Here is a 57,671-nt window from a genome sequence, read left to right on the forward strand (position 1 = left end):
AGTTTGAACCGGTGACGGAAACGTGCCGCGTCAAGCAAGATGGCTCAGACCATGGGTTCGATACAAAATCGAAGGGGACAAGCTATGGAACAATGATTGATCTTGACGACGAAATCCTCATGTGAGCCTTGATGGAGCCGATTATCATGTTGGCATTCTGACGCTCACCAATTTTGGTCGTACTGGCGATCTCGTTCTGCCGGACGGTCGCAGGCCGTCGCCCAAAGCCTTAGCCCAACCCGAGCGAGGTTCAGTCATCGTCATACTTGCGACAGATGTTCCGCTTGAACATCGTCAGCTAAAACGCGTTGCCAAACGCTGTGGCGCTGGACTGGCAAGGCTTGGTGCTTTCTGGGGCAATGGCAGCGGCGATATCGCGCTTGGGTTTTCAACAGCCGTCACGTTGGATCATGATGAGCCACGCGATCTCATGGCGATGCAGTATCTGAATGAGAATCGGATTGATATTCTTTTCCGCGCAGCAGCCGAAGCCACACAGGAAGCCGTTTTGAATTCGATGTGCGCTGCAGAAACCTTTGTTGGTCGCGGGGGAAACCGCCGCATGTCCTTATCTGACTGGTTGAGACAAGCTGAGTCTCAGTGAGTCTCGAAATGACCTTTATCTGGATAAGTGGTGCGCCTGTTCACCATAACAGCTTAACCGCAATAACATTATATTTTAGATTAGAAAAATATCTTAATATTATGATTAATAATGATATTTAAGATAGATAAACACTATTATAGTTTAAGCCGCGATATATCACACTGTAGAAATTTGTCGTTTTTGAGCGAATTATGAAGGGGGTTGTTAACCTTCATTTTTTATTACTAGGGCTCATTCGGGCGACATATCTATGGTTCAGGTATCATGCGTAATTTAAGAGAAAATCTTCCCCATACTGATGGCAATCGTGCAGAGTCTGCTCAGGAGCAGAAGCCGCAGCGCGACCCTTTGGGAGCGCATTCACCAGACTCTGACGGCGCATGGAAATCATATTTTTCGCTGGGTGCGAATGTTCGTTTTACACGGACCCCAGAGATTGATCTGGTTCGTCGTCGCGGTGAAGATTTGCCGGACATTAATGGACGTGCGAAGCCTGCCGACGCGGATGCGGCTCCGGTCGAGATAGCAAAGGTTGCCGAAGCTCAGCCAATGGCTGTGGCAGCCCTTCAGCAGTCCGTCTCACAGAACTTGGTCCGCACGCCCGTCGCACCGGTGCCACCTGTTCTCCATACCGCTCCTGTTGCGCAACCGGTAGAAATTGCTCCTGTGCAGGTTGCACCAGTGACCACAGTCGCACCGGCATTAGATGTTTCCGCCGCCATTTCAGCATTCGCTCATCTGTCTGACTTTGCTTTCTGGGAAAGCTTTGAGTTTGATTCAGCACCTGTGCTGTCTACGGTGGCTGTTGCGGAAGTTGCAGAACCTAAGCGCCCTGCTCCAACTGTTGAATCGATCATCGCACAGTTCCGTACTGTTGAATGGAATAAGGCTAAGCCTCAGGAAGCACCGGCTGCTGTCGTAGAAGAGCCTGCTCCGGTTGCTGAAGTCGTTCAGCCGGTGCTGGTTGCTCCAGCTCCACAGCCAGCTCCACAGCCAGTTGCTGCTCCCGTTGCAGAAGTAAAAATTGAAGCACCTCGCGCGCCTATTGAAGCGGCGGCACCTCAGGCACCTCTCGAAGTTGCAGCTGAAGCAACGGAAGATGAAGTCGTGCTTACTGTCGCTGAAGCAGAAGAGCACGTGATCGAGGAAGTTGTGGCTCCTGCACCTGTTGCAGAAGCCCCGAAAGTTGCTGCCCCTGCTAAAACTTCTCCCTCAATCGCTCTTTATCAGCCACAGCCCCTCCCCCGTACCGAGGCTGTTGTTATGCACGGCGACTATGAGTTTCCGCCGCGTGATCTGTTGCAAGAACCTCCTTCGCTTGATGGCAATCTCATCACACAGGAAATGCTTGAGCGTAGCGCTGGCCTTCTCGAAAGCGTACTGGAAGACTTCGGCGTACGCGGCGAGATCATCCATGTTCGCCCCGGTCCTGTCGTCACGCTCTATGAATTTGAACCAGCACCCGGCGTAAAATCTTCACGTGTGATTGGTTTGTCTGACGACATAGCACGTTCCATGTCGGCATTGTCCGCCCGTGTTGCTGTTATTCCAGGTCGCAACGTCATTGGCATCGAACTGCCAAACGCCAGTCGCGAAACTGTCTATCTCCGCGAAATGATTGACTCTCGTACGTTCGAGTCCTCCAACTATCGTTTGCCGCTTTGCCTTGGCAAAGGCATTGGTGGTGAACCGATCATCGCAGAACTTGCAAAGATGCCTCATCTGCTCGTTGCTGGCACCACTGGCTCCGGTAAGTCTGTTGCTATCAACACAATGATCCTGTCGCTGCTCTACCGCTTCAAGCCAGAAGAATGCCGCCTGATCATGGTCGATCCGAAGATGCTGGAACTCTCCATTTATGATGGCATTCCGCACCTGCTGACGCCGGTTGTAACAGATCCGAAGAAGGCCGTTGTCGCTCTTAAATGGGCCGTACGCGAAATGGAAGACCGCTATCGCAAGATGGCACGTCTGGGCGTCCGCAATATCGAAGGCTTCAATCAGCGCGCAGCATCTGCCAAGGGCAAGGGCGAAACCGTGATGTGCACGGTACAGTCCGGCTTCGACAAGGAAACGGGCGAAGCAACCTATGTGCAGGAAGAGCTCGATCTGACGCCAATGCCATATATCGTCGTCATCATCGACGAAATGGCTGACCTGATGATGGTCGCCGGCAAGGACATCGAAGGTGCTGTGCAGCGTCTTGCACAGATGGCGCGTGCTGCTGGTATCCACCTCATTATGGCGACGCAGCGCCCTTCGGTTGACGTTATCACCGGCACGATCAAGGCCAACTTCCCGACCCGTATTTCGTTCCAGGTTACGTCGAAGATCGACAGCCGCACCATTCTTGGTGAAATGGGTGCCGAACAGCTTCTCGGTCAGGGTGACATGCTGCATATGGCCGGTGGTGGCCGTATCGTTCGCGTCCATGGACCATTCGTATCCGATGAAGAAGTCGAAAAGGTCGTCAATCATCTGAAGGAACAGGGCCGTCCGGATTATCTGGCGACTGTGACCGAAGATGAGGAAGACGAAGACACATCACAGGACGCAGCAGTCTTCGATGCTTCGGCCATGGGTTCAGAAGACAGCGACGATGTCTATGAGCAGGCAGTGAAAGTTGTTTTGCGCGATAAGAAGTGCTCCACCTCTTACATCCAGCGTCGCCTCGGCATCGGTTACAACCGTGCAGCCTCGCTTGTTGAGCGTATGGAACAGGAAGGTCTGGTCGGTGCGGCTAATCATGTTGGAAAGCGTGAAATCCTAACCGGCAATCGCGACTAACTTACAAATTTACGAGCTATAAATTGCCGGGTTGTAGAAGCGACCCGGCTTTTTCATATGCATATGTAAGGGCTTACGCAGGGTTGCATTTGGTGCTTGTCAAGTTCCCCAATAAGGTTAATAATCTGTTCATTCGCACATTCTTGACTACCGGACGGAGTAGCCTTTGAGGCTTCTGCCGTACCCAAAAACAGGGAGAATGATCGATGAGAAGCATTACTATCGGACCAAGTGCAAAGCACACGCCCGTAACGACGCAGATGCTCCAGAATGCTCAAACGCAAATGCAGAAGCCTTCTGAAGATAAGACCAAGGTTTGCAATGTTCTTCGTCTTTCAAAAGGCGGCTACTCGCATCGCAGACGCAAAGTTCAAAAAAGTGCATAAAAATTTTGGATAATTTAAAGCGCCGCATCCGGTCAGAGGGATGTCGGCGCTATTTCTTATTGCGCAATCACGTTCTTTTGCCTTGGTCGCCCTTTATCGCAAAGCGCATATGGAGTATTTCAAGCGGCAATCCTCCCCCATTGCCCAGGAATAACTTATGACAACGCCCATGCAAGCCAATCCTATACCGCAAAAGAAGAAATCTCGTTTCTTCCTTGGCTTCATGGCCGTTCTGGGGGCGCTATTTTTCGGATTGTTTTTGAGCCTTGGCATCTGGCAAGTGGAGCGCCTGCAATGGAAGCTCGACTTGATTGCCCGGGTCGATGCGCGCGTTCATGCAGAGCCGGTAGCTGCTCCGGGCAAAGATGATTGGGCCAATGTCAATCAGGCCGATGACGAGTACCGACATGTAACGCTGACCGGCTCTTACCTCAATGACAAGGAAGTGCTGGTTCGTGCGTTGACTGAACGCGGTTCAGGCTTTTGGGTGCTGACGCCGTTGCGTTCAAACGACGATACACTGACTTTCATCAATCGTGGTTTCATTCCCGATGCAAAACGCGATCCGTCTTTACGTACGGAAACGCAAATTGCGGGCGAAACAACTGTAACAGGTCTTTTGCGTCTGCCAGAGCCTGATGGCTTCTTCCTGCGTCCCAACGACCCTGCCCGCAATGAGTGGAACTCCCGCGATGTCAAAGCCTTCGCCGAAAAAGAAGGTTTGGGGACAGTCGCGCCGTATTTCATTGATGCGGACGCTAAATCCAATCCGGGCAATGCGCCGATTGGCGGGCTGACGGTTGTTACTTTTCGCAACAACCATCTGTCTTATGCAATCACTTGGTTTGCGCTTGCAGCCATGATTGCTGGTGCTGCCGTTTTTGTGTGGCGGCACGAAAAAAAGTCAAAAGACTAAGCATGCAGCGCGTGGCCGAGTGCTTTCATGCTGGCCTCGGCAAAGCCTTCTCCTAGCGTTGGATGAGCGTGGATGGTTCCCGCTATATCCTCAAGGCGGGTGCCTGTTTCCACAGCAAGCGAAAAGGCAGATGATAGCTCGGAAATCCCGACACCAACAGCCTGAATGCCAAGTATCAAATGGTTATCGGCGCGGGCGACAACCCGGATAAAGCCATCCTCCCGCTCGATAGTCATCGCACGTCCATTGGCCTGAAACGGGAAAATGCCGGTCTGGATATTATGACCTGCCTTGCGCGCTTCATCCGGAGATAAGCCGACTGTTACGATCTCGGGGTCAGTAAAGCAGACTGCCGGGATGCAGCGCTTATCCCAGGCCTGTTTGCCGCCTGCGATGATTTCAGCAACCATTTCGCCCTGCATCATAGCACGATGTGCAAGCATAGGTTCGCCTGTCACGTCGCCAATAGCATAAATCCCGCGCATTGATGTGCGGCATCTATCATCGATGCGGATAAAGCGGCCGTCCATATCGAGCCGGATTTCGCTCAAACCCCAGCCATCGGTTTGCGGTTTGCGCCCAACAGTAACAAGAACTTTGTCAGCGGAGATCGAATGCATCTTTCCATCAGTCAGCACGACATCCAGCGCTTTTCCATCAGCGGATAAGCCTTTGGCAGACGTGTTCGTCAACACTTCAACGCCGAGTGCTTTCAGCCGTGCCATGATCGGACGTGTCAGTTCCGCATCATATTGCGGCAGGATGCGATCAGTTGCTTCAACGATTGTGACTTTTGCACCAAGCTTTGCAAAGGCTGTGCCGATCTCAAGCCCGATATAGCCACCGCCAACGATCGCAAGCTTCTCTGGTATTTTATCCAGTGAAAGCGCTTCGGTTGAAGAGATAACATTTCCGCCAAACGGTAGCGACTGGATTTCAACTGGTACGGAACCCGTAGCGATCACGATGTTCTCGGCATGGATAGTCTGACGACCGGTATCGGTATCAACCACAACGGTTTTACCATCCATAAAACGCGCCTGCCCCTGGAACATGCGCACGCGGGAGCGTTTTAGAAGTCCGGCGACACCGCTATTCAAGCGGTTGACGATACCGTCTTTCCATTCAAGCGTTTTGACGAAATTGATCTTAGGACTTTCAGCTGTAATGCCAAGAGCGCCTTTGGACGCGAATGTCGTGAGGCGATGAAACTCGTCAGCGGCGTGGATAACAGCTTTGGACGGGATGCAGCCGACATTAAGACAAGTACCGCCCAGCCGCTTCTTTTCAACCAGAACTGTATCGATACCAAGCTGGCCTGCGCGAATACCGCAGACATAACCGCCGGGACCGCCGCCAATGATCAGAAGTTTGCAGGAAATCTCACTCATCCGATCAGCCCTCTACAAAAATCATCGCAGGCGTTTCCAGCAGGCTTTTCAGCTTCTGCACGAAGACTGCCGCATCCCATCCATCGATAACCCGATGGTCGAAGCTGCACGACAGGTTCATTATCTTGCGCGGCAGAAATTGTGTGCCGTCCCACATCGGACGTATCGCCATTTTGTTGATGCCAACAATCGCGACTTCCGGTCGATTGATAATCGGCGTGGTTGCGATGGCGCCTAGTGACCCCAATGATGTGATGGTTATGGTCGAGCCTGTCAGTTCTTCTCGTTTAGCTGTGCCGTTGCGCGCTGCTTCCGTCACTCGGACAAGTTCAGATGCTGCGGCAAAGACAGACAGACTTTCCGCATGACGCACCACGGGCACGATCAGGCCGTTCGGCGTCTGCGTGGCAATGCCCACATGCACACCGCCAAACTGACGAATAATGTCCGCTTCATCATCGAAATGTGCGTTGAGACCCGGCTGTTCTTTCACTGCCTTGACGATTGTACGGATAACAAATGGTAGCAAGGTCAGGCGCGGACGCCCTTCTCTCTTCTCGTTGTTAAGCCCTGTACGAAGATCTTCAAGCTGTGTCACATCCACTTCTTCAATGATGGTAATGTGCGGAATGTGACGTTTTGCTTCGGCCATACGCTCTGCAATCTTACGCCGCAGGCCGATGACCTTAATCTCGTTGATCGAGGTGTCTGCTACATGACCCAGCATAGCTGGTGCAGCGCGGCTTTCAGTCTGGAAAAAAGCGTCCAGATCTTCATGTGTAATGCGCCCGGCGGGTCCGCTGCCTTTTACACGTCTTAAATCAATGCCGCCATCGCGTGCACGCAACCTGACCGATGGTGTTGCCAGTGGCTTTTCGCCCTCTGCGCGCACCGGCCCTGCTCCGGCAAAGGCCCGGTTTGAGTTTTCTTTTTTCTGTGCAGCAGGTTTAGGTGGAACCGGTGTCTGTAACAGGACAGGCGCTTCCGCGCTGGCTCGTTGCGGCTGAGGTGTTTCAGCAGGCGCGGCAGCTACAGGTTCTGGTGCTTCCGCTTTTTGTTCGCTGCTTCCACCTTCTATTTCGAGACGAACAAGCTCGGAGCCAACAGCAATTTTCTCGCCGATTTCGCCATTCACCGCGATGACTTTACCGCCGCGCGAGGAAGGGATTTCGACAGTTGCCTTATCGGTCATAACGGCAGCGAGCAGATCATCCTCCCGGACAATATCGCCAACCTTCACATGCCATTCGACAAGTTCAGCCTCTGCAACGCCTTCGCCAACATCAGGGAGCTTGATCGCAAAATGAGCCATTTAAGCCTCCATGATTGAAGTGAGTGCGCGACCAATACGATCAGGCCCCGGAAAATAGGCCCATTCCTGCGCATGTGGGTACGGCGTATCCCAGCCTGTCACGCGAATGATCGGTGCTTCGAGATGATAGAAACATTCGCGCTGCACCAGTGCCGCAAGCTCGGCGCCATAACCGCAGGTCAATGTTGCTTCATGCACAATGACACAACGCCCGGTCTTCCTGACGGAAGCCATAATTGTTTCCGTGTCGAGTGGGAGCAGCGTGCGCAGGTCGATCACTTCGGCATCGACGCAGGTTTCTTCAGTCGCTGCTAATGCCACATGGACCATGGTCCCATAGGCAAGAACCGTCACATCGCTGCCTTCACGACGGATCGCGGCCTTGCCGAGCGGCACGGTATAATAACCCTCCGGCACCTCGCCCAGCTCATGCTTTTTCCATGATGTGACCGGCTTGTCGTGGTGTCCGTCGAAAGGTCCATTATAGAGACGCTTCGGCTCAAACATGATTACCGGATCAGGATCTTCAATCGCTGCCAGCAACAGCCCTTTGGCGTCAGCTGGCGTTGAAGGCATAACTGTTTTCAGACCAGAAACATGCGTGAAAAGCGCCTCGGGACTTTGGCTGTGCGTCTGACCGCCATAAATGCCACCACCCGACGGCATACGGATCACCATGGGACAGGTGAATTCTCCCGCTGAGCGATAACGCATGCGCGCAGCTTCCGAGACGATTTGATCGTAGGCCGGATAAACGTAATCAGCAAACTGCACTTCGATACAGGGACGCAAACCATAAGTGGCCATGCCAATAGCTGTGCCGACAATGCCTAGCTCGCTGATCGGCGCATCAAAACAGCGGTCCTTGCCGTACTTCTTCTGCAGGCCCGCTGTGCAACGGAAAACCCCACCGAAATAACCAACGTCTTCGCCGAAGACGACGACCTTTTCATCACGCTCCATTGCGATGTCGTGAGCGTTCTGAATAGCTTCAATCATTGTCAGTTTAGTCATATTTAAAACCCCGCCTCCTGACGCTGACGAACAAGATGCGGCGGTGTTTCCGCGTAAACATCTTCAAACATGTCGCGCATCGAGGGTTTTCGACCATCGTGAAGCGTGCCGATAGCTTCTGCTTCGCGCTGCGCACTCACTACGAGGTCGAGAATTTCCGCTTCTGCTTGTTTGTGCCGCTCGTCGGACCAGACGCCCCGAGCAATCAGGTGATTTTTTAGCCGGAGTATCGGATCGCCCAGAGGCCAAGCGTCGTTTTCAGCCTTCGGGCGATAAGCGGAAGGATCGTCAGACGTTGAATGCCCGCCAGCGCGATAGGTCACGTATTCGACAATCGTCGGCCCAAGATTGCGACGCGCACGCTCGACTGCCCATTTTCCCACCGCATGAACAGCAAGATAATCGTTGCCATCGACACGGAGCGAAGGGATACCAAAGCCGTGGCCGCGTGCCGCAAACGTGCCGGAACCGCCACGTGCAATGCCCTGAAACGTCGAGATTGCCCATTGATTATTGACGATATTCAAAACAACCGGCGCTTTATACGTAGACGCAAAAACCAGTGCTGCATGAAAGTCGCTTTCAGCGGTCGAACCATCACCAATCCATGCAGCTGCAATTTTGGTGTCATGGCTGATGGCTGAAGCCATCGCCCAGCCCACAGCCTGCGTGTATTGCGTGGCGAGATTGCCAGAAATCGTGAAGAAGCCATGATCTTTTGAGGAATACATCACCGGCAGCTGACGACCTTTAAGCGGATCTTCTTCATTTGAGAAAATTTGGTTCATCATGGTGACGAGCGGATAGTCGTCAGCGATGAGAAGCCCTGCTTGCCGGTAGGTCGGGAAATTCATATCCCCCTTACGCAGAGCTTTACGGAACGCGCAACTGACCGCCTCTTCACCCAGATGCTGCATATAGAAAGATGTTTTGCCTTGCCGTTGTGCCATCATCATACGCGCATCATAAGCACGCAGGATCATCATATGACGGAGACCTTCTTTCAATTCATCATCGGTCAGCGTACCGGCCCAGGGGCCGACGGCCTCACCATCTCTGTTCAAAACACGGATGATGCTGAAAGCAAGATCGCGCATCGATTCCGGCTTCTCGTCGATCTCCGGCCGTCTGACACTTCCAGCCCGCGGGATTTTCACATGGGAGAAATCCGGCGTATCGCCCGGGCGCCATTCCGGTTCAGGGACATGCAAAGAAAGCACAACATCATCGCTCATGCAGGTGTTCCTCAAAACGTGCATTTAATGTCGAACGAGAGAGCCGATTATTGGTTCCGGCAAATTTGATGCCGGTTTGTCATTGGCTAAGAATACGGCGCAATGACTTCATTTCTCCCATGCGAAGCATTGCTGATTTCCTCCTTCAACACTGCTTTCGTCAGGATGGAACGTCATAAAAAATAAAGCAATATTATTTTTCTTATCGCGCATTGAATATCATCAGAACGGTTCTCTTGGATTGGATAAATAGCGTAATAAAATTTCTACATTCTTCTAAATGCAGCATATGAAAGGAATTTATCGCAATTTTAAACAGTGAATATACGAAATATTATTACGAAATACATCGAAAAATTAGAGTACCAATTGGTACTATATGCCACTGTTTTAGATGATTTATTTTGAGCAAAAGAAAACGGCCCGTTTCAGGGCCGTTATCACAAGCACTTAGTGATGTTTGTTGCCTTCACGCGCAAGTTCTGCGGTGGGGTCTCCGTTGAGCCGCCTCCTCGCTCTGTCATCCATCAGCTCGTACCACATTGCATTCAGGACTGCGAAAGCGACTGCGAGTGGTAGGCCAAGAAGCCACGAAAAATACCACATTTTGCTTTCCTTTCTTGATAACGTTTGTGCGGACGGCGTGCGTCCACGGATCAATTAGTAGGCGTGACTGTTTTCGTCTTCGATATCGCTTTTCTCGACCTTACCCCACAGGACTTTATATACCCACGACGTATAGGCGACGATGAGCGGGAGGAAGATCAACGTCACCACAAGCATGATGAACAGCGTCATATGGCTCGACGATGCATCCCAAACAGTGAGGCTTGAACGCAAATCTATCGACGATGGCAAGATGAACGGGAACATCGAAACGCCTACCGACGCAATGATCCCAAAGATGGAAACCGCTCCAAACAGAATTGGTGCAAGTTCCTTTCGCATCCGCAGAGCGATAAGTACGAACAACGGTCCCAGAATACCGAGTGCGGGCGCAATGAGCAGGACAGGATAGTTCATATAATTATCGAACCAGGCTGCATGATCCAGCTCCACGACCTTGCGCAGCGGGTTCGACGGACCATCCGGCACCACAGTGCTGGTGATCTTATAACCCGAAACCCACATCCAGCTGATAACGCCAGCTAGGACATAAAGGATTGTGGTGAGTATCGCAGCCAAACTGCCATAAGCGCGCGCCCGCGCCTGAACAGTACCCGTCGTTTTAAGCACGAGCCACGACGCCCCATGCATAACCAGCATAGCGACAGAAAGGAGGCCGCACAGCAGAGCGAACGGATTGAGCAGACCGAAGAACGTTCCATCGTAGAAAATCTGAAGATCACCATTGAAACGGAACGGAACACCTTGCAACACATTGCCGACAGCAACGCCAAAAATCAGTGACGGTACAAATCCACCGATGAACAGCGCCCAGTCCCAGCCAGTGCGCCATGTCTGGCTTTCTCGCTTTGAACGAAACTTAAAGCCAACGGGGCGCAGAATGAGGGCAAACAAAATGGCAAACATAGCCAGATAAAAGCCCGAAAAGGACACAGCATAGAGAGGGGGCCACGCTGCAAAAATTGCACCGCCGCCTAGAACCAGCCACACCTGATTGCCTTCCCAGACCGGGCCGATCGTGTTGATGACGACGCGACGCTCCAGATCCGTCTTGCCTGCAAAGGGCAATAACATGCCAACACCAAGGTCAAAGCCATCCATTGCGGCAAAGCCAATCAGCAATACTCCAAGCAATACCCACCAGATGATGCGCAGTGTTTCATAATCTAACAAATCGCTGAGTATCATGACTTGTACTCCACTGGTGCGATGATTTCAGGCGCAAGCTTTGCTTCAGGCTGGCTATCGGGTGCTGGTCCTGCTTTGATCGCACGCAACATCAGCGCCATTTCGATAACGAATAGCACCGTGTAGATCGCAACAAAGCAGACAATCGTGAACAAGACCGTCGATGCACCGAGATTGGAAACAGCGACTGCCGTTGGCAGGATACCTTCGATAATCCAAGGCTGACGTCCGAACTCGGCAACAATCCATCCCATTTCGGCTGCTATCCACGGAAGCGGGATCGCAAATACTGCAATTTTGAGCAACAATGGATACTTATCCAACTTGCGACGCGCAGATAGCACGAAGAATGTCCCAGTCAGCAAGATCAGGAACAAACCGATACCGACCATGATACGGAATGCCCAGAACAGTGGTAGAACGCCGGGAACCGTATCGTTTGCAGCCTGCGTTATCTGTGCATCAGTCGCCTGACGCGGATCATCGACATAGCGCTTCAGAAGAAGCGCATAGCCCATCCACTGACTGTTATCCGCGAATGCATCCCGCACATCCTGCGATACCGCATTTGTATCATGTGCAGCTCGAATTTGCTGCAAAGCATCATAGGCGATAATACCTTTGCGGATATGGCCCTGCGCATTTTCAACAAGCTGTTCGATGCCTTCAATTGGCGTCGTCAGCGAGCGCGTTCCGATCAGGCCCATGACCCATGGAATATGAACCGCAAAATGGGTTTCGCGTGCTTCCTGATCCGGGAAACCAAATGCAGTAAACGACGCTGGAGCGGGTTCAGTTTCCCACATAGCTTCGATGGCTGCGATCTTCATCTTCTGATGTTCGTTGGCGAGATAACCACTTTCGTCACCTAGAACGACGACAGAAAGAGACGCCGCGAGACCAAAGGATGCGGCAACCGTCATCGAACGCTTGGCTAATTCAGTCGAACGGCCTTTCAGCAAATACCATGCAGAAACGCCAAGAACGAAAATAGAAGCGGTTACGTAACCTGCTGAGACCGTATGAACGAATTTTGCCTGTGCTACCGGGTTCATCAGAACTGCGAAGAAATCAGTGATTTCCATGCGCATGGTTTCAGGATTGAAGGCTGATCCGACCGGATTTTGCATCCAGCCATTCGCAATCAGAATCCACAATGCCGAGAAATTGGAACCAGCAGCGACTGCGTAAGTGGCCATGAGATGGCCTATCTTGGACAATCGGTCCCAGCCAAAGAAAAACAGGCCAACGAAGGTCGCTTCAAGGAAGAAGGCCATCATGCCTTCAATGGCGAGCGGCGCTCCAAAAATGTCGCCGACATAATGGCTGTAATAGCTCCAGTTCATACCGAACTGAAATTCCATCACAACACCTGTCGCGACACCCATAGCAAAGTTGATACCAAACAGCGTACCCCAGAATTTGGTCATCTGCCGCCAGATGAGCCTTCCGGTCATGACATATACGGTTTCCATGATGGCAAGCAGCACGGAAAGACCAAGTGTCAGAGGTACGAAGAGGAAGTGATAAAGTGCCGTGATTGCGAACTGCAATCGCGACAGGGAGACAATATCGAATTCCATCTCTTTAGCCGGAAACTCCGGCCCTCCTGATGTTATGAGCTGTTGCCGGCCTTTACCGAAAACAGCCCCCTACTCGTATTTTACCTCAGGGAATTGAGGGTTTCGCTAAAAAGCGCCTCTCCTTTGGACATCGACTGAACAAGAGCGCCTTGATCCAAAACAATCGCCCGATCACAAATCCGTGCTTCGCGCTGAATATGCGTGGCGATCAACAGCGTACGACCTTCTGCCTGTTCACTCAGGCGGGAAAGCACGTCTTCAGCGGTCGCCTGATCTAGCCCTTCGGTTGGCTCATCAAGCAGCCACAAAGGAGCGTCGGTCAGGAACAGACGAGCCAGTGCAAGTCGTCTGGCCTGACCGCCAGACAGTCCAAGCCCGCCCTCGCCCAAAGGCGTATCCAGACCTTCGGGCTGAGATTTCATGAATTCGCCCAGCCCTGCGGCTTCCAATGCAGCGTTTAAATCGGCATCGCTGGCATTTGGATTTGCAAGCATGAGATTGTTGCGAAGGCTGTCTTTGAAAAGCTCGGTGCGTTGGGTCAAAAGGCGAGCAGGAAGAACCTGAACTTCGCCGCTTTCGCCTTTAACCTCTCCTGCAAGCACGTTGAATAGCGTGGACTTACCTGCGCCACTTGTGCCGATCACAGCAACGCGCTCGCCTTCTTTGACGGTGAGATTTATAGCTTTTAAAGCAGTTACTGTAGAATCTTCATGACGAACAACAACGCTTTGAAGTTCAATAGCAATTCCATTTTTTGGAAGGCTTAAATTCTGGACATTATCCGAAGCTGAAAGCGCAGGCCCAACGCGGCGCGCCGCCAATATTGTACGGCCAAGCTCCATCGCTCCGCGTCTTAGTGCTGCAAACGGCTCCATTGAACCAAGAATAATAAGCAGCCCCAGTGCGGCAACCGGCGCATTGATAAGCTGAGCTTGCATAAGGAGGCCGACACAGATGAGCCCACCTGCCATCAAGCCAGCATGAAGAATCCCAAGCTTGGCACCGGTTGAGACTTCAATACGATTTAGTATGCGGTCACTGGATTCAATATAACTGTCGGCGCGTAATATGCTGGCGTTCTGATTAACAAGCCGTCCCGCCATAATAAGCTCTGTTTGGCCTGCAACCAGATCAATGGTGCGTGCGCGTAACGCTTCTGTTCCTTTGGCGCGCTGACGCATCGGCTTTTCAGAGCGTCTTGCGGCACGAAGCGGGAAACCTAGTCCGAAACTCAGAATTATCAGCGCAAAGACCAACCCAAAGGCTGGATGCATCAGCCCTAGAGCAAATCCTGCGATGATAGCCGTTACAAGAGCCGCGCCTGCTGGCACGAGCACACGCAGATAAAGAGAGTCGAGTGCATCAATATCGGCAGTCAGCCGGAACAATAGTCGTGCAGGCCGCTTGAGTAAAGCATTAGCCGCAGCGGGCCGCGCCCATGCGCGAAACAGCTTTTCACGAAGAGCCGCCAGAATAGCGAGTGTGGCTTCATGCGTTACCAACCGTTCCAGATAACGCGTTCCCGTGCGCAGGACTGCAAAGAAGCGGATACCCGCGGCAGGCATAAACACGTCGAAGACAATCGCAGTCGAAACACTCAAACCAGCAATTGCCGTCGCTGTAATAAACCAGCCCGACAGGCCAAGCAGTGAAATCCCTGCCAGCACTGTCATTGTGGCGGCGAGAATACCTGCAAGAAGGAGCTTGCCTTTGCTGTTGAAAAAAAGGCGCAAGATGGGCCGAAGTGATTGAAGACCATTCATTCCGCTGCCCTCTTCTGCCAGATTTCTGTTGTGGCGCTCATCTCATCCAGTCGAATGATGCGATCCATGCGGCTTGCCAGCTTTTCGTCATGCGTAGAGATGATCAGCGTCTTACCCTTGGCAAGATTGATAAGGCTGTCAGCAATGCGATCTGCCGTTTCATGATCCAAGTGCGCTGTTGGCTCATCAGCAAGGATAATGTCTGCACTCTGATCGACCGCAACACGTGCCAAAGCCAGTCTCAGCGCTTCACCGCCAGAAAGGCCCGCACCATTTTCGCCAATACCCCCTGCGCCAGTAATTCCTGCTACATGGCCAAGTGCCATCTGCTCAACGATAGCTTGCGTTTTCTTCGCATCGGCGTCACGGCCAAGAGTAATATTAAATCGCGCACTGCCAGCAAATATATGCGGCTTCTGCCCTACCCATCGCATTCTCGAGCGCAGGGTTGCCGCCGTTTCATCGTGAAGTGGAATGCCACCAACACGGATTTCGCCTTTCTGCGGCGCGGCAAGTCCTGCAATCAAAGCCAGCAATGTCGACTTGCCATAGCCACTTGGCGCGAGGATCGCGACGTGTTCACCCGGCTCAACATCGAGATTAAATCCTTTGAAGATGTCTGGTCCATTGCCGTAGTGAAAACCAATATCCCGCATGATCAGCGAAGGTTCGGTTTCCGATTTATTTGCGGGCTGAACAGCGCCCAGAACAGGCATTTCATGGGCGGCCAGATTTTCCAGAGCATTGATAGCTGCTTCGCCTGAGGCGCGATCGTGCCAAACGCTTGAGAGATCACGTAAAGGCTCAAAAAATGCAGGTGCGAGCAGAAGGACAAAGAGACCCTCGGCAAGTGTAAGCTTATGGCCCCACGCACCGAAATCGAGCGTTCCGAGAAGATGGAAGCCAATATATACCGCAACCATGGCAACGCCGATAGCCGCGAAGAGCTCAAGAACAGCCGATGAAAGAAAAGCAATCCGCAGAACAATCATAGTTTTTTTGCGCAAGGATTCAGCATTATCGCGCAAACGCGTTGCGGTCATATCCACGGCATGAAAGCTGCGGATGGTCGCCAGACCGCGAAGCCGGTCGAGCAGAAAACCATTCATATCACCCAAGGCGACGAGCTGCTTTTCACTGGCCGCTTTGGCGCGCCATCCGATCAGGGCCATAAAAATCGGGATCAAAGGGGCTGCAATCAGCAAGGTCAGTGCAGCTATCCATGAAAACCACAACACTGCCACCAGAATTGCCAGTGGCACCAGCATGACGCGTATGCGTACAGGCACAAAGCGTGACAGGTACGGAACAACCATTTCTGCCTGTTCGGCAAGAATGCTGGCGGCCTCACCCGAAGATGAGCGTGACGTATCAAGCGGTGAGCGCTGTGAGAGTGCGGTGACAGCCTTTTCGCGCAGCTCTGCAAGTTCTGAACGTGCAGCATCGAAAGCCATCGTCGCACCACGTGCATCAAGCAAGCTGCGTATGCAGCCAAGAATAAAGAGTGCTGCGGCTAAATAATAGATTGTTGCATCAAAGCCGGTATTTGCGAGCAGGCCTACGCCGTAAGCAAGAATTGCGGCTTGTGGCAGCCATATGAGCGCTGCCACTGCCTGAAGTCGCGCCCCCTTTTTGAGGAGAGATGGGACCGGACGGCGACGCGAACGACGTTTGTCGTCCGGTTTTTCGCTGTCCTGTTGCGTCACTTCTTCCGTTTGGGCGCGCGCGACTGTCACTCTCGCTTAGGCTCCTTTTTGGCCGCTGTTCTGCCGCGTCCCAAAGCAACGATCCTATCGGTCGTTTCCAGAAAACGCGTAACCTTGGCACCAAGCGCCAGAAGGCTGGTTAATCGGTCTGTATCGAGCTTCTTAACGTCATCATACCAGTTGGTGAGCCGTTCAATGAGCGCATACATGTCTTTCATGCGCTCCTGTGCGAACTTGTCGCCGTCATCTTGCGGCTGCTCCATCAACACTTCACGCAACACAGTCAATGTGGGGTCGATTTCTCGCTTCTTACGTTCCTCCGCAAGCGTGCGCAAAATTACCCAAACATCGCCGGGGGTCGTGAAAAAGTCGCGACGGTCTCCCGGTATGTGCTTTAACAACACAAGGTTCCAGCCCTGTAACTCGCGGATACCCATTGAAACATTGGAGCGTGATACGCCCAGTGACTCAACAATATCATCCGCACACAGAGGTTCAGACGATAGATAAAGTAGCGCATAGATTTGACCAACCGTACGGTTGATACCCCAGCGGCTACCCATCTCTCCAAAGTGGAGCACAAACGACTGAACGATTGGCGATAATTCCAAGTCTTCTCTCCCGTAAATTCTGAATTTTCAGAAATTACTGAAATTCAGATAATTTAAATTGCCTGATCCTTCAATCCGCATGTCTGGATGCAAGGTGCATATGGACAATTGGCCGCAGTCCTCAGCACTCCTCCAAATGCCTCAGACCAAGCTTCCAACCATCACTTCTGGTCGGAAGAAGAAGGAAGCTCTTTGCTATCCTGCGTTTGATCACGATGAATCACGGCACGACTTAGCAACATGAGCGTTACCGGGGTTGTGATGACCACAAAAACGGTAATCAACACTTCATGCAGAATCGGCTTGGATTGCAAGATGGAGAAAAACATGATGGAAGCGATCAAGATTCCACCTGCACCGAACGAAGAACCGATTGTCGGCGCGTGAATGCGTTCATAAAAACTTTTAAAACGAACCAGACCAATACATCCAACGAGCGTCAGAAACGCTCCGGACACCAGAAAAAATGCAATGATTATTGCAGCCCACACGGGCAGATCAGCAGCTCCGATCATTCGATCACCTCCCCGCGCATCAGGAATTTCGCAAGTGCTACAGTCGCCACAAAGCCCAATATTGAAATGATGAGCGCTGCTTCAAAATAGATCACGCTGCCGGTGCGCATACCAAAGGTCAACAACAACAAAAGCGCGTTCAAATACAGCGCATCAGTCGCCAGTACGCGGTCTTGCGCGCGCGGACCAATCAGCAAGCGATAGACTACACAGCCCATCGCAGCGACGAGCATAAGTTGTGCAACCAGAAGCGACCAGAAAAGAATGACTGCACTCATGCTGATTGCTCCTCTTTAATAATGTCCCTCGCCCCGAATATGCGAATAAGTGGCTGCTCATAGCGTTGCTTGATCAATGTCCGCCATGCTTTTGCATCTTCCAGATCCAGAACATGGATCGTCAGCGCCTTGCGGGTGACATTGTAATCTACCCAAGCTGTTCCCGGCGTTGTCGTGATGATACAGGCAAGGACGGCCAATGCGGTTCGGTTTTCAAGCTCCAGCGGAATAACCACAAAACCCGGATGCCGTTTCTTTCGCGGTGACAGAATGAGCTTCACGACCGCCAGATTGGATGTGAGAATATCGATACTCACAACGCCGAACAGCCAAATCATCGTCGGGATTGAACGTAGGTGGATTTTCTGTGGCTGCAGTGCTGTCATTGCATAGCAAGCGAACAATGCAATGGGGATCGATAAAAGCAATTGCGCCCGTGTAAAACCATTGAGCAAAAGCCAGAATATGACCAAAGCTACGAACAGCAGTGGGAAAGGTAGAATTTTTCTCATTTCACCTCCACCGTTTCTCCGCCTACACGCGGCGCTTTCAATACGCTGTTGATATAATCCTGCGGCGTATGCAGTGAGCGGGCTGTCGCATCCATATATTGCATGGCCGGACCAGCCCCGATTGTCAGCGTCAAGCACACTGCCAAAAGACCGGCAATTGGCACCACTTCACGCACCAGCACGCGCGGAACATTGCCTTCAAGCGATGCCCAGAATGTACGAATGCCCGTACGGGTCATGGCGATGAGCGCTGAAAGGCCCGACAGCAGAATGAGCGCGATCAGTGCCCAGCTTGCGGGACTTACAGGCATTGCCAAAGTCGGCGCAGCACCATCGCCATTAAATACCGCTGCAAGTATCAGGAACTTTGCGATGAAGCCTGAAAACGGCGGAAGACCAATCAGGAGGATGGCGACAACAGCAAAGCAGGTGCCAAGAATAGCAAGAGTTGCTGGCAATACGACACCAACCTCTTCTTCTTCTTCCTCCTCCTCGTCATCACCATAGGCTTCCATCGTAACCGCAAGAACGTTTGCCGCCGCGTCCTGACCGCGTTCAATCAGTTCGATCAACAGAAAGAACGCTGCAATCGTGAGCGTAGAACTGACCATGTAAAACAGTGCCGCGCCGGTCATTGCGGTGTTGCCGCTACCGATCGCTGCAAGCAAGGTGCCGGAAGATACGAGAATGCTGTAGCTTGCAAGGCGGCCCATGGCCTGAGATGCAACCACACCGATCAATCCAAATGCCAGCGTAACCATGCCGCCATAATAGAGCCAGTCACTACCAAAGCCGTAGGATTCACCTGCGCTAATGCCGAACATAAGCGGCGACAGACGCAGCAGGACGTATATGCCAACCTTACTCATAATCGCAAAGATCGCGGCAATGGGGGCTGCTGCAACCGTATAAGTAGGGACAAGCCAAAAATTGAGCGGCCACATTCCCGCTTTCACGAGGAAAGCGACGGCCAGAATTGCAGCGCCCGCTTCGAGAAGCATTCGGTCTTCAGCAGCAACCTGCGAAATCTTGTGCGCAAGATCCGCCATATTGAGCGTGCCAGTCACACCGTAGATAAGGCTGACGCCAATCAAAAACAGCGACGACGCAACGAGGTTGACGGCGATATAATGCATACCGGCTTTAACGCGTGCAGGTCCAGAGCCATGCAACGCAAGTGCATAGGATGCAGCAAGCATAACCTCAAAGAAAACAAAGAGGTTGAACAAGTCGCCGGTGAGAAACGCGCCATTCAATCCCATCAGCAAAAGCTGAAAAATCGTATGGAAATTCGGGCTGGCTTTATGCCAATGCGCCAGCGCAAAACTCAATGCTGCCAGTGCGAGCACGCTTGTGAGGACCAGCATCAGGGCTGCAAGTCGGTCCAGCACAAGAACGATACCGAAAGGCGCAGGCCAGTTGCCAATCAGATAGACATCTGCAGCGGGAGCAATATCACTGGCGACGCCCATTAATGTGAATGCGATAACAATCAAGCCAATGATGGAAATCGTATTGATCGCCATCTTCAGCTTGCGTTTACGTTCATCGAAAAGCAGCAAAAATGCTGCTGTCACAAGTGGCAGCAGAATTGGCGCGACAATGAGATGTGACTTCCAATCCAAAATCAACTCTCCTTGCCGTCGACATGGTCGGTTCGCGTCATACCGCGCGATGCAAGGAGAACGACCAGGAAAAGAGCCGTCATTGCAAATCCGATAACAATTGCAGTCAGAACCAGCGCTTGTGGCACGGGATCAGTATATTGCGCCGCTTGGACATTGATGCCTGAATCTAGCACCGGCGGCGCGTTGGTGCGCAAACGACCCATCGAAAAGATGAACAGATTGACTGCGTAAGAGACAAGCGCGAGACCGATCGCTACTTGAAAAGTGCGCGGACGAAGGATTAGCCACACGCCCGACGACATCAGGACACCGATTGCGACAGCGAGAACGAGTTCCATCAGTTGTCCTCCTTCGCAGCAGCCAGTTTTTCAACGCGATGTTTACGGATTGACTGATGCGCCAATGCGATCAACATCAGGACCGTTGCGCCGACAACAAGCACGAAAACGCCAATATCAAACAGAAGCGCGCTTGCGACCGGCATTTTTCCGACATGCGGTATGTCCGCATATTGGAAGAATGTTGTCAGGAACGGATAGCCGAAGAGCCATGCGCCTGCTCCTGTCGCTGCAGCAATCAACAAGCCAAAACCAATCCAGCGAACAGGCAAAATACGCAGGTGATCTTCAACCCAGCGTGTACCCGCCGCCAGATATTGCAGAATGAACGCAATCGCCAGAGTGATACCAGCTGCAAAGCCCCCGCCTGGTAGGTCGTGACCACGCAGGATCAAATGAACCGCAAGCACGATAATGACCGGGAAAAGCCATTTCATAATGACAGATGGAACAGCCAGATAATCGGTCAGGGTTTCACCCTTTTCACGATCTTCCATTGCCTCGTCATATGCGTCCTGAATTCTCTGCTGTGCAGTCGAACCGGTGCTATCAGAAGCCGGACGGAAACGACGCAGAAGTGCATAAACTGTGAGCCCAACGATGCCGAGAACGGCAATTTCGCCAAATGTATCAAATGCACGGAAATCAACGAGCGTGACATTCACGACGTTTTTGCCGCCACCGCCCGAATAGGCATTTTGCAGAAAGTAATCGCCGATGCTTTCCGGTGATGGACGCGTCATCATCGCATAGGAAATGATGAACACACCAACGCCACTGCCAATTGCCAGTACGAAATCTCGATAACGACGAATTCTTGGGCCGAATTTGACCGGGATCGGATCCGGATCTTCAAAGCGCTTCGGCAGCCAGCGCAGGCCGAGAAGCAGCAGAACCGTTGTTACGATTTCAACAAGCAACTGCGTGACCGCCAGATCTGGAGCCGAAAGCCAGACAAATGTGATGCAAGTGATGAGGCCCGCGCCACCAAGCAATATCAATGCAGCCAAGCGATGATATTTTGCCTGATATGCAGCGCCAATGGCGCAGGCGCCGCCAAGAATCCATAGACCCGCAAAGATTGGATCAACCGGCTGCACACCAAGCATACCCGCATGAATGCCATCTTCAAAAATAGGCCAAGCTGCAGCAATCAATGCAAAAGCGACAACGATGCGAAGCTGCGGCTGAAGACGTCGGGTACTCAGGAAACTTTCAGCCTTACGCGCCCAATTCCAAGACACTGTGACCAGCACACGCTCGAAAATACGCTGTCCTTGCAAATGACGGAAAAGCGGCGGACCGTCTTCACTGGTCGCAAGATAATTCTTGAGCGCCATAAACAGAATGACGCCGCCGATCATGGCAACGATACTCATCATCAGCGGCAGGTTGAAGCCATGCCAGACGGAGAGACTATATTGTGGCGTTGCATCGCCGAGTACGGACGTGACCGCCGAATGCAGAAACGGACCAATGGCGATATTCGGAACAATGCCAATTAACAGGCAAAGCAGAACAAGTAGCTCAATTGGACGACGCATCCAGTGTGGCGGCTCATGCGGAGCCTTTGGTAGATCATGCGGTGCAGGGCCAAAGAAAGTCGAATAGATAAACCGAACCGAATACGCGACAGTGAAAATACCAGCCAATGTAGCAATATAGGGCGTTACAGTATCCAGTGCCGACGCCATATGCGTTTCGACTGCTTCGGCAAAGAACATTTCTTTCGACAAAAAGCCGTTAAGCAGCGGCACACCGGCCATCGATGCACTCGCGACCATGGCAAGTGTGGCCGTATAGGGCATAGCTCGCGCCAACCCACTCAATTTTCGCATATCACGAGTGCCGGTTTCATGGTCAATGATACCCGCCGCCATAAACAATGACGCTTTAAAGATCGCGTGATTGACCATGTGGAAGATTGCAGCGACAGCTGCAAGCGGACTGCCAAGGCTTAAAAGCGCTGTGACGAGGCCAAGATTACTGATGGTCGAATAGGCCAACAAACCTTTGAGATCTTGCTGAAAAACCGCAAAGAAGCTGCCGATTAACAAGGTTGTAAGACCTGCGAGACCAAGAATCCAGAACCATTCTTCGGTGCCAGAAAAGACCGGCCACAGACGCGCTAACAGGAAAACACCCGCCTTCACCATCGTCGCAGAATGCAAGTAGGCTGAAACTGGCGTGGGTGCCGCCATCGCATTTGGCAACCAGAAATGGAACGGAAACTGTGCAGACTTTGTGAAAGCCGCCATCAGAATGAGAACAAGCGTTACAGTATAGAGCGGATGCGTTCGAACGACATTGCCAGCTTCCAGAACCTTGTCGAGATCGTAACTGCCAACGATATGACCAAGCAGCAGCACGCCAGCCATCAAACAAAAGCCGCCAATGCCTGTAACTGTCAACGCCATACGCGCGCCATCACGCGCACTGGCGTTGTGATACCAATAGCCGATCAACAGGAACGAGAAGATACTCGTCAGTTCCCAGAAAACGGCGAGCAGCACAATATTACCCGACAAAACAACGCCGAGCATCGAACCCATGAAGGACAAAAGGAACGAGAAAAACCGAGGGACCGGATCTTCGGGCGACATATAATAGCGCGCATAGATCACGACCAACAAACCGATGCCGGTAATGAGCATGGCAAACAACCATGCAAAGCCATCCATACGGAATGTTATGTTCAGTCCATAATTAGGGAGCCAATCGATCGATCCGCGAACAACGCCGCCGTTAGCTACGATTGGATAAAGACTTGCTGTTATGACAAAAGCGACAAGGGCAATTGCTGCTGTAAACCAGGCAGAACCACTTCTATCAACTCCGCGAAAAAGACCTGTTACAGCGCTGCCAAGAAACGGAAGAAGGACCAGCAAAAATAGCATCCTGCCGTCCATCGTCATGCGCCCAAGGCCTCCTATCCGCAATCAAGGTTGATCCGAAGCAGGCACCGCTCATGAAAAACAGTAACAGAAATGCTCCGGCAAAGTGTCGAGAGGAATCATATATTCCGATGTTTTTATTATGACCGGCTAGGCACTTTTATGGCAATAGCTTTCAATGGCTTATCGCGTTATTTTGAATCATTTTATTGTAGAATGGGCTGCAAAAATTGGTTTCAAGGGGTGAGATTTCCATGTGGCCACTTTTTATCGGACATATTGACGCGTAAGTTTTGCAATCAAATGACAAGGTAGAAATTTATTTGATTAGCGATTCCTAACCTTCAAGAAGCGTTTCAGCCAATTGAGCCACCTGCGCCCGTATATCGGGAACCGCTGTCACCTCCCAGAATATTCCCTTCGTTACCGGACCTATCGCGAAGATCGGCCCCGATGGTTCACCACGGGCGTTCAAGAGTTGTAAATCAGCAGTTACGTCCAAGCCGAGATCAAGCGCATCAGGCTTGCCTAAGCCGTTTTCCATCAGGCTGATTAACGCGGAATTCCGCGTTGTTGAAAAGCGTGTGCTGCCACCACGGCAATCTATAATGGATTGAACATCTAACTCGGTATCTTTTGTGGCGTGACGCTCACGATAGCGAACCGCAATCTGTTGACCTCTGTTTTTGACCGATAATAGATGCGCAGCTGTAATTGTCAGTTGGCCCGATTGTTGGGCGGCCTCAATGCGCTGTGCAATAGCGGGAGCCATGCGGTGACGATGAACGTCCCACCATGGTCGCAAATGACGCAGAAAACTTTGTCGTTGGCGGATAGGCAATCTTTTCCAGATATTCTTGGTATGTGGACGAAGTGCATCCATCACACTGCGCCAGTTTTTGCCTTCAGCCTCACAGTGCGAAATCATCTTGCGAACAATGCGGATTAATGCTGGCAAACCATCAGCGATTGGCAGCGAACCTGCTTCAATGGAAAATGGGTCAGACGGTGCATGTGCAGCTGGTACCAATCCGCGTCGTGAAATTGCATGGATTTCACCTGTATGCCCCCGGTCAAGCAATGAAATCACGCTATCGACCATTGATAATCCAGTGCCGAAGATGGCAACAGAATTTTCTGAGGGAATGTTGAAATAGCCATTGCTCGACCAATACTCAGTCACAAAACGGCCAGACGTCGCTATTGAGGCCTCATTACCCGTGGCAATGATTGTCGCGTCTGCTAGGAAACTTCTTCCATCGACAGTTTCAACATGCGGTTGCCTACCTTCGTATGCAATGTCAGACACCTCGGCGTTTTCGATCAAAATGCGCGGGGTATCTGCTTCGAGATACGGCTTGAGAAGATCGTTGAGATAAAGGTGATAGACACAACGGGGTGCAAAAGAATGCGCATCCCACTTTTGATTTTTGTTAACACCAGAGCGCGATTGAAGCCAATTCAAAAAATGATCTGGTTCGTCCGCAAATGCACTCATATTGCTGGCGCGTACATTCAGCAAATGGTTAGGGTTCTGCGTCGAATAAGCAATCCCTGCCCCAATGTTTCCCGAGCGCTCAAAAATTCGAATATTGGTTTCGGAGGATCGCTTCAACAATTGGGCGGCTATCAGCACACCGCTCGCGCCACCGCCGACAATAATAAATGACTTCAAATCATAAACCCCATTTGCCTTGAGTGGGTCGCAGAACAAATTTACGCGCCGACTTTTATAGGCTCTTTTGTTATCTCCTATAAATTTTGTCAGATTTTATAATAAGATAAAAGTCCGAAGCAAATTTTTCTAAGCTATGTCTCTTAATTCGTTTCGACAAATGAAACACTGAAACGATAAAACGTCGTATCTGTTGACAGTGTGTTTCAGAAACATGGGCTGGCTTCTCCTTCTAAAATCACAATATTTTGCAGTAGAGTTTTCACTTTGCTGCATTAGGTTCGCAGCGCAGAATCGCCGTAACAACAGGAACATGCACGATGAGCAATAGCTATATTGACGCTCTCAAAAAGCGCCGCACGCAATACGCACTTGGTAAGAACCTCCCAATCTCCAAGGATGCGGTCGCAGAACTGATCCGTGAAGCAGTCAAGAACTCCCCATCTTCCTTCAACTCGCAGAGCTCACGCGCTGTTATCCTGTTTGGCGCTGAAAGCGACAAACTTTGGAACATTGCAAAAGAAGAACTTCGTAAAATCGTTCCTGCCGACGCATTCGAACAGACTGAAGGTAAGCTCAACAGCTTCGCAGCTGGCGCTGGCACAGTTCTGTTTTTCGAAGATCAGGACGTTGTAAAAGGCCTTCAGGAACAGTTCGCACTTTATGCAGATAACTTCCCTGTCTGGTCTGAACAGGCTGGCGGCATGGCACAGCTTTCCGTTTGGTCGGCTCTTGCTAATGAGAACATCGGTGCAAGCCTTCAGCATTACAATCCGCTGGTTGACGCTGAAGTTGCCAAGACCTGGGGCATTCCATCGTCATGGAAATTGCGCGCTCAGATGCCATTCGGCTCAAACGAACAGCCTTTTGGTGACAAGGGCTTTATGGACGACGCCGAGCGCTTCAAAGTCTTCGGATAATCCATTCCAAACTGGTTTGAAAAGCGGCTGGAAATTCCAGCCGCTTTTTTTTGCGACCAATTCTGTCTGACTATTGTGCCCCCTCAAAAATCGGAATCTATTATCAATGCGTTTTTGAGAGTCGGCTTCCGGGGAGAAGCCCTCGAAACGCAGGAAATATCGATGATCACAGGCTCTCAGAAGCTCTGATCTCTAGGGGAAAGAAATGAAATTTACCGCCACAACGCGCCTGATGCGCTCGACTATTCCGGCTGCACTCGCATTCGCGCTGTGCCTTTCAGCGTCACCGAAAGCTGTGCAAGCTGCGACACCAGCTGATACGCTTGTGATCGCCATGAGCATTGATGACATCATTTCGCTTGATCCGGCAGAAATTTTTGAAATCACCACATCGGAAATGTTGACCAGCACCTATGAACGCTTGGTCACGACCGATATCAAAGATCCAACGAAGATCATCCCACAAATCGCTGAAAGCTGGACATTCTCTGAAGACGGCAAGTCCATCACATTCAAAATTCGTGACGGTTTGAAGTTTGCATCGGGCAATCCGATTACAGCACAGGACGCTGCCTACTCGATACAGCGCGCAATTAAGCTAGATAAAAGCCCTGCATTCATTCTCAGTCAGTTTGGTATTACGCCCGATAATGTCGAGAAAAATGCTGTAGCTGTTGACGATAAAACTTTTGTTTTTACGACCGGCAAGCCTTTTGCACCAAGCTTTGTGATGAACTGCCTGACGTCCAGCGTTGCATCGATCGTAGACAGCAAACTTGTCAAAGAGCATGAGCAGAAGACGGAAAAGACAGAGACCTATCCGTTTGAGACAGACTTCGGCTACGAATGGCTGAAGAACAATTATGCTGGTTCAGGTCCGTTCGCACTTAAACAATGGCGCGCCAATGAAGTGCTGCTGCTCGAACGCAATGATAACTACACCGATGCGACGCCAGCAATGAAGCGGATCATCTATCGCCACGTCAAAGAAGGCATGTCGCAACGACTTTTGCTTGAGGCAGGCGACATTGATATCGCACGCAATTTGGAACCGGGTGATATTGAGCAGATAGCAAAAGACAGCAAGTTCAACGTCATCAACGCACCGAAGGGCCGCGTCTATTATCTTTCAATGAACCAAAATGTGCCCGAACTGGCAAAGCCAGAAGTACGTCAGGCACTGAAATATCTCATTGATTACGATACAATCGAAGGCACGCTGATCAAGGGAATTGGCCGCAAGCATCAGTCCTTCCTGCCGGTTGGTATGTTTGGCGCGACGGATGATAACCCGTTCGACTACAATGTTGAGAAAGCCAAGGAACTGCTTGAAAAGGCAGGACTAAAATACGGCATCAGTGTCACGCTCGACGTGCGTAACAATCAACCTTATGTCGGTATTGCTGAAAGCATTCAGCAAACAATGGCGAAGGCTGGTGTGAATGTCGAGATTTTGCAGGGCGATGGAAAACTGACCACAACGAAAGTCCGCGCCCGTAAGCACGAGCTTGCCCTTGGCATCTGGGGACCGGATTATTGGGATCCGCATACCAATGCGGTTACCTTCACGAACAATCCAAACAATGGTGATGAAGTTAATCTGCGCACCACGGCTTGGCAGGCTTCATGGGATATTCCGGAGTTGACCGCCGAAACAATGGCAGCAGCCGAAGAGCGCGACACGACGAAGCGCGAGGCCATGTATAAAGACATTCAGAAGAAGTTTCATGAAACAAGCCCGATCGCTGTTATCTACCAGCAGATTGAAACGGCTGTAACCGGAGCGAATGTGCACAACTTCGATATGGTGGCCGATGCCAACTATGTCGCTACGGTGACGAAAGACTAAAACAAATTGGCCGGGTGATTTATCACCCGGCCATTTTCTATTTCTCAAAGCTAAATGAAGGAAGCTGCTCTAATGCCGACTTCAAGGCTTCTGACCAGCTTTCCGACACCGTTTGATAATACGGATCGCTCGCTTCAAAACGCCTGTGTTCGCCCAATTCGAGTTTGTCTGTCTCATAGACCTGCATATCCAGTGGCAGACCAACTGAAAGATTAGCTTTCAGCGTCGAGTCAAACGACACCAGTAGCAGTTTAACAGCATCTTCAAAGCTCATATCCGGCTGATAAGCACGAACCAGAATGGGTTTGCCATATTTGTTCTCACCAATCTGGAAGAATGGCGTATCCTCGGAACTCTCGATGAAATTACCTTCAGGATAGATATAGAACAGGCGTGGCTGGCCACCCTTGATCTGTCCACCCAAAATAAACGATGCACCAAAAGCATCGGCATTTTGTCCGCCAGTTGCAGAATTGGTGATGACCTCTTTGACAGTATCACCAATCAAACGCGCAACCTGAAACATCGAGACTGCATCGAACAAAGATGGATGACGCTCTTCAGGGGCTTTCAAGCGCTCTTCAAGCAAGCTTGCAACAGCTTGTGTCGTAGCCAGATTTCCTGCCGACAACAGAACAATCACTCGTTCGCCCGGTGTTGTCCATGTTCGCATTTTTGAAAACTTGGAAATATTATCGAGGCCCGCATTCGTCCGCGTGTCCGACATGAACACAAGGCCGCGATCAATTTTCATTCCAACGCAATAGGTCATCAATAGTTTCCGGCAGGCAAATCTTAAGTTGAAATAATCACTGCCCTACATTGATGTGGACTGCAAGACTTTCAACCGCTCCCCCTAGCCTTACACCGGAAATTGGTGCTGCATCGCGATAATCTAAGCCCGTCGCAAGACGCACGTAGCGATCATTGGGACAGACATTGTTTGCCGCATCAAATCCCACCCAGCCCAATCCATCGACATGCGCTTCGGCCCAAGCATGGCTCGCCGTCTGCTCATCAGTGCCTTCCATCAGCAGATAGCCCGAAACGTAACGTGCGGGAATTTTCAGCAGTCGCGCAGCAGACAAGAAGATTTGGCTGTGATCCTGGCAAACGCCTTTGCCCGCCTCCAGTGCGCTTTCGGCATTGGTCGCAACACTCGTTGTGCCGGGCACATACTCCACAGCCGTATGAACCTTGCCCATTAGTTCATGTAGTAATGCCAGCCTTTCTTGAGCTGTGCTTAAATCTGCCGCCAGCGCTCGGATGCGTTCTCCCGGCAGTGTCAATTGCGTTTCGCGCTCAAACAACCACAAAGGGGCGTACCCATAGACTGGTCCAAGAACGCCAACGCGGTCTTCCACGTCAACGCTACCGCTGGCAGTGATGATAATTTCAGTGATATTGCGCACGTGCTGAACAAGGTCGGTTTTGTTACCAAAACCATCAATATAAGAAACCTCCGGCTCTCCGCCTTCGATCTTCAATTCCCAATGTTTAACGAGTTGGCCGGGAAGTGTCGGCGGGCGCAGGCGCAGGCGCTGCACCGCATAAGGAACCGGATTTTCGTAGCGATAATGGGAAACGTGCCGAATATTGAGCAACAAGCAATCACCTCAATAGAAGTTATAGGTTTCCGCGATCTCGTTGCCGAGCCGGTTGTTACGCGCGATGAACTCTGTCAGAAACTCATGCAGACCTATGTCAAAAATAGCGCTGATGTCCTGATTTTGCAGTGTCGCATAAATTTTGTCAGCGGTCTGATGGCATACGTCGCTATCGCCATAGTCCTTGGCAAGGAAATTCAAATGCCCGTTGATGCTCTGGTAGCAATGATTGAGCGAGCGCGGCATACGACCATTCAAAATAAGATAATCCGCAACGTGCGCCGGACGATAATCGCCATCATAGACCCAACGATAAGATCGATGTGCAGACACGGATCGCAGGATTGACTCCCACTGATAGTTGTCAAGCGTTGTTCCGACATAGGACACAGCAGGCAGCAGAACATAATATTTAACGTCAAGAATGCGCGCCGTGTTATCGGCACGTTCAATAAATGTGCCAAGACCCGCAAAATCGAAAATCTCATTGCGCAGCATTGTTCCGTGAAATGCGCCGCGGATCAGTGCGGTCTCACGTTTAATCTGATCGAGAAGCGGCGGCAGATCAGCTTCTTTGAGAGGCTTACACAACGACTTTTTCAAAACCATCCATGCTTCGTTGATGCTTTCCCATGCCTCGCGGGTTAATGCCGTTCGCACCATACGGCCATTGGAGCGTGCTGTTTCCATGCAGGACATCACGCTGGAGGGATTATCCATATCGCGCAGCAGGAAGTCAGCGACATTAGCAGCGTTATAAGCCTGATGTTTCGCTGAAAATGACTGGCTTGCGCCAGCAGAAACCACGACGGAAGACCATTCTTCAGGTGCATCCGATGTTTTTGTCAATGCCATACGCAGTCCCGCATCGACCAGACGTGCCATATTTTCGGCACGTTCAATGTAGCGAAACATCCAGTAAAGCCCGTTTGCCGTACGGCCAAGAAGCATAGTTCATTCCCCTTTGCACGCTCTGATCTTCGCGTCAGTTAAAGCGTGTGATGTAATTTGGAGCATGTCGTTATCGGAAAACTGGTTTCCACTTTCCGCGACATGCTTTAGTCGTCGAGTACCCAAGTGTCCTTGGTGCCACCGCCCTGACTGGAATTCACGACAAGTGAACCTTCTTTCAGCGCCACACGCGTCAGTCCGCCGGGTGTGATCCGAATACGATCAGATACCAGCACAAATGGCCTGAGATCGACATGGCGTGGTGCGAGGCCGCTTTCGGTGAAGATCGGCGTGGTTGAAAGTGCGAGTGTCGGCTGCGCTATATAATTACGTGGACGCGCTTTCAGCTTCAACGCAAACGCATCGCGTTCTACTTTGGTTGCCGCAGGCCCAACCAGCATGCCATATCCACCCGATCCATGTACTTCTTTGACAACCAAATCGGCCAGATTATCGAGCACATATGCCAGACTATCTGGTTCTGAGCATCGCCATGTCGGCACATTTTCCAGAATTGCTTTGCGCCCGGTATAGAACTCGATAATCTCAGGCATATAGGAATAGATCGCCTTATCATCGGCAATTCCTGTTCCGGGCGCATTCGCGATCGTGATGTTGCCAGCCCGATAAACATCCATGATACCCGGAACGCCAAGCGTTGAATCCGGTCTGAATGTCAGTGGATCGAGATAGTCGTCGTCAACGCGCCGATAAAGAACATCAATCGTGCGGTAGCCCTTTGTTGTACGCATCGCGACACGACCGTCCACAACACGCAGATCGCTGCCCTCAACCAGTTCAACGCCCATCTGATCAGCCAGAAAGGCATGTTCGAAATAGGCTGAATTATAAATGCCGGGCGTCAAAACAGCGACTGTTGGTACACCTTGCGTTCCCGGTGGTGCAACACTTGCCAATGATTGCCGTAGCAACTGCGGATAGTTCTCAACCGGGCGCACTTTTACATTCTGAAACAGCTCCGGAAAGAGCTGCATCATCGTTTCACGGTTTTCCAACATGTAGGAAACACCGGACGGCGTGCGCGCATTGTCTTCCAGCACATAAAACTGGTTTTCAGCCGTGCGCACAATATCGACGCCGATAATATGCGTATAAACATTGCCCGGTGGGCGAAAACCGATCATTTCAGGCAGAAAGGCTTCATTGTTGATGATCAGCTCTTTCGGAATACGCCCTGCCCGCACAATCTCCTGACGGTGATAAATATCATCAAGAAATGCATTGAGCGCCATAACACGCTGCTCGATGCCTTGCGAAAGCTTGCGCCATTCCTGACCAGAAATAATACGTGGAATAATATCAAAAGGGATTAGCCGCTCTGCAGCATCCTGGTCGCCATAGACTGCAAAGGTAATGCCGGTTTTGCGAAAGACGCTCTCGGCATCCTGCGTTTTTTGCAGAAGTTTATGCTGATCCTGCTCGTCGAGCCATTGTTTGAGAAATTCATATGGTTGGCGGACACCCTCACCCTGTTTAAGCATCTCATCAAATGGCTTCACTTAATTCCCCTTATTTTTAGCTAATAGTCGGCCTCAAATTAGAGAAATGCAAGTGTGCTAATCATGCAAAAGTGCAAAGCAGGGTTGCGCAATCTCAATGCGACATTATGGAGGTTGATGGCGATAATCCGCAAAAATCAGCCGGGTCTATGCGCTTTCACGACAGACGGGTCGGTTTCGATGCGTCCCGCACCGATTAGATCAAGGCAATAAGGTATCGCTGGGAAAATTGCCTGCAAGATCATAGCAATCGAAACGGGCTTACCGGGAAGATTAAGAATAAAACTTTTTCCCCGACTGCCCGCTGTCTGACGAGACAAAACTGCGGTAGGCGTCTGCTCAAGGCTTGCGCGGCGCATTTGCTCGCCAAAACCCGGCAACTCTTTGTGAAGAACGACCTTCATTGCTTCCGGCGTTTCATCTCGTGGACTTGGTCCAGTGCCGCCAGTCGTTAGGATAAGATCGCATCCGATTGTATCGGCAAGGTCAATCAGCGTATCACGCACGGATTCCATACCGTCGGGTATAACGCGCCTGATAATTTCATAAGGCGTTAAAATCGCGCTTTTCAGCCAGTTTTCGATGGCTGGGCCGCTTAGATCTTCGTATTCACCGCGACTTGCTCGGTCGGATACTGTAACGACGCCGATTTTCACTATCGCTTCCTCTTTCTTTCGTAATTTAGCCAGCTTATAGCGGCATCCGATGTGACTGTGAAGATTTGAAAGTCACCTCGGAATGATCCGTATGAAGTATATCAGTCCGATCTTAAAATGCTGTTGCTTTCCTTAGAAATACGAGCTTCAATCATATAATTGATGGGGGAGAACAACATGCCATTCAGAGGCAAAGAGTATCACGGAACGTTCGCACCCGAGGATTTGCAGCTGATGCAGGCTGCATATAATCGCAGTTGCGCCTTGTTAGACCGCTGTCCGACAACGCATGAGGCGAAAAATGAACTCGCCCGCGTTATTATCAGAACATATCAGTCTGGAGAATGCGATCCGGAAAAGATCGCTGCAATCGCAGCGCGAGTGGAATTAATGCGCAGTTGAAATCTGTTACAGAATGTAAACTATCCTATAGTATGCTAGTATAGCTTTTAGATTTACTACAGACTTGCCTATACAAGCGAAATGCAGGTTACGAAATTCGGTCAATCACGACCAACAATGAATGAACCAATATGCCGTTCTCGAGGGATTATTATTTCAAGCGTTTTAGCCCTGCTGTTCTGGAACAGTTGCAGGTGGCTTTTGTGACGTCTTGTCAGCGTCTGGGACGCTGCCCGATAACATCGCCTCAAAAAGATGAAATGGCCCGCGAGATTATCCAGATCTATGAATGCGGCATTTCCAATCCAGAAAAAATTGCTGATCTGATGATGCAGATAGAGAGCGTAAAACCAAAACCTTTTGCTGAAAAAATCTTTGAGCAAGATTTCGACCAGTCTGCTAAGCGCGCTTGATCCGTTTTAAAATAATATTTCATTATTAAATTATTTTCTTAGTTATTTATGATAAATTACTGATTTTAATTAAATTTTTGGTAATTAACTATAAACATAATCTCCTGTTTATTAAGTCTTTCGTAAACTTTGAATTCAGCATTGTAGAATAATCTTTGGCTAGCAATTTGCTTGAGGTGAGCATTGCATGTGTTGGTCGATGGCCTTTGTGTAGCTGCTGTTTTTAGCTGCAAAGCGCCTGAGTTTTGTGTGTGGGTATCATGCGTCTTTCGATTATGTCCGCGATTGCCCTCGCCTGCACCGCGCTTGTCGGATGCACTTCAAGTTCAGGCATAGACAATCTGATGCCGCAACCATCCGCTGATCTGACTGGCTCCGTTATTAGACCTTCAGAACCTGTTATGGATGTTGCGCGAGCCTCACAATCATTGCCGCCTGAACCGCAGCAGGAAGTTCTGGCTTGGGCCGGACCTGTGCCAGATGCTGGACCATTCAAAGCAACACCTGCTGCGCCTGTAGTGCAGCCCACTGAACAACGTATCATCACGCCTGTTTCGATGCCGAAGCCGGAGATCGCAGCATATCCGCCTGTTCGCTTAGCGCCTGAGCAGCGTTATCGTGTGTATGGACAACGTTTTCGTGATGCCAAGCCAATCAATTTCGGCAAGGCGTCTCCGCGTCAGCATGCCGTGCATGGCGTCGATGTCTCGCGTTGGCAAGGAAATATTGATTGGTCAACATTGCGCAAGAACGGTGCAAACTTCGCTTATATCAAAGCAACCGACGGCGGCGATCATCTCGACCCAATGTTCCGTAAAAACTGGAATGCCGCAAAAGCTGCCGGTCTGAAGCGCGGTGCATATCACTTCTTCTATTGGTGCCGTGTGGCAAGCCAGCAGGCCGACTGGTTTATACGCAACGTGCCAAACGATCCTGATGCCTTGCCACCAGTGATCGATGTGGAATGGAATGGCGATTCCTCATGTAAGCGCCGCCCGTCGCCAGCACAGATCCGTGAAAAAATGCAGGTATTCATGGATGCGCTGGAACGTCATTACGGCAAGCGTCCCGTCATCTATACCGCGCCCGACTTCTATGATGACAATCTCAAGGGCGCATTCATCGACTACCCGTTCTGGCTTCGCGCAGTTGCTCAGCACCCGTCCAAGGTCTATCCGGGCCGTCGTTGGCTGTTCTGGCAATATTCCGGATCAGGTCTATCGCAAGGCGTTAACGAAAAAATTGATCTGAATGTCTTCCACGGAAGCGAAGATCAATGGCACAAGTTCGTGCAGCGTTTTGCCAGTTCGTCCTGACAAAAAAGCTCATCCCTCCAAGGGATGAGCTTAATCCAGATCAGGATTTGCCGATATTTTCCAAGTTATAAGGCGTTGACTGGTACATTTCATTGATCCAGTTGCCGAATAACAAATGCGCATGCCCACGCCAGCAATTCTGCGGCTTGCGGCTGGCATCATCTTGCGGGAAATAATTTGCTGGAACAGTTGTATCCGGCGAGAGCTGAATATCCCGGAAATATTCATCTGCAAGTGAGGTCGTATCATATTCAACATGGTTGAACATGTGCAGCGAGCGATGCTTCGGATCTTCTAGCAGACAAAGACCACTCTCTGGGCTATCGACCAGAACTTTCAGATTGCTATCTGACGGAATATCGTCTTTGCGCACTTCCGTCCAACGAGACACCGGAATAGCAAAATCATCAGAGAAACCGCGCAGATAGGGTGATGACGGCTCTAGATTTTGCTGACTGAACACACCAGACGCCTTGCCCGGCAAATCATACTTTCCCATTCCATGGAAATGATGCACAGCCGCTTGCGCAGCCCAGCAAATATTCAGCGTGCGATGGACATGAGTTTGCGTCCAGTCGAAAACCCGCTGCATTTCATCCCAATAAGTCACGTCTTCAAACGGCATACGTTCAACAGGCGCGCCGGTAATTACAAAACCATCGAAGCGCTCATTACGTACGTCTTCCCATGGCTGATAAAATGACAGCATGTGATCGGCAGGCGTGTGGCGTGCTACATGATTGGTGATGCGCACAAGCGTCAGTTCCAGTTGCAAGGGCGTCGCTCCGAGCAACCGCGCAATCTGAGTTTCTGTCGTTACTTTGTTTGGCATCAAATTGAGAAGGCCGATTTTCAATGGCCTGATATCCTGACGAACAGCATCCGCCTCACGCATGACCATAACGCCCTCCGCTTCGAGAACACTGGTTGCGGGCAGATCGTCAGGAATTTTAATAGGCATGCGCGTCAGTCCTTCGTTATATCAGGGCAGACGCATGTGGCTTTATCCGTATATTTGCCGGTTGGGCCACATCCTTCCTTTTCGGGAAGTACCACCTTGCCCGGAAAGGCAGGTTGGCGTTGGGCGTCGCCCCAACTCTTGATGTACTGCTACTTCTAATCAAACAATCACTTGCTGGCAATAGCTATTGAGTGCCGGAAAAAATGCATTGTTGGAAATTTATTTTGGCAGCGGCTATCCGAAAGGATTCTCAGCCTCATAAACAGAAACAAAACAGAAGCACCTCCCTTTCGATAACAGGCTGGGATCGGGCGCAATCTGAACGGGGGAACAAGTAACCCGTTAACACGTTATTCACATATCTTTAAACTGTGTTAACATGGCTGAAAATGGGAGGGAAACATGAGCAATATTTTCTTCTGGATGGCACTGGTTATTTTGCCAATCTTGGCAGGCACAGCTTTTGCCTATGTACGCCATATGAATCATCGCGACGATTTCTAATTCTAGCCTGTCCAATATTGCGGCGTTGATAGTCCAATATATCGATACTAAAGCGCGATCTCAAATGGTCTACAAGGGTTCGGCCTAGCTGCACGAAATTTCACTGTTTGGATGTCGTGCAGCAGGACTAATTTTATAGTGTTTTGAAAATTGCCACGTCGGCAATCCCTAATATTACGACTATTTTTATATAAACATGATTGTTTTTATCAAGAATTAGTTTCACTTTGCCGTTAAGTCCTTTACGATCAGTCTGGTAGCGTTATTTTAAAGGCGCAACTAACTTCGATCAGCGTGACTCGTAATCACGCCAAACTCAGGTGTATAGCTTCAATGAGCGGACCGGATACCCCCCATATCCTCGTCGTCGGTGCAGGTTTTGGTGGCCTGCAATTAATCCATGATCTGAAAGGCGCAAATGTTCGCATTACGCTTGTCGATCAGCGTAATCATCACCTCTTTCAGCCTCTCTTATATCAGGTTGCCACAACGATCCTGGCGACATCAGAAATTGCATGGCCAATTCGCCATCTTTTCAAAGACCGTAAAGACGTGACGACGCTGCTTGGCACTGTTGTTGACGTTGATGCAGCAACTAAGAAAGTCAAACTCGAAAACGGAAGCGAGATTGACTACGACACGCTGGTGTTAGCCACCGGCGCGCGGCACGCTTATTTCGGCAATGATCGTTGGGAAAAAGTGGCTCCCGGTCTTAAGGCGCTGGAGGACGCCACGACCATTCGCCGCCGCTTGCTTCTCGCATTTGAACGTGCCGAACGTGAGACTGATGCTGCAAAACGTCAGGCATTGCTTACATTCTCGGTGGTTGGTGGGGGACCGACCGGCGTTGAACTCGCAGGCATCATTGCGGAGCTGGCCAAGGATACGATGTGGCCAGAGTTTCGAAATATTGACACGCGTCAGGCGCGTATATTGCTGGTGGAAGCTGGACCGCGCATTTTGTCCGCCTTCCCTGATGATCTCTCTGCCTATGCAAAAAATGTTCTTGAGAAAATCGGCGTAGACGTGCGTCTTGGCGTGCCAGTCAAGGAAATCACTGAGGATGGAGTTACCGTCGGTGACGAGTTTATTCCATGCGAAACGACGATCTGGGCTGCAGGTGTCGCTGCCTCGCCTGCCGCAGCGTGGATTGGCGCTGAGAGTGACCGCGCAGGACGCGCGCGCGTCTTACCAGACCTTAGCGTGCCCGGTCATGAGAATGTTTTCGTGATCGGCGATACAGCTTGGGTTGAAGGGCCAGATGGAAAGCCTGTTCCGGGCATCGCTCCCGCTGCCAAGCAACAAGGAGCTTACGTTGCGAAAGTCATTCGCAGTCGTGCTTCCGGCACGGCAACGCCAGCACCATTCCGCTATCGCCATCAGGGCAATCTCGCGACGATTGGTCGTGGAGCAGCCGTGGTGGACATGGGACGCATCAAGCTCAAAGGATCGCTCGCTTGGTGGGTATGGGGCATTGCCCATATATTCTTCCTGATCGGTACGCGCAGTCGTGCAGCCGTGGCATGGAGTTGGCTCTGGACTTTCATATCAGGCCAGCACAGCGCGCGTCTGATAACGCAAGGCAAAGCAGCTGAAGACAATAAATAAACAAAGCGGCCCGCCTAGAGCGGGCCGTTTTCATTTATCGAAATAAGAAATTATTCCGCTGGCTGTAAAAAGCCTTCCTCAATCGGCTCTGGTTCGATTGCCATTGGCTTGCCGTTCATAGCGGCATTGAGACGCTCAACATCGAGTTCATTTTCCCAACGTGCCACCACAATTGTCGCAACAGCATTGCCAACGAGGTTCGTCAGTGCACGACATTCAGACATAAACCGATCAATACCAAGGATCAGCGCCATGCCAGCAACCGGAACCGCTGGAACGACAGACAGCGTTGCTGCGAGGGTGATGAAGCCTGCACCAGTGATACCCGCTGCGCCCTTAGAGCTGAGCATCGCCACCAGCAGAAGCAAGACCTGATCGGTCAACGACAATGGAATATCAGTTGCTTGTGCGATGAAAAGCGCTGCAAGCGTCATGTAGATATTCGTGCCATCAAGGTTGAACGAATAGCCGGTGGGAATGACGAGGCCGACAACGGAGCGCTTGCAGCCCGCCTTTTCCATCTTGTCCATGAGGCTTGGCAATGCGGCTTCAGACGATGACGTGCCAAGAACGAGCAAAAGCTCTTCCTTGATATAGCGGATAAGCGCCATAATCGAAAAGCCATTGTACCGTGCAACCGCACCAAGAACGATCACAACAAACAAAATCGCAGTGATGTAGAATGTTGCAATTAGCATGGCGAGATTGGCGATGGAGCCTATACCATATTTGCCAATCGTGAACGCCATCGCACCAAAGGCACCAATTGGCGCTGCCTTCATCAGGATCGAAACGAGCTTGAAAACAGGCGTTGTCAGCATCTGAAGGAAATCTGTGACCGGCTTGCCTTTTTCGCCAACCATCGCGAGCGAAATACCGAACAGCACCGAGAAGAACAGAACCTGAAGAATATCGCCTGATGCAAATGCGCCAACAATCGTTGTTGGAATGATGCCAGACAGAAAGCCTGTGATGGTCTGCTCGTGCGCCTTTTCTGTGTAGTTAGCGACAGCTTGCGGATCAAGCGAAGCAGGGTCGATATGCATGCCAGCGCCTGGCTGAACAACGTTTGCAACAATCAAGCCAATGATAAGCGCAAGCGTAGAGAATGTCAGAAAGTAGATCATGGCTTTACCAGCCACGCGTCCGACCTTCTTCATATCGGTCATACCAGCAATGCCCGTCGCAACCGTCAGGAAAATAACCGGCGCAATGATCATCTTAACAAGCTTGATGAATGCATCGCCCAACGGCTTAAGCTGGGTGCCAAACTCTGGGTAAAAATGCCCGAGCAGAATGCCCGCTGCAATAGCAACCAGAACCTGCACATAAAGCTGCTTGTAAAGTGGAATTGGGCGGCGTGGTTCTTCCACAGCACCATTTGGTACAGCAATCATGATTTCCTCCATCAGGCTCTATCCGGATCGCATCCAGCCTCCCGAGCCACTCTTTCGTTCGTTCGACAGCATGTGCTGCCGTTCGCATCATGATTTGCAAGGTCCGTGCCAGTTGGAGAAGAGTAGATTAACTAATTGAAAAACATATATTTTTTAGAAAATTGAAATATTAAAACATCAAATTTGCGCGGTAAACCGCACATTAATCTTTTCTATTTGTGCGATTTAATGCACACTATAATGATGAACGACCAGTCAGACACAGGCACTAAAACGCCATTCTCCCTAAATTCCAACCGCCATACATGGTGGGTGTTTGGTACAGTTTGTATTGCTGTGTTTGCATTGGCCTTCTGGTTTGTCGGCAATGATGCCCGCGAACGTGCATTACAGACGCTGCGCGAGCAAACGCGTATCGATTCCAACCTGAATGCTGCATTTCTTCGTGCCGTTCTTGAAAAACAACGTGCGCTGCCTCTCGTCTTATCGAAAGACAAAGAGCTCACAGAAGCGCTCGAAACAAATAATCCTGTCACAATTGACCTTTTGAACCGTAAATTCGAAGCGCTAGCAGAAGGCACACAAGCAGCTGTTATTTATCTTATCGGTCTCGACGGTGCAGCAATCGCAGCCAGCAATTGGCGTGAACCGGATAGCTTTGTCGGCAATGATTATCAATTCAGACCGTATTTCAAAGGCTCCCTGAAAGACGGCGGCACAGAATATTTCGCACTTGGAAATGTGAGCCATCTGCCCGGGCTTTACATCGCGCGACGTATCGACGGCAAAAATGGTCCACTTGGTGTTGTGGTCGTGAAGCTCTCATTCGATCAACTCGAAAAAGACTGGCACGAAACCGGGCGTCCGACTTTTGTGACGGATGATCGTGGTATTGTGCTCATTACCAGCCTTCCTTCTTGGCGGTTTATGACAATTGGTGAATTTCCCCCAAAACGCATTGAGGCTATTCGCCAGAGTCTCCAATTTGGTGACGCTTCGCTTAAGCCACTACCGCTTTCAATGAGGCCACTTACTGGCGATGCCGATACTGTTCTCGTTGAAGCGCTTCTTCCGGGTACGGCTAAAAATACGGACTATCTGGCAATCACTTCGCATGTCGAGACAACTCCGTGGCAAATATATAGCCTCGCTCCAATGCGGGCACCCATTGAAGCCGCTGTGCAGGGGGCACGCCTCGTCGCTTTCGTAATCTTAGCGGCCCTTGCAACACTGATTGGCATCGTGCTCCGTCGCAGACAGCGGATTATTGCTAGAATTGCAGATGTCCAGCGGCGACAATCTGATCTTGAAGACCGTGTTATTGAGCGAACGCAAGATCTAGTTAAAGCACGAGACAGGTTACAATCGGAGATCAGCGATCATCATAAAACGGAGACAATGCTGCAAGGCGTTCAGCAAGATCTCGTTCACGCCAACCGACTGGCGATTATGGGGCAAGTTGCAGCAGGCGTTGCGCATGAAATAAACCAGCCGGTCGCAACTATTCGCGCTTATGCAGACAATGCGCGTGTTTTTCTTGAGCGAAAACAACTCGGTGAAGCGACGGAAAATCTGGCCGAAATTGCAGCCCTGACCGAACGCATCGGAACGATTACCGGTGATTTGCGCACTTTTGCACGCAAAGGCCATCGGCCGTCAGAAGCCGTGTCACTCCCAGAGATTATATCTGGTGCACTTGTCCTGCTACGCAGCCGCTTTTCGGGCAGCATGGATCAGTTTGATATTGAGTTGCCATCCAGCGACGTGAAAGTTACCGGGCATTCATTGAGACTGGAACAAGTGCTAATAAACCTATTCCAAAACGCTCTTGAAGCTGTTGAAATCAAAGGAAATAGCGGAAAGATAAAAGTCAGAACAAAGTTGCTTTCTAAAAGCATTGTACTGACAATTTCTGATAATGGTCCCGGCATTCCGCAAAACATTCAGGACAATCTTTTCACACCGTTCAAGACGTCAAAAGACCATGGCCTTGGCCTTGGCCTCGTTATCGTCAAGGAAATTCTGAACGATTATGGCGGGAAAATATCAGTAAAAAGCAATGCTGATGGCACGACATTCCGAGTAGAGTTCAAAAAGGCATGATGAATATTCCCGTTATATTGGTCGACGACGATAAGGCACTTCGCCGGGCTACGCGACAAACATTGGAGCTTGCAGGTTATGATGTGCAGGATTTTGGCAGCGCGAGCGAGGCTTTAAACGTAATCACCGTCGCCTTCGAAGGCGTCATTGTAACAGATGTGCGCATGCCGCATATCGACGGATTACAGCTCTTTGCGCGCATTCAAGCGATTGATATCGACCTGCCGGTTATCCTGATCACTGGCCATGGCGATATACCGATGGCCGTACAAGCTATCCAGAATGGTGCCTATGACTTCATTGCCAAGCCCTTTGCGGCAGACCGGCTGGTTCACAGCATTTTAAGGGCGGCAGAACGCCGAAAACTGGTTCTGGAAAATCGCAGACTGCGTGAATTAGCAGACGATGCTCAAAACGATATGCCTCTCATCGGTCAGACCCCGGCAATCGAAAATCTCCGTCGTACCATCCGTGACATTGCGGATACCGATGTTGATGTTCTGATTGCGGGTGAAACCGGAAGCGGTAAAGAAGTCGTCGCTCAATTGCTTCATGACTGGGGCAGTCGTCGCAAAGGCAATTTCGTCGCCCTTAATTGTGGTGCATTGCCTGAAACAGTGATCGAAAGCGAACTCTTCGGTCATGAGGCTGGTGCATTTACTGGCGCTCAAAAGAAACGCGTCGGACGCATTGAACATGCAAGCGGCGGCACGCTTTTTTTAGATGAAATAGAAAGCATGCCACCTGCGACGCAGGTAAAGCTTCTTCGCGTTCTCGAAATGCGCGAGATCACGCCCCTCGGAACAAACGAAGTTCGTCCTGTCGATCTTCGTGTTGTCGCCGCTGCAAAGATTGATCTGGGCGATCCGCTGCAACGCGGTGATTTTCGGGAAGATCTTTATTATCGGTTGAATGTCGTAACGTTGACTATCCCACCATTGCGCGAGCGTCGTGAAGATATTCCTCTGCTCTTTTCAAATTTTCTCGCCCGCGCCGCGCGGCGCTTTAATCGTGATATGCCTGTATTGGATAGCGCGACACAGCACTATCTGATGGAGCATAGCTGGCCGGGAAATGTGCGCGAACTGGTTCATTTTTCTGAGCGTTTTGCATTGGGTGTTAAACTTCCCACCCAACAGCAAATAAGCTTACAAGCAGATCAACAGACGTTGCCCAAGCGCCTAGAGCGTTTTGAAGCCGATCTCATTCGTGAGACTCTGGAAGCACACAACGGCAATGTTCAGGATACGTTGGAAGCACTGGGGATTCCGCGCAAGACATTTTACGACAAGATGCAGAGACACGGGATCAACCGCGCAGATTATAAAAAAGATAATTGATTTGAATATTATGGATTTTCTTCCAGAGATTTCCAATGAGAGGTAATAAAATCCTTGAGTACAATCGCCTGATTGTGCTGCTCGTCCTTTGCCCCATAAAGTAAGGTTATGTCTCTCCCTTTTGCCTCGTGCAGGAGAGCCTTAACTGCATTTAAATTGTGCATTAGTTCTTCGCTATATTTGCTTTGAAACATGGCCCATTTAGCAGCTTCATGCCCAAACCATTTGCGCAGTTGAGACGTAGGCGCGACGTCTTTAGCCCATAAATCAATATGTGCTTTTTCTTTTGTCATACCCCGCGGCCACACACGATCAACTAGCACCCTAAAGCCATCATCGGCTTCCGTAGCTTCGTATATGCGCTTAATGACTATGTGCTTCACAACTTCTCTCCCGCAAAATTACATGTAAACAATAGCCGCGGGAGAGAATGAGACAAGATCAGGCAGACAAAAGGCCGTCGATTGATGCTGATTGAACCGTGTGTAGGCGATTATAGCGGCCATTCTTCAATGAAAGTAATTCATTATGGCTGCCTTGTTCTACGATTTCTCCGCCTTCAACGACCAAAATCCGGTCTGAATTCACAATGGTTGCGAGACGATGCGCGATAACCAGTGTCGTTCGCCCGACAGAAAGATCAGCCAGGGATTGCTGAATGGCACGCTCTGTCTCGGTGTCCAATGCTGAAGTGGCTTCATCAAGGATAAGAATCGGCGGATTTTTAAGAAAGATGCGTGCTATGGCCAGGCGCTGTTTCTGACCTCCAGAAAGCTTCACGCCACGCTCACCAATCACCGTATCATATCCGTCTGGAAGATCAGCAATCACACCATCTAGTCGTGCTCGCTGTGCAGCTTCAATGATCTCTTCGTCTGTTGCTTCAAGACGCCCATAGGCAATGTTTTCACGAATAGTTCCTGCGAACAGAAACACATCCTGACTGACAATACCAATATTCGACCGCAGTGATTTGAGCGTCATGTCGCGAATATCAATACCGTCAACAAATATTCCACCCTCGGTCACATCGTAAAAGCGTGGCAACATTGAACAGATTGTTGTTTTACCTGCACCAGAAGATCCAACAAAAGCGATGGTTTCACCAGACTTGATCGAAAGATTAAGATTACTGAGAATAGGACGCTTATCGCTATAACCGAAGTTGACATGGCGATACTCAATATCACCGTTTAGACGCTCGACAGACTGCGCATTGGGGCGATCTGCAATATCAGGTCGCGTGTCCAGAAACTCAACATAACGTTGAAAGCCTGCAATACCTTTTGGATAGCTCTCAATTACGGAATTAATCTTGTCGATCGGACGGAAGAAAACATTAACAAGCAGCAGGAAGCCCACAAAACCGCCAGCTGTTAGTTCGCCACGCACAACAAACCAAGCGCCGGCGAGCATAACAACTACCTGCACGAAGCGCATTGATAAATAAGATAGCGACATTGAAGCAGCCATGATCTTGTAGGCAGCCAACTTCGTTCGCTGGTAGTTTTCATTGTTTTCCGCAAAAAGTTTACGTTCGTGATCTTCGTTGGTGAAGGCCTGAACAACCCGAATACCGCCAACATTTTCTTCAATACGTGCATTAAAGTCACCGACGCGCCGATAAAGAGCATGCCAGTTAGAGGTCATGCGTCTACCGTAACGCATGGTCACATAAGCCGAGAGCGGTATGATCGTAGCTGTGATAAGTGCGAGCGGAACATGTACCCACATCATTAGTGCAAAAGCACCAATCAGCGTCATAATCGCTATGAATACATCTTCGGGACCATGATGAGCGACCTCTCCAATCTCTTCAAGATCTTTGGTCAGTCGCGCCACCAGATGTCCAGTTTTCTGATTATCAAAAAAACCAAAGGACAGTTTTTGTAAATGATCGAATGCCTTACGGCGCATCTCGGTTTCAATTCTGATACCGAGCATATGCCCCCAATACGTAACAATTACTTGCAGGACCGCATTGAGGACATAAATCGCCAGAAGGCCGATAGCAGCCAGACCGATAATGCCAAGCTGCCCTGTAGGCAACAAACGATCAATAAAAACGGTCACGGCTATAGGAAACGCTAACTCCAGAAGACCAGCAGCCACAGCACTTGAGAAATCCAGCATAAACAAACCGCGATGTGGCTTGTAATATTCTGCAAAGCGTTTCAACAGTTCAGCCATGGCTAGGCTCCTTCACTCATAATTTGTAGGGTGCCTAGCGCATTATGTTTGCGAGCGAAAGGTTATTATGACTTACAAGCTCAGCATTTTTATCAACCAGCCATAAATCCGACAGCATCTTTATGCCAATAACCTGCAACAAGTGTTTCTTCACGGCTTTTGCCGAGTTTCTGACGCCAATGCTGACGAATAACTTTTGCTTGATCTGCCTCACCTGCAAACCATCCAAAGCTATCAGGCCCTTCCGGCCACTCCGCTTCACATAACACTTGTGTGAGTGTTTCAGCAGCACGTTTCTGATCTGGATCAATGATCCAATCGATGGAAACACCTCGTGGATGGGCGAGATTCTGCACGTCTTTTTCGCTATCAACAGCGATTACAACACGCCCGGTCACTTCTTCCGAAAACTCTTCAAGCATTCGTCCGATTGCAGGAAGGCCGGTGGCATCCGCGCCCATCAGATAGCGACTTGCACGACGTAAAGGTCGCCCCACCGGCCCCATTAGCCCAACTTCATCGCCAGCCTTGGCATTTTTAGCCCATGTGCAAGCCAGTCCTTCAACTTCATGAAGGTAAAAATCGATCTCAAGCCAGCCTGCATCAATATTAAGGCTACGGATCGTATAAGCGCGGGACGCAGGTTTGCGAAAGTCATCTGGCCAGAAAGGCAATCCATTTGGGCCCATAATTGGCCAAACAGGCTTCGGAATCTCTGCCGTTGGCAATAGCAAACGGATATGCATGGCGCCAAACAGCGAGAACCGCTTCAGGTCGTCGCCTGCGAGACGCAATCGAAGCATATGAGGCGTGATCTGTTCTGACGAATTTACATGCATCAAACGAAATTGAGGAAGAACTTGTTCTCCAGCTTTGTCTCCTTGCCAGATGATCTCCGGAGCTTCTTCCTTGGTGTAAAGTTTAATGGCAACTGCTGCCAGATCTTTCAAACGGTGCAGACCGGTGTCATCATCAGCATGCAGAGCTACGCGGTAGCCATATGCTTTGTTATCGATCTCAATACGACCAAATGAAAAATCAAATACGTTGACTTCATCAAGCAAAAGATATTCTGCATGATAGGAGTTTAGACGATCGATAATGTTAGGCAGATATGTATTGCCATTTTGTAGCGGAATATTAGCATAGCTTAGTAGTGCGCGAGTAGCTTCAGAGGATGACTTTGACACAGGGTTTCTCAATCCGTTGATGCAAAAAAGAATGAAGGCATTTCTGCCTTCATTTCGATATTTTAGCCGCCGATGCGACCCGTGATGGCGATTTTGAAGGTTCTTCCCTTGGCCTGGTCAATGTCTGTGCTTGTTGCCCAGCCCGTTTGTGCGTCCGTATAGGCTTTATTGAAGAGATTATCGACACCAAAATCGAGCTTAACGTTATCATTCACATGCCAGTTGGCAAATACATTCACCAGATCAACACGCGGATATACTTTTACTCCGCCTGTTGTAAGTGCACGATTAACTCTGCCAATGCTTTCATACTCCACGCCATAAATTAACTTTTCATCGAAAGCCTTTAACCCCAGCGTGGTGCTGAAATTATTCAACGGTGTATTGCTCAGACTGTCGCCCTTATAAATGCCATCTTTCATCTCAGCATCGGTGTAAGAAGCGGCGAGATTAACGTAGCCCCACCAGTTGTCGTAAGTGCCTTCGAACTCGACACCCTGCAGTCGTGCCGTGCCAACGTTTTGAGAGGTGGTAACAGCACCGCTTTTCACGGTATTGATGTAATCTTTCACATCCGTATGGAAGAAGTTGACCTTCGCTCTGATCTGATCACCCGCATCAAGGATCCCATCCTGTCTGAGATTGATCCCGGCCTCAAACGAGGTCGCAACTTCCGGCTTCAACATTAGGTTTGGCTCATAACCTGCACCATGCGCGCCATTCTGACGGAACATGTCCTGCATATGCGGAACACGATAACCCTGCGAATAAAGACCATAGAATTGGACGCCGTCCCATGGCGTAACACCTACGCTCAAGCGCGGAGAAACGCGATGACCGTCAACATTGACGTCTTCTGAAGGCAACAGGTTGGTTGCTTTCGTCGTTCCATCAAGCCGGTAACCATCATAACGCAATGCGCCAATCAGTTCGAGCCACTTCTGGTATTCACCTTGCCATTGCAGAACACCACCATAAGCCTGCTGATCACCATTACCAAAATTATCGGTGTCAGATTCACCGCGCATCTTATAATAATCAACACCATAAGTAATGGTATGGACCATGGCATCGGTCTCAATACGAGAGCTGTTATATGCACGGAATCCAGCCGTTGATACGTCATAGTATCGTGTCTTGCCGATATTGGCTTTTGGCCAGACCTGATATTGGTCATTGTCGGTATCGGTATAATAAGCGTTTACAGATAAATTCCAGAACGGGTTATCTTCCGGCTTGTAAGTATAATTGCCCGTATATGTGTTAATGATCGTATCAGCATCAAACCTCGACAAATTACTGGAGGTTGAACCGCTGCTTGCAGTCATGATGTCATTGTATTTTTGGCGCGAGTAGCCCAGCTTTAGTTCGTGTCCTTCAGCCGGACGAATTGTAACTTTACCTAAGCCACTAACGACCCGCTCACCCGTCCAGCGAACAACATCGCCGTCGCCGTTTTTATAAGCGTCGCTATCGCGATAGTTCAGATTGCCGATAACATCAAAATTCTCGTTGAAGCGATAAGCTCCAACCGTACTGGTCATCCAGCCTTTGCCGTTGCTTTCATACCGTAGCTTTTCGCTTAATGCCCATGTTTCGCTGTCGCGAAGGAAATCGCCTGCATCCTTGGTTTCAAAAGCAACAAGACCACCAATGCCGCCTGAACCGTAGGCATTGGAAACCGGACCACGAATTACAGTTACCTGCTTCAACATTTCAGGCTCAATATAAAATGATCCTGAACCATGACCAACACGCCAGTAATCCTGGCGTGCACCGTCCAACGTTACCGCGACACGGCCATATTCCTGAAGACCGCGAATGTTAATAGAAGTAGCCGGATCATCGCCATTCAGCGATGCATGAACGCCGGGAGTTGCTCTGAACAGATCAGCAGCAGTCGTTGCCTGAATCCGATCAATATCACGCTGTGTGATAACGCTGGTTGACGCCATGGCATCAATAGCAGCAGCATTCTGAATCGTAGGCGAAATGGTGATAGTGTCGAGCTGGAGCGCTTGCTCTTTGCGTTTCGTTTCAATCTGCCCCTGATCTGCAGTTTGATTCTTTACATTGCTACCCTGCGGTGCATTTTGTGCAAATGCCGGCGCAGCCAATAGCACCACAGCACCAAAAGTGCCGCATAACACAGTAGTATCCCAAAAATAGCGGATACGTCCAGAATTCGATTTCACTACAACCCCCAAGCTGACTATCGCCACAATCCATTAAGATGATAAATTAACTCATGTTAACGGCAGGCTATATTAATCTTGATATTGTGAGTCAACTTTAATTATTGCTCGCTGATGAGGTTTGTGTGTGGAAATCGAATGATGAAGATACTCACCGATCTAATCGATTTATTCCCAAGTATGAAATTGTATAATTAAGTTTTAATAGGTGTCTGCCATCTGATTTTTTTTACACGATCGGAAATAAATTTCTGAATACACCTTTGACCATGTTAATATGCAAACGATGAGACGCAGCTTATTAAGCATACCCTCGTAACGTTATGATGATTTCAGTAATTACTGAAATTTGCATGTAAGTTATAAGGGGTTGCTTTTTAAATGCATGCCGTTATTGTCTGCGCCACTTGGAGGAGTTGAGAGCCGCCCCAGCGCGTTAACCGCAGCGGGGCGGTTTCTTATTTTAAGCTATTCCAAAATGCATATCTGCCTTGCAGTATCGCTGCTTGTAAGTTAGCCGCACTAAACCTATCTTGTGATTGTTCAGTCTCACTCCTCCTCCCAGAGGCTGAACTCGAAGCGCGGCACTCCTCCTCCCAGTCGCGCTTTTCAGATCCGCCCGCTGCACACTCCTCCTCCCAGTGCAGCGGGCGTTCTTGTTTTTAAGCCTACATTTAATGATTTTAAATTCAGTCTATGCGGATTTTTTGGGAGCTTTGCTCCTGCGCTAGAAGCGACCATGCTGCGATAAACATTGCCGCGATCATTGGTCCCACGACAAACCCGTTAATCCCAACAAGCGAAATCCCACCAATAGTGGAGATGAGAACCACAAAATCCGGCATACGCGTGCCCTTCCCCACCAAAGGGGGGCGTAAAAGATTATCGATAAGCCCGATCACTAAAACACCGACAAATATCAATGAAAATGCCTGAAGCCACATGCCGTTTACGATAAACCATACGGCAACGGGCGCCCATATAAGAGAAGCACCAACGACGGGTAGCAATGAGAAGATCGTCATCATCACGCCCCACAATAATGCAGCTTCGATACCAAGCAGCCAGAATGTAACACCGCCTATTGTACCCTGAATAAGCGCGATAATAATGTTACCCTTTACGGTCGCACGGATGACCGCAGCAAACTTCTCGACGAACTGGTTTTTATAATCTTCGCTGAGTGGTATCGCCTGCCTGATTTTTTCTCCCAATTCGTCTCCATCGCGAAATAGAAAGAACAGCAGATAAATCATTATGCCAAAGCTTATAATGAACTGAAGTGTATTCTGTCCGAGGCTAACGAGGCGGCTCGCAAAAATCTGACTACCTTGCAAAATACCGCCGGTTATGCGCGTGCGCCATTCAGCAAAAGTACCAAGTTCAAAACGCACCATCCACTCTTCCAGACTGTCCGGTAAAGCTGCTAGAATACGGGTAATATAAGTATTGAGATCGAATTCGCGCGTACTCAATCGCTGATAGACAGAATTACCCTCCTGAGCCAGCAAACCGAATATCAACATTGTTGGAAGGATGACGAGGCAAATGCACATCAGCACCGAGAGAAACGCTGCAATATTTTTGCGGCCCCGCAAAACCCGCAAAAGCCATTGCTGTACGGGATAAAAAATAAGCGCCAGAATGACGCCCCATAGCACAGCGGAATAATAGGGGATCAACAACCAGGCAAACGCGACGGTCACCAGTGCCAGAAGGATATAAAAACTTGCGCGCTGGACTGACATAATAGCTCATGGGTTATTGCAACAACCGAAAATGCCCGGCTTTCCTTTCAAATTCAATAGCTAATAGAAATTTACTCATAAGCGTCATCGCAACTTTTTGGCATAAACTTACAGGCAGAATATCAATCAATAATAATTCGAAGTTCACATTGTTTACCAAAAAATAAATATTGTTGACAATCTGAGGTGTCTGTCGTTCAATCCCTACATGCTTCTCCCCACAAAACGAGGGAGCGGTAAAGTAACAAGGGGAATACAAATGTTTAACAGACGCGCAGTCATCAAGGCTGCGGCGCTTAGCGCCGTTTCGTTTCTCGCTATCATGTCCGCCAATACTTCACAGGCTGCTGACAAAGAACTCAAGATCGGCTTTGTGGGTGTTACAAGTGGCCCTGCAGCAGCATGGGGCACATCGAACGTTCGCTCAATGCAGGTGCGCGCCGACTGGCTGAATGAACTCGGCGGTGTGAAGATTGGTGACGATAATTATAAAATCAAGATCGTTACTTTCGATGACCAAAAAGATCCTAAGCGCGCAATCGCGGGCATGGAAAAAATGGCACAGGAAGGCGTTCATTACGTTGTAGGGCCAAATGTCGATGATGGCGCGGCGGCAGTTCGCCCGGTCGCCGAATCCAAAGGGATTATTTATTTCCCTTATTCCTTCCCTAAAGAACTTTATACTCCACCCGCATCCAACGCCATTTTGGGTATGATTGCCAATTATCAGTCTGGCCCAGCGATTTACAAATACTTAAAAGAAAACAAAGGCGTAAAGAGTGTAGCCTTCGTAGCCGCCAATGAATCAGATCCGCTAAGCCAGCGCGACAGCGGTATTGAAGCTGCAAAGGCACTCGGTCTCGAAGTGGTATCAACCAGCGATGCCTATCAGAACGATACGCGTGATTTCACACCAGTTCTCACCCCAATCATCATGCAGAAGCCAGACCTACTCGTTCTTTCTGGCGTTGCACCAGGGAATGCGCCACTTCTGATCCGCGCAGCGCGTGAATTGGGCTACGAGGGCTTCATCTCCACCGAAACAGCACAAGACGCCAAGGTACTTGAAGAAGGTGCCGGTGAGCTTGCAAACGGCTTTATTTCCGTGGGCGGTGCATCAACGCCTGAAATCGCATCAGACACGATGAAAGAATTCGTTGATCGTTATACGAAAGCCTATGGCGAGTATAATGATGAATCGAACACCAAGGTCTATGCGCTTGAATATATCATCGAAACGATGAAGGCTAACCCTGCTGCTCTCGATAACGTCGAAGAATTCAAGAAGACCGTTGATACTTTCTCAGCGCCCAATCCATATGTGAAGGGGGACGGCTCCAAATTGACTTATGTGGGCGACACGTCTTTCACGCAGAAGCGTCAGTTGGGTATTCCTATGGTGGTCACTGAGTATAAGGACGGCAAGTTCGAAACACTGTTCGTTGGACAGGTCGACTAAGCCCGAATATTTTTGGAGGCGGGTGATCATAGCACCCGCTTCTGCCTCCCAATCGTAATGAACAGCCACGGAGACTTAGGCAAGGCCACTCTCCGCAGGAGGGAGTTTGCCTTCATGGAACAAGTTATAGTCAACGGACTGTATCTCGGCTCACAATATGCGCTGATTGCGCTTGGTCTGACGCTTATTTTCGCTTTGATGAATGTTTTGAACTTCGCACATGGGCAGATGTATGTGCTCGGCGGATTTGTCACCTATACGATCTATGGGCAACTCGGCCTGCCCTTTGTTGTGGCATTGTTGGCTTCTGCAGTCACATTGATGATTGTGGGCGCGCTGATCGAAAAGTTCCTCTTCAGGCCCGTCATAAAACGAAGTGTCCGCGACGAAAGTACGATGCTTCTTGCGGCAGCGATAGCATTTTTTCTGGATGCAGTGATCTTGCTGCTGTTTGGAGAAAAGCAGCGTGGTGTTCCAAAGATCATCAACGGCGTATTTGTGTCAGATTGGCTGATCATACCTTATGATCGCATCCTGATCGGTGTTTTGGCAGTTGTATTCATCGCAGCCTTTGTTCTTTTCATGCAGTTTACGAAACCCGGCCGCGCGATGCGTGCGCTCGCTCAGGATCGTGTTGCGGCGCAGCTTATGGGCGTGAATGTCAACCGTTATTCCATGATCGGCTTCGCATTAGGGGCCATGCTGGCAGGTCTGGTCGGCGGTTTGCTGGTTGCCATTACCGGTGTCAATTCTGGCATTGGTGGCGCTATTTCCATCAAGGCCTTCATGATGGTGATGATCGGTGGCGCGGGTGTCGTCAGCGGTGCAATTGCAGGCGGTTTCATTCTCGGAATGCTGGAATCCGTCGGTCTTACGGTGCTGCGGCCATACGGAGACATTACCTATCTCGTGATCTTCGCTGGATTGATGGTTTTCCTCAGTCTTCGTCCAAACGGTCTTATGGGTAAACCTTGGGGTTGATGGAGGCAAACATGACAAACACAGTAAAACTTATTGGCGTCGTTGCCTTCCTCGCTCTCGTCTTCATCGGCATACCGTTACTGATCAGCATAACCGGACGCAACGATCTTTATTACACGCTAACTTCTGTAGCCTTGCTCTCCATTGCCAGCGCAGGCGTCTGGATCACCTTCTATATCGGTCGCATCAATATCGGTCAGGGTGCCTATGCCCTTATGGGCGGCTATGTGTCTGCCATTCTGATGGTGAAATATGGCGTTTCTTTCTGGCTGACATTGCCACTTGCGGGTCTTTTCTGCGCCTTTGTCAGCATACTGATTGGATTGCCGATATTACGTCTTCGCGGTGTTTATTTCGCAATGGTGACGCTGGTTCTGACAGAAGTTGCGCGCCTGCTTGCGATGGCTCTACCGATTACTAACGGTGCGAAAGGCATGGTCAACATACCTCCGCCGGGCGGCATATCGATCTTTGGATTCACAATCCTGCCCGATTTCGCAACTCTGCAAAATCCACGAGCCGCGTTCTACTTCGTGTCCGTCTTTCTGATGGTCGTATGCTTTGCAGCTCTCTACAGGCTTATTCATTCCCGCATCGGAGGCCTTTGCCAGTCGCTGCAACAGAATGAAGAGCTCGCCTCCTCCATCGGTGTCAACATCACCAATCTACGTGTGCTTGCCTATGCAATTTCCTCCTTCCTTGGGGGATTGGGCGGCGCAATGTTTGTGGCGATTTCGCAGTCGATCTATCCATCGAGCTTCACAGTCACTGACTCTGTCAACTTCATGCTTAACTGCTTCCTTGGCGGTCTTGGCTACGTGTTCGGGCCGATTATCGGCACGTTTGTTCTCTACTTCGGCTGGGACTTCCTGTTTCAGACCGGAAAGTTCCAGCTTCTCATTTTCTCGAGCCTGCTGATCATCCTGATGCTGTTTCTGCCCAACGGCCTCCTCAGCTTGCGATTGACTGGTAAGAAAGGATCGGGATCATGAACGCACTTTTGGAAGTCAAAGGCGTAACCAAACGTTTCGGCGGACTGGTAGCGGTAAATGATGTTTCGTTCTCCGTGAAAGCGCGGGAAATCCTATCGGTTATCGGTCCGAATGGTGCTGGAAAATCTACGCTTTTCAAACTGATAGCGTCGTTCCTCAGTCCGACAACAGGCGAAGTCCTGTTTAATGGTGCGCGCATATCCGGTCTCGCACCGCACATCGTGGCGCGAAAGGGAGTTGTCCGAACGTTTCAGGAAACAACCATCTTTAAAGGCATGACGGTGCGTGAAAACGTCATTGTCGCGCATCACCTTCGTGCGAAAGCAAGCTTTCTTGGCTGCTATATTGGCACAGCACTTGCGCGACAGGATAGACAAGAATTTGAGCGCTCAGCCGATGAAATTATTGATTTTCTTGGCCTCGGATTACAACGTAACGAAGTTGCGCAAAACCTTCCACATGGGCATCTTCGTGCGCTGGGCATAGCAATTGGTCTTGCCACCGAGCCCAAAGTTCTGCTGCTGGATGAACCCTTTGCAGGCATGAACCATGACGAAACCGTCAAGGCGGTCGAGATGGTGCGTGCGGTGCGTGATCGCGGCATCACTGTCCTGCTTGTCGAGCATGACATGCCTGCGGTGATGAATATTTCCGACAGGATCGTCGTCATCAACTTCGGCCAGAAAATTGCCGAAGGCACGCCAAAGGAAATTCAGGAGAACGAAAAAGTTATCGAAGCCTATCTCGGCGCAGAAGATGAAACGATTGGATACTGATCATGACAGAGCTTCTGAAAGTTAAAGACGCTGAACTCTATTATGACCATGTCTATGCATTGAAAGGCGTCTCTCTCACCGTCAATCAGGGCGAAACAGTAGCACTAATCGGTGCTAATGGCGCTGGCAAGTCTTCAATCCTGCGAGCGATTACCGGCCTTAACAAATTGCGCAAAGGCGAGATTTATTATGAAGGCAATCGCCTTGATGGAACCCGCTCCGACCGCATTGTAGAAATGGGGATCGCAATGGTGCCCGAAGGACGGCGCGTCTTTCCATATATGACGGTACGCGATAATTTGCTGATGGGAGCTTTTACTCGCTCCGCCAAAGCAGAGATCGCCAATACGCTTGAAATGGTTCTCGGGCGATTTCCACGTCTCAAGGAGCGCTATTCGCAAGCCGCTGGTACGATGAGTGGCGGCGAGCAACAGATGTTGGTTATTGGGCGCGCGTTGATGGCCAAACCAAAGTTGCTACTGCTCGATGAGCCTTCGCTCGGCGTTGCGCCCAAGCTCGTGCAGGATATTGCCCGTTCCATCGTCGCTATCAATCGCGATGAAAAAGTCAGCGTGCTTCTGGTTGAGCAGAATTCACGCATGGCTTTACGCATCTCGCAACGTGCCTATGCGCTGACAACCGGCAAGATCGCTCTTTCTGGTAATTCCGACGAACTCGTGTCTGACGACCGCATCAAAAAACTCTATCTCGGCGGTGAAATCTAATTTCAGGGCGCACAACGCGCCCTGCCACATGAACAACGATAAAAAACATACTAGGGTCCGAGGAAATGGACATACTTGTCATTAATCCCAATACAACCGCGTCCATGACGCGGAAAATCGGCGAGGCCGCACGCGGTGTTGCACTCGCCGACACCAATATTATTGCCGTCAATCCCAATGATGGCCCACCAAGCATTGAAGGCTATTTCGATGAAGTTTTTGCCATTCCCGGCATGATTGGTGAAATGCAAAAACATTCACACGCGGATGCCTGCGTGATCGCCTGCTTTGATGATACGGGACTGGATGCCGCACGCTGCGCAAGTAACATGCCGGTTATTGGCATTGGTGAGGCAGCCTTTCATATGGCAAGCCTTATAGCCGGTAAATTTAGTGTCGTGACCACCCTCTCCCGTTCCGTTCCAGCAATTGAGCACAATCTCATACGTTACGGTCTTGCAACGCGCTGTGCGAAAGTCAGAGCAAGCGATGTCGCTGTGCTTGATTTGGAAATCCCGGGTTCAGATGCGCGGCTTCGCATTTCGGAAGAAATAGTGCGTGCCAAGCGAGATGATCATGCCGAAGCAATAGTTCTTGGCTGCGCAGGTATGGCCGACCTTGCAGCATCATTGTCAGAAGAGCACGGGATTCCAGTCATTGACGGCGTTACAGCAGCGGTAAAACTCTGCGAGAGTCTCATCACACTTGGGCTTAAAACGTCTAAGCTCGGCGGCTATCAAGCACCGAGAGTAAAAGAATTCCACGGTATCTTTGCACCTTTTTCACCAGGGAAATCATGCTGAGATCTAATAATTACACATTGGATGCAGCGCCTTATAGTGTAAGCGGTGATCTTAACGCCGTTGACAGCAAGGATCACGGCTTCGATATGTATGTCAGATGAAACTCGAACGCATTTGGTGCGGACACCACCCGGCATCGTTTGTATCTGGATAAAATGAACTTACTGGACACCCAAACCACAGACAACAATGAAACGAGCGGTAATACCGGGTCAACGCGCTGGCATCCTGTTTATGAGGGGCTGCGAGATGCGGTCGTGAGCCATCAATTGTTGCCTGGAACCAAATTACCGGAAGATGAACTGGCTACAATCTATTCGGTCAGTCGCGCAGTTGTGCGTTCTGCATTACAGGCGCTTGCCCATGATCGTCTCGTGCGGCTTGAGCCGAACCGAGGCGCATTTGTCGCCGAGCCCTCACAAGAAGAAGCACGAGAAGTCTTTGAAGCACGGATGCTGATAGAGCCGGAGGTCGCTGCACTCGCTGCTAAAGTTGCGACTGCAGAGGATGTAAGAAAACTTCGCGAACATCTCGATAAAGAGCATGAAGCACTTCATGCAGGACGCGACAGCGATGCCATTCGTTTGTCCGCTCGTTTCCATCTCGAACTTGCTGGCATTGCCAACCACTCCATTTTGGCAGGCTTTGTTGCTGACCTCCTGCCTCGCTCATCATTGATCATTGCGCTTTATTGGCGTCGTCGCGAAACCACCTGTGAAAGCCATGCACACCACGCTCTGGTAAACGCAATTGAGCAGCATAAGCCAGTCGATGCTGCGGAGTTAATGAAAACGCATATTCTCGACCTTCTTGCAGGCCTTAATCTTAAACGCGTCGAAAGAGACCAAAAGCGCCTTTCAGATATTTTGAAATAGTTGCTCCATCAAAACGTACCTACGTCTTTCTCTTACGTTGATTTATAATTCTTTGATTTATTAATTTACACCTTGGCTACACTTTTGAACTGGGCATGCAAGATTTGAGCGGCTCCGCCTGTCGAGAAGTCATAAACAAACAGGACTATAACCTTAGCAAAATCGACAACTGATACGGTGTTAGTAGAGCCAAGATTAAGCAACGGACATCTGTCACAAATACCCCAGTCGGATTCGACAGTCGTCGCCCGTAATCTCGATGCGAACCTGTGCAGTTGTCTTAAACTTAAGACAACTGCGGAAGGCTAGGCTTCTTTTGATACTAAAAGCATATCAGATACCGTGATCATAGATATGATGCACTTAGCAATACGTTCCCAAGATCAAATGTTAAAAACTTAGACCCAGATTGCCTTTTAGCGTGCTTGTCGAATATTCTTCGCGGTACACGCCCTTATCCTGCAAAATAGGGATTACCTTTTCGACAAACTCATCAAAGCCGCCCGGCGTGAGATGGGGTGCAAAAACGAACCCATCAGCGGCATCGGCTTGCACGTATGCGTTGATTTCATCCGCAATTGTTTGCGGCGTACCCACAAATTCCTGTCGCGCTGTTACCTTGATAATCAAATCACGTATACTGAGCTTATCTCGGTCGGCAAGCTCACGCCATGCCCGCGCCGTATCAATGCGGTCATCATAACGGTTGGCGCGCCCCAAAGCCAATTGCTCATGTGCAACATCCGGTTCCAGTTCCGGCAGAGGACCGTCCGGGTCATAGCTGGAAAGATCACGGTTCCAAACCTGTTCCAAAAACGTAATCGCCGATTTCGGACTAACTTGCTGGAGTCGTATCTGACGCAGCTTGTGCTGAGCATCCTCTAGCGTGTCACCCAGAACAAAATTTGCGCCCGGTAAGATTTTGAGTGAATCCGGGCTACGTCCGTAATGCGCAAGGCGCTGCTTCACATCGCGATAGAACTGTTGACCGGCTTCAAGTGTGCCATGCCGCGAATAAATAACATCGGCATGACTCGCAGCCAGCTCCCGCCCTTCCTGCGAGTCCCCAGCCTGTGCAATTACAGGCGCACCTTGCGGCAGAGGTGCTAAATCAGAATGCCCCTTAATATCGAAGTGCTTACCCTTGAAAGCAAACTCACCACCGCCCCAGATTTTTTGCGCGGCATCCAGAAACTCGCGCGCACGCTCATAGCGCTCCTTAAA

At 50.2% G+C, this 57,671-nt stretch carries 48 protein-coding genes, 1 pseudogene and 1 riboswitch (1 of these 50 running past the window's edge); of the genes and pseudogenes, 19 read left to right on the forward strand and 30 right to left on the reverse strand.

The window, feature by feature from the left end; translation table 11 throughout:
• Positions 1 to 130 precede the first annotated feature (130 nt).
• The 4 genes and pseudogenes from ACOZHT_RS06425 to ACOZHT_RS06440 all read left to right on the forward strand — a co-directional run.
• Positions 131 to 604: pseudogene (locus ACOZHT_RS06425) on the forward strand (P1 family peptidase); the annotation flags it as partial.
• Between the two features lie 267 nt (positions 605 to 871).
• Positions 872 to 3,394, forward strand: coding sequence for a DNA translocase FtsK (locus ACOZHT_RS06430; protein WP_421565401.1), 2,523 nt, complete (start codon positions 872 to 874; stop codon positions 3,392 to 3,394).
• 206 nt (positions 3,395 to 3,600) lie between these two features.
• A complete protein-coding gene (locus ACOZHT_RS06435; RefSeq protein ID WP_421565402.1) occupies positions 3,601 to 3,780 on the forward strand; it encodes a hypothetical protein in 180 nt (59 codons plus the stop codon).
• 157 nt (positions 3,781 to 3,937) lie between these two features.
• Positions 3,938 to 4,696, forward strand: coding sequence for an SURF1 family protein (locus tag ACOZHT_RS06440; RefSeq protein ID WP_421565403.1), 759 nt, complete (start codon positions 3,938 to 3,940; stop codon positions 4,694 to 4,696).
• Here the strand turns inward: ACOZHT_RS06440 and lpdA are convergent.
• The 17 genes from lpdA to ACOZHT_RS06525 all read right to left on the reverse strand — a co-directional run bounded on the left by lpdA (position 4,693) and on the right by ACOZHT_RS06525 (position 24,966).
• Positions 4,693 to 6,087 carry a dihydrolipoyl dehydrogenase gene (lpdA, locus tag ACOZHT_RS06445; RefSeq protein ID WP_421565404.1) on the reverse strand — a complete coding sequence of 465 codons (1,395 nt, stop codon included), beginning with the start codon at positions 6,085 to 6,087 and terminating at the stop codon, positions 4,693 to 4,695. The two genes, ACOZHT_RS06440 and lpdA, sit on opposite strands and share 4 nt — an antisense overlap.
• 4 nt (positions 6,088 to 6,091) lie before the next feature.
• Positions 6,092 to 7,399, reverse strand: a complete 1,308-nt coding sequence (locus tag ACOZHT_RS06450) for a dihydrolipoamide acetyltransferase family protein (protein ID WP_421565405.1) — start codon at positions 7,397 to 7,399, stop codon at positions 6,092 to 6,094.
• On the reverse strand, positions 7,400 to 8,413 hold the full coding sequence (locus ACOZHT_RS06455) for an alpha-ketoacid dehydrogenase subunit beta (protein ID WP_421565406.1): 1,014 nt from the start codon (positions 8,411 to 8,413) through the stop codon (positions 7,400 to 7,402).
• Between the two features lie 2 nt (positions 8,414 to 8,415).
• On the reverse strand, positions 8,416 to 9,648 hold the full coding sequence (locus tag ACOZHT_RS06460; protein WP_421565407.1) for a 3-methyl-2-oxobutanoate dehydrogenase (2-methylpropanoyl-transferring) subunit alpha: 1,233 nt from the start codon (positions 9,646 to 9,648) through the stop codon (positions 8,416 to 8,418).
• 450 nt (positions 9,649 to 10,098) lie between these two features.
• Positions 10,099 to 10,254, reverse strand: coding sequence for a cytochrome bd-I oxidase subunit CydX (gene cydX / locus ACOZHT_RS06465; RefSeq protein WP_339515064.1), 156 nt, complete (start codon positions 10,252 to 10,254; stop codon positions 10,099 to 10,101).
• A 54-nt stretch (positions 10,255 to 10,308) separates the two neighbouring features.
• Positions 10,309 to 11,463 (reverse strand): cytochrome d ubiquinol oxidase subunit II, encoded by a 1,155-nt coding sequence (gene cydB / locus ACOZHT_RS06470; RefSeq protein WP_421565408.1) that lies wholly within the window; start codon positions 11,461 to 11,463, stop codon positions 10,309 to 10,311.
• Entirely contained in the window at positions 11,460 to 13,046 is a 1,587-nt protein-coding gene (locus tag ACOZHT_RS06475) for a cytochrome ubiquinol oxidase subunit I (protein WP_421565409.1), read from the reverse strand. The genes cydB and ACOZHT_RS06475 overlap by 4 nt, the downstream gene beginning before the upstream one ends.
• Positions 13,047 to 13,126: 80 nt before the next feature.
• Positions 13,127 to 14,809: a thiol reductant ABC exporter subunit CydC gene (gene cydC / locus ACOZHT_RS06480; RefSeq protein ID WP_421565410.1), complete on the reverse strand. Its 1,683-nt coding sequence runs from the start codon at positions 14,807 to 14,809 to the stop codon at positions 13,127 to 13,129.
• Entirely contained in the window at positions 14,806 to 16,545 is a 1,740-nt protein-coding gene (gene cydD, locus ACOZHT_RS06485) for a thiol reductant ABC exporter subunit CydD (protein ID WP_421565411.1), read from the reverse strand. Before cydD ends, cydC begins: the two co-directional genes overlap by 4 nt.
• Positions 16,542 to 17,126: a GbsR/MarR family transcriptional regulator gene (locus tag ACOZHT_RS06490; RefSeq protein WP_339515056.1), complete on the reverse strand. Its 585-nt coding sequence runs from the start codon at positions 17,124 to 17,126 to the stop codon at positions 16,542 to 16,544. The genes cydD and ACOZHT_RS06490 overlap by 4 nt, the downstream gene beginning before the upstream one ends.
• 161 nt (positions 17,127 to 17,287) lie before the next feature.
• A complete protein-coding gene (mnhG, locus tag ACOZHT_RS06495; protein WP_310011874.1) occupies positions 17,288 to 17,641 on the reverse strand; it encodes a monovalent cation/H(+) antiporter subunit G in 354 nt (117 codons plus the stop codon).
• Positions 17,638 to 17,919, reverse strand: coding sequence for a K+/H+ antiporter subunit F (locus ACOZHT_RS06500; RefSeq protein ID WP_421565412.1), 282 nt, complete (start codon positions 17,917 to 17,919; stop codon positions 17,638 to 17,640). Before ACOZHT_RS06500 ends, mnhG begins: the two co-directional genes overlap by 4 nt.
• Complete coding sequence (locus ACOZHT_RS06505; RefSeq protein ID WP_421565413.1) at positions 17,916 to 18,431, reverse strand: Na+/H+ antiporter subunit E; 516 nt, start codon at positions 18,429 to 18,431, stop codon at positions 17,916 to 17,918. The genes ACOZHT_RS06500 and ACOZHT_RS06505 overlap by 4 nt, the downstream gene beginning before the upstream one ends.
• Positions 18,428 to 20,056 (reverse strand): monovalent cation/H+ antiporter subunit D, encoded by a 1,629-nt coding sequence (locus ACOZHT_RS06510; protein ID WP_339515050.1) that lies wholly within the window; start codon positions 20,054 to 20,056, stop codon positions 18,428 to 18,430. The genes ACOZHT_RS06505 and ACOZHT_RS06510 overlap by 4 nt, the downstream gene beginning before the upstream one ends.
• A 2-nt stretch (positions 20,057 to 20,058) precedes the next feature.
• Positions 20,059 to 20,397, reverse strand: coding sequence for a Na+/H+ antiporter subunit C (locus ACOZHT_RS06515; RefSeq protein WP_339515048.1), 339 nt, complete (start codon positions 20,395 to 20,397; stop codon positions 20,059 to 20,061).
• Positions 20,397 to 23,312, reverse strand: a complete 2,916-nt coding sequence (locus ACOZHT_RS06520; protein WP_421565414.1) for a monovalent cation/H+ antiporter subunit A — start codon at positions 23,310 to 23,312, stop codon at positions 20,397 to 20,399. The genes ACOZHT_RS06515 and ACOZHT_RS06520 overlap by 1 nt, the downstream gene beginning before the upstream one ends.
• A gap of 316 nt (positions 23,313 to 23,628) precedes the next feature.
• Positions 23,629 to 24,966: an FAD/NAD(P)-binding protein gene (locus tag ACOZHT_RS06525; RefSeq protein ID WP_421565415.1), complete on the reverse strand. Its 1,338-nt coding sequence runs from the start codon at positions 24,964 to 24,966 to the stop codon at positions 23,629 to 23,631.
• A gap of 320 nt (positions 24,967 to 25,286) precedes the next feature.
• Here ACOZHT_RS06525 and ACOZHT_RS06530 point away from each other — a divergent pair, with 320 nt between their 5' ends.
• Both ACOZHT_RS06530 and ACOZHT_RS06535 read left to right on the forward strand, forming a co-directional pair.
• Entirely contained in the window at positions 25,287 to 25,886 is a 600-nt protein-coding gene (locus ACOZHT_RS06530; RefSeq protein WP_250041974.1) for a nitroreductase family protein, read from the forward strand.
• A gap of 205 nt (positions 25,887 to 26,091) precedes the next feature.
• Positions 26,092 to 27,735 (forward strand): ABC transporter substrate-binding protein, encoded by a 1,644-nt coding sequence (locus ACOZHT_RS06535; protein WP_421565416.1) that lies wholly within the window; start codon positions 26,092 to 26,094, stop codon positions 27,733 to 27,735.
• A gap of 37 nt (positions 27,736 to 27,772) precedes the next feature.
• On the opposite strand, the gene ACOZHT_RS06540 is transcribed toward ACOZHT_RS06535, so the two are convergent.
• The 5 genes from ACOZHT_RS06540 to mog form a co-directional block, all read right to left on the reverse strand.
• The gene (locus tag ACOZHT_RS06540; protein ID WP_421565417.1) at positions 27,773 to 28,507 is read right to left on the reverse strand and encodes a peptidase; all 735 of its coding nucleotides are present in this window, start codon (positions 28,505 to 28,507) and stop codon (positions 27,773 to 27,775) included.
• A gap of 37 nt (positions 28,508 to 28,544) precedes the next feature.
• Positions 28,545 to 29,342 carry a transglutaminase family protein gene (locus ACOZHT_RS06545; RefSeq protein WP_421565418.1) on the reverse strand — a complete coding sequence of 266 codons (798 nt, stop codon included), beginning with the start codon at positions 29,340 to 29,342 and terminating at the stop codon, positions 28,545 to 28,547.
• 9 nt (positions 29,343 to 29,351) lie between these two features.
• On the reverse strand, positions 29,352 to 30,293 hold the full coding sequence (locus tag ACOZHT_RS06550) for an alpha-E domain-containing protein (RefSeq protein WP_339514309.1): 942 nt from the start codon (positions 30,291 to 30,293) through the stop codon (positions 29,352 to 29,354).
• A gap of 107 nt (positions 30,294 to 30,400) precedes the next feature.
• Positions 30,401 to 31,813: a circularly permuted type 2 ATP-grasp protein gene (locus tag ACOZHT_RS06555; protein WP_421565419.1), complete on the reverse strand. Its 1,413-nt coding sequence runs from the start codon at positions 31,811 to 31,813 to the stop codon at positions 30,401 to 30,403.
• 137 nt (positions 31,814 to 31,950) lie between these two features.
• Positions 31,951 to 32,469, reverse strand: coding sequence for a molybdopterin adenylyltransferase (mog, locus tag ACOZHT_RS06560; protein ID WP_421565420.1), 519 nt, complete (start codon positions 32,467 to 32,469; stop codon positions 31,951 to 31,953).
• A 177-nt stretch (positions 32,470 to 32,646) separates the two neighbouring features.
• On the opposite strand from mog, the gene ACOZHT_RS06565 reads away from it, so the two are divergent.
• The 3 genes from ACOZHT_RS06565 to ACOZHT_RS06575 all read left to right on the forward strand — a co-directional run bounded on the left by ACOZHT_RS06565 (position 32,647) and on the right by ACOZHT_RS06575 (position 34,600).
• Positions 32,647 to 32,871, forward strand: coding sequence for a hypothetical protein (locus ACOZHT_RS06565; protein WP_421565421.1), 225 nt, complete (start codon positions 32,647 to 32,649; stop codon positions 32,869 to 32,871).
• A gap of 131 nt (positions 32,872 to 33,002) precedes the next feature.
• A complete protein-coding gene (locus ACOZHT_RS06570) occupies positions 33,003 to 33,284 on the forward strand; it encodes a hypothetical protein (protein WP_339515030.1) in 282 nt (93 codons plus the stop codon).
• A 260-nt stretch (positions 33,285 to 33,544) separates the two neighbouring features.
• Complete coding sequence (locus tag ACOZHT_RS06575) at positions 33,545 to 34,600, forward strand: GH25 family lysozyme (RefSeq protein ID WP_421565422.1); 1,056 nt, start codon at positions 33,545 to 33,547, stop codon at positions 34,598 to 34,600.
• A gap of 40 nt (positions 34,601 to 34,640) precedes the next feature.
• Here the strand turns inward: ACOZHT_RS06575 and ACOZHT_RS06580 are convergent, their stop codons facing one another.
• A complete protein-coding gene (locus ACOZHT_RS06580; RefSeq protein ID WP_421565423.1) occupies positions 34,641 to 35,561 on the reverse strand; it encodes a homoserine O-succinyltransferase in 921 nt (306 codons plus the stop codon).
• A gap of 40 nt (positions 35,562 to 35,601) precedes the next feature.
• Positions 35,602 to 35,711: riboswitch (SAM-I-IV-variant riboswitch) on the reverse strand.
• A 687-nt stretch (positions 35,712 to 36,398) separates the two neighbouring features.
• On the opposite strand from ACOZHT_RS06580, the gene ACOZHT_RS06585 reads away from it, so the two are divergent.
• Positions 36,399 to 37,673, forward strand: a complete 1,275-nt coding sequence (locus ACOZHT_RS06585) for an NAD(P)/FAD-dependent oxidoreductase (RefSeq protein WP_421565424.1) — start codon at positions 36,399 to 36,401, stop codon at positions 37,671 to 37,673.
• Between the two features lie 50 nt (positions 37,674 to 37,723).
• Here ACOZHT_RS06585 and ACOZHT_RS06590 read toward each other — a convergent pair whose 3' ends face one another.
• Complete coding sequence (locus tag ACOZHT_RS06590; RefSeq protein ID WP_421565425.1) at positions 37,724 to 39,070, reverse strand: dicarboxylate/amino acid:cation symporter; 1,347 nt, start codon at positions 39,068 to 39,070, stop codon at positions 37,724 to 37,726.
• 240 nt (positions 39,071 to 39,310) lie between these two features.
• Here ACOZHT_RS06590 and ACOZHT_RS06595 point away from each other — a divergent pair, with 240 nt between their 5' ends.
• Both ACOZHT_RS06595 and ACOZHT_RS06600 read left to right on the forward strand, forming a co-directional pair.
• Positions 39,311 to 41,173 carry a sensor histidine kinase gene (locus ACOZHT_RS06595; RefSeq protein WP_421565426.1) on the forward strand — a complete coding sequence of 621 codons (1,863 nt, stop codon included), beginning with the start codon at positions 39,311 to 39,313 and terminating at the stop codon, positions 41,171 to 41,173.
• Entirely contained in the window at positions 41,170 to 42,513 is a 1,344-nt protein-coding gene (locus tag ACOZHT_RS06600) for a sigma-54-dependent transcriptional regulator (protein WP_421565427.1), read from the forward strand. Before ACOZHT_RS06595 ends, ACOZHT_RS06600 begins: the two co-directional genes overlap by 4 nt.
• A gap of 8 nt (positions 42,514 to 42,521) precedes the next feature.
• Here ACOZHT_RS06600 and ACOZHT_RS06605 read toward each other — a convergent pair whose 3' ends face one another.
• The 5 genes from ACOZHT_RS06605 to ACOZHT_RS06625 form a co-directional block, all read right to left on the reverse strand.
• Positions 42,522 to 42,896 carry a DUF488 domain-containing protein gene (locus tag ACOZHT_RS06605; protein ID WP_421565428.1) on the reverse strand — a complete coding sequence of 125 codons (375 nt, stop codon included), beginning with the start codon at positions 42,894 to 42,896 and terminating at the stop codon, positions 42,522 to 42,524.
• Between the two features lie 58 nt (positions 42,897 to 42,954).
• Entirely contained in the window at positions 42,955 to 44,703 is a 1,749-nt protein-coding gene (locus tag ACOZHT_RS06610) for an ABC transporter ATP-binding protein (protein WP_421565429.1), read from the reverse strand.
• Between the two features lie 92 nt (positions 44,704 to 44,795).
• A complete protein-coding gene (locus tag ACOZHT_RS06615; protein WP_421565430.1) occupies positions 44,796 to 45,893 on the reverse strand; it encodes a siderophore-interacting protein in 1,098 nt (365 codons plus the stop codon).
• Between the two features lie 62 nt (positions 45,894 to 45,955).
• Positions 45,956 to 48,088, reverse strand: a complete 2,133-nt coding sequence (locus ACOZHT_RS06620) for a TonB-dependent hemoglobin/transferrin/lactoferrin family receptor (protein WP_421565431.1) — start codon at positions 48,086 to 48,088, stop codon at positions 45,956 to 45,958.
• Positions 48,089 to 48,777: 689 nt separating this feature from the next.
• The gene (locus ACOZHT_RS06625; protein WP_421565432.1) at positions 48,778 to 49,836 is read right to left on the reverse strand and encodes an AI-2E family transporter; all 1,059 of its coding nucleotides are present in this window, start codon (positions 49,834 to 49,836) and stop codon (positions 48,778 to 48,780) included.
• Positions 49,837 to 50,095: 259 nt separating this feature from the next.
• On the opposite strand from ACOZHT_RS06625, the gene ACOZHT_RS06630 reads away from it, so the two are divergent.
• From ACOZHT_RS06630 to ACOZHT_RS06660, 7 genes are all read left to right on the forward strand, one after another.
• The gene (locus tag ACOZHT_RS06630) at positions 50,096 to 51,295 is read left to right on the forward strand and encodes an ABC transporter substrate-binding protein (protein ID WP_339515008.1); all 1,200 of its coding nucleotides are present in this window, start codon (positions 50,096 to 50,098) and stop codon (positions 51,293 to 51,295) included.
• Positions 51,296 to 51,409: 114 nt separating this feature from the next.
• Positions 51,410 to 52,276 (forward strand): branched-chain amino acid ABC transporter permease, encoded by an 867-nt coding sequence (locus tag ACOZHT_RS06635; protein WP_339515006.1) that lies wholly within the window; start codon positions 51,410 to 51,412, stop codon positions 52,274 to 52,276.
• An 11-nt stretch (positions 52,277 to 52,287) separates the two neighbouring features.
• Positions 52,288 to 53,268: a branched-chain amino acid ABC transporter permease gene (locus ACOZHT_RS06640; protein WP_421565433.1), complete on the forward strand. Its 981-nt coding sequence runs from the start codon at positions 52,288 to 52,290 to the stop codon at positions 53,266 to 53,268.
• The gene (locus tag ACOZHT_RS06645; RefSeq protein ID WP_421565434.1) at positions 53,265 to 54,044 is read left to right on the forward strand and encodes an ABC transporter ATP-binding protein; all 780 of its coding nucleotides are present in this window, start codon (positions 53,265 to 53,267) and stop codon (positions 54,042 to 54,044) included. The genes ACOZHT_RS06640 and ACOZHT_RS06645 overlap by 4 nt, the downstream gene beginning before the upstream one ends.
• A 2-nt stretch (positions 54,045 to 54,046) precedes the next feature.
• Positions 54,047 to 54,769 (forward strand): ABC transporter ATP-binding protein, encoded by a 723-nt coding sequence (locus tag ACOZHT_RS06650; protein ID WP_421565435.1) that lies wholly within the window; start codon positions 54,047 to 54,049, stop codon positions 54,767 to 54,769.
• Between the two features lie 65 nt (positions 54,770 to 54,834).
• The gene (locus ACOZHT_RS06655; RefSeq protein WP_421565436.1) at positions 54,835 to 55,572 is read left to right on the forward strand and encodes an aspartate/glutamate racemase family protein; all 738 of its coding nucleotides are present in this window, start codon (positions 54,835 to 54,837) and stop codon (positions 55,570 to 55,572) included.
• A 155-nt stretch (positions 55,573 to 55,727) separates the two neighbouring features.
• Positions 55,728 to 56,447, forward strand: coding sequence for a GntR family transcriptional regulator (locus ACOZHT_RS06660; RefSeq protein ID WP_421565437.1), 720 nt, complete (start codon positions 55,728 to 55,730; stop codon positions 56,445 to 56,447).
• A 390-nt stretch (positions 56,448 to 56,837) separates the two neighbouring features.
• Here the strand turns inward: ACOZHT_RS06660 and ACOZHT_RS06665 are convergent, their stop codons facing one another.
• Positions 56,838 to 57,671: the 3' portion of an NtaA/DmoA family FMN-dependent monooxygenase gene (locus tag ACOZHT_RS06665; protein WP_421565438.1), read on the reverse strand. Its footprint extends 435 nt past the window's final position; the window shows 834 of its 1,269 coding nt (coding positions 436-1,269); its start codon lies beyond the right edge, outside the window; its stop codon occupies positions 56,838 to 56,840.

Source organism: Ochrobactrum sp. EDr1-4, from assembly GCF_049199085.1.
In the GTDB taxonomy this organism is placed as follows: Bacteria; Pseudomonadota; Alphaproteobacteria; order Rhizobiales; family Rhizobiaceae; genus Brucella.

What these genes read in the sequence shown, in the direction of transcription:
- ACOZHT_RS06430 (WP_421565401.1), top strand. Translation starts at nt 872, where the DNA reads ATGCGTAATTTAAGAGAAAATCTTCCCCATACTGATGGCAATCGTGCA.
- ACOZHT_RS06435 (WP_421565402.1), top strand. Translation starts at nt 3,601, where the DNA reads ATGAGAAGCATTACTATCGGACCAAGTGCAAAGCACACGCCCGTAACG.
- ACOZHT_RS06440 (WP_421565403.1), top strand. Translation starts at nt 3,938, where the DNA reads ATGACAACGCCCATGCAAGCCAATCCTATACCGCAAAAGAAGAAATCT.
- lpdA (WP_421565404.1), bottom strand. Translation starts at nt 6,087, where the DNA reads ATGAGTGAGATTTCCTGCAAACTTCTGATCATTGGCGGCGGTCCCGGC.
- ACOZHT_RS06450 (WP_421565405.1), bottom strand. Translation starts at nt 7,399, where the DNA reads ATGGCTCATTTTGCGATCAAGCTCCCTGATGTTGGCGAAGGCGTTGCA.
- ACOZHT_RS06455 (WP_421565406.1), bottom strand. Translation starts at nt 8,413, where the DNA reads ATGACTAAACTGACAATGATTGAAGCTATTCAGAACGCTCACGACATC.
- ACOZHT_RS06460 (WP_421565407.1), bottom strand. Translation starts at nt 9,648, where the DNA reads ATGAGCGATGATGTTGTGCTTTCTTTGCATGTCCCTGAACCGGAATGG.
- cydX (WP_339515064.1), bottom strand. Translation starts at nt 10,254, where the DNA reads ATGTGGTATTTTTCGTGGCTTCTTGGCCTACCACTCGCAGTCGCTTTC.
- cydB (WP_421565408.1), bottom strand. Translation starts at nt 11,463, where the DNA reads ATGATACTCAGCGATTTGTTAGATTATGAAACACTGCGCATCATCTGG.
- ACOZHT_RS06475 (WP_421565409.1), bottom strand. Translation starts at nt 13,046, where the DNA reads ATGGAATTCGATATTGTCTCCCTGTCGCGATTGCAGTTCGCAATCACG.
- cydC (WP_421565410.1), bottom strand. Translation starts at nt 14,809, where the DNA reads ATGAATGGTCTTCAATCACTTCGGCCCATCTTGCGCCTTTTTTTCAAC.
- mnhG (WP_310011874.1), bottom strand. Translation starts at nt 17,641, where the DNA reads ATGATCGGAGCTGCTGATCTGCCCGTGTGGGCTGCAATAATCATTGCA.
- ACOZHT_RS06500 (WP_421565412.1), bottom strand. Translation starts at nt 17,919, where the DNA reads ATGAGTGCAGTCATTCTTTTCTGGTCGCTTCTGGTTGCACAACTTATG.
- ACOZHT_RS06505 (WP_421565413.1), bottom strand. Translation starts at nt 18,431, where the DNA reads ATGAGAAAAATTCTACCTTTCCCACTGCTGTTCGTAGCTTTGGTCATA.
- ACOZHT_RS06515 (WP_339515048.1), bottom strand. Translation starts at nt 20,397, where the DNA reads ATGGAACTCGTTCTCGCTGTCGCAATCGGTGTCCTGATGTCGTCGGGC.
- ACOZHT_RS06520 (WP_421565414.1), bottom strand. Translation starts at nt 23,312, where the DNA reads ATGACGATGGACGGCAGGATGCTATTTTTGCTGGTCCTTCTTCCGTTT.
- ACOZHT_RS06530 (WP_250041974.1), top strand. Translation starts at nt 25,287, where the DNA reads ATGAGCAATAGCTATATTGACGCTCTCAAAAAGCGCCGCACGCAATAC.
- ACOZHT_RS06535 (WP_421565416.1), top strand. Translation starts at nt 26,092, where the DNA reads ATGAAATTTACCGCCACAACGCGCCTGATGCGCTCGACTATTCCGGCT.
- ACOZHT_RS06540 (WP_421565417.1), bottom strand. Translation starts at nt 28,507, where the DNA reads ATGACCTATTGCGTTGGAATGAAAATTGATCGCGGCCTTGTGTTCATG.
- ACOZHT_RS06550 (WP_339514309.1), bottom strand. Translation starts at nt 30,293, where the DNA reads ATGCTTCTTGGCCGTACGGCAAACGGGCTTTACTGGATGTTTCGCTAC.
- ACOZHT_RS06565 (WP_421565421.1), top strand. Translation starts at nt 32,647, where the DNA reads ATGCCATTCAGAGGCAAAGAGTATCACGGAACGTTCGCACCCGAGGAT.
- ACOZHT_RS06570 (WP_339515030.1), top strand. Translation starts at nt 33,003, where the DNA reads ATGCCGTTCTCGAGGGATTATTATTTCAAGCGTTTTAGCCCTGCTGTT.
- ACOZHT_RS06575 (WP_421565422.1), top strand. Translation starts at nt 33,545, where the DNA reads ATGCGTCTTTCGATTATGTCCGCGATTGCCCTCGCCTGCACCGCGCTT.
- ACOZHT_RS06580 (WP_421565423.1), bottom strand. Translation starts at nt 35,561, where the DNA reads ATGCCTATTAAAATTCCTGACGATCTGCCCGCAACCAGTGTTCTCGAA.
- ACOZHT_RS06585 (WP_421565424.1), top strand. Translation starts at nt 36,399, where the DNA reads ATGAGCGGACCGGATACCCCCCATATCCTCGTCGTCGGTGCAGGTTTT.
- ACOZHT_RS06590 (WP_421565425.1), bottom strand. Translation starts at nt 39,070, where the DNA reads ATGATTGCTGTACCAAATGGTGCTGTGGAAGAACCACGCCGCCCAATT.
- ACOZHT_RS06595 (WP_421565426.1), top strand. Translation starts at nt 39,311, where the DNA reads ATGATGAACGACCAGTCAGACACAGGCACTAAAACGCCATTCTCCCTA.
- ACOZHT_RS06600 (WP_421565427.1), top strand. Translation starts at nt 41,170, where the DNA reads ATGATGAATATTCCCGTTATATTGGTCGACGACGATAAGGCACTTCGC.
- ACOZHT_RS06610 (WP_421565429.1), bottom strand. Translation starts at nt 44,703, where the DNA reads ATGGCTGAACTGTTGAAACGCTTTGCAGAATATTACAAGCCACATCGC.
- ACOZHT_RS06625 (WP_421565432.1), bottom strand. Translation starts at nt 49,836, where the DNA reads ATGTCAGTCCAGCGCGCAAGTTTTTATATCCTTCTGGCACTGGTGACC.
- ACOZHT_RS06630 (WP_339515008.1), top strand. Translation starts at nt 50,096, where the DNA reads ATGTTTAACAGACGCGCAGTCATCAAGGCTGCGGCGCTTAGCGCCGTT.
- ACOZHT_RS06635 (WP_339515006.1), top strand. Translation starts at nt 51,410, where the DNA reads ATGGAACAAGTTATAGTCAACGGACTGTATCTCGGCTCACAATATGCG.
- ACOZHT_RS06640 (WP_421565433.1), top strand. Translation starts at nt 52,288, where the DNA reads ATGACAAACACAGTAAAACTTATTGGCGTCGTTGCCTTCCTCGCTCTC.
- ACOZHT_RS06645 (WP_421565434.1), top strand. Translation starts at nt 53,265, where the DNA reads ATGAACGCACTTTTGGAAGTCAAAGGCGTAACCAAACGTTTCGGCGGA.
- ACOZHT_RS06650 (WP_421565435.1), top strand. Translation starts at nt 54,047, where the DNA reads ATGACAGAGCTTCTGAAAGTTAAAGACGCTGAACTCTATTATGACCAT.
- ACOZHT_RS06655 (WP_421565436.1), top strand. Translation starts at nt 54,835, where the DNA reads ATGGACATACTTGTCATTAATCCCAATACAACCGCGTCCATGACGCGG.
- ACOZHT_RS06660 (WP_421565437.1), top strand. Translation starts at nt 55,728, where the DNA reads ATGAACTTACTGGACACCCAAACCACAGACAACAATGAAACGAGCGGT.